This window comes from Variovorax sp. 10N432, assembly GCF_056394465.1.
In genome coordinates this window covers 1-57,362 of sequence record NZ_JBFTHX010000035.1, presented here as the reverse complement: position 1 = coordinate 57,362, position 57,362 = coordinate 1, and the positions used below count along the sequence as shown (strand labels likewise).

The 57,362-nt window shown below is 67.5% G+C and carries 49 protein-coding genes and 1 pseudogene (1 of these 50 running past the window's edge); 15 read left to right on the top strand and 35 right to left on the bottom strand.

From position 1 onward, the window contains the following. A protein-coding gene (locus AC1DF3_RS28890) for a Bug family tripartite tricarboxylate transporter substrate binding protein (protein WP_478141653.1) crosses the window boundary here: on the bottom strand, window positions 1-730 show its 5' portion. The gene continues 269 nt to the left of window position 1, outside the view; only the first 730 of its 999 coding nucleotides appear in the window; its start codon is at window positions 728-730; its stop codon lies off the left edge, out of view. A gap of 306 nt (window positions 731-1,036) precedes the next feature. Between AC1DF3_RS28890 and AC1DF3_RS28885 the strand changes: the two genes are divergently transcribed. Further along, window positions 1,037-1,993, top strand: coding sequence for an IS110 family RNA-guided transposase (locus AC1DF3_RS28885; protein WP_478141652.1), 957 nt, complete (start codon window positions 1,037-1,039; stop codon window positions 1,991-1,993). Window positions 1,994-2,075: 82 nt separating this feature from the next. On the opposite strand, the gene AC1DF3_RS28880 is transcribed toward AC1DF3_RS28885, so the two are convergent. The 10 genes from AC1DF3_RS28880 to AC1DF3_RS28835 form a co-directional block, all read right to left on the bottom strand. Next, the gene (locus AC1DF3_RS28880; RefSeq protein ID WP_478141651.1) at window positions 2,076-3,083 is read right to left on the bottom strand and encodes a YeiH family protein; all 1,008 of its coding nucleotides are present in this window, start codon (window positions 3,081-3,083) and stop codon (window positions 2,076-2,078) included. Next, the gene (locus AC1DF3_RS28875) at window positions 3,080-4,723 is read right to left on the bottom strand and encodes a 3-(methylthio)propionyl-CoA ligase (RefSeq protein ID WP_478141650.1); all 1,644 of its coding nucleotides are present in this window, start codon (window positions 4,721-4,723) and stop codon (window positions 3,080-3,082) included. Before AC1DF3_RS28875 ends, AC1DF3_RS28880 begins: the two co-directional genes overlap by 4 nt. A 50-nt stretch (window positions 4,724-4,773) precedes the next feature. After that, a complete protein-coding gene (locus tag AC1DF3_RS28870) occupies window positions 4,774-6,135 on the bottom strand; it encodes an MFS transporter (protein WP_478141649.1) in 1,362 nt (453 codons plus the stop codon). Between the two features lie 10 nt (window positions 6,136-6,145). Beyond that, window positions 6,146-7,117, bottom strand: a complete 972-nt coding sequence (locus tag AC1DF3_RS28865) for a quinone oxidoreductase family protein (protein ID WP_286530853.1) — start codon at window positions 7,115-7,117, stop codon at window positions 6,146-6,148. A gap of 24 nt (window positions 7,118-7,141) precedes the next feature. After that, the gene (locus AC1DF3_RS28860; protein WP_478141648.1) at window positions 7,142-7,705 is read right to left on the bottom strand and encodes an RBBP9/YdeN family alpha/beta hydrolase; all 564 of its coding nucleotides are present in this window, start codon (window positions 7,703-7,705) and stop codon (window positions 7,142-7,144) included. A gap of 20 nt (window positions 7,706-7,725) precedes the next feature. Then, on the bottom strand, window positions 7,726-8,784 hold the full coding sequence (locus AC1DF3_RS28855) for a beta-keto acid cleavage family enzyme (RefSeq protein WP_478141647.1): 1,059 nt from the start codon (window positions 8,782-8,784) through the stop codon (window positions 7,726-7,728). Window positions 8,785-8,818: 34 nt separating this feature from the next. Continuing rightward, on the bottom strand, window positions 8,819-9,667 hold the full coding sequence (locus AC1DF3_RS28850; protein WP_286531319.1) for a TauD/TfdA dioxygenase family protein: 849 nt from the start codon (window positions 9,665-9,667) through the stop codon (window positions 8,819-8,821). Window positions 9,668-9,854: 187 nt separating this feature from the next. Continuing rightward, entirely contained in the window at window positions 9,855-12,635 is a 2,781-nt protein-coding gene (locus tag AC1DF3_RS28845; protein WP_478141646.1) for a winged helix-turn-helix domain-containing protein, read from the bottom strand. Continuing rightward, entirely contained in the window at window positions 12,604-13,455 is an 852-nt protein-coding gene (locus AC1DF3_RS28840) for a DUF2950 domain-containing protein (RefSeq protein WP_478141645.1), read from the bottom strand. The genes AC1DF3_RS28845 and AC1DF3_RS28840 overlap by 32 nt, the downstream gene beginning before the upstream one ends. 95 nt (window positions 13,456-13,550) lie before the next feature. After that, on the bottom strand, window positions 13,551-15,011 hold the full coding sequence (locus tag AC1DF3_RS28835; protein ID WP_478141644.1) for a DUF3300 domain-containing protein: 1,461 nt from the start codon (window positions 15,009-15,011) through the stop codon (window positions 13,551-13,553). A 121-nt stretch (window positions 15,012-15,132) separates the two neighbouring features. On the opposite strand from AC1DF3_RS28835, the gene AC1DF3_RS28830 reads away from it, so the two are divergent. Further along, window positions 15,133-15,483 carry a hypothetical protein gene (locus AC1DF3_RS28830; protein ID WP_286520631.1) on the top strand — a complete coding sequence of 117 codons (351 nt, stop codon included), beginning with the start codon at window positions 15,133-15,135 and terminating at the stop codon, window positions 15,481-15,483. A 34-nt stretch (window positions 15,484-15,517) separates the two neighbouring features. Here AC1DF3_RS28830 and AC1DF3_RS28825 read toward each other — a convergent pair whose 3' ends face one another. From AC1DF3_RS28825 to AC1DF3_RS28775, 11 genes are all read right to left on the bottom strand, one after another. Further along, complete coding sequence (locus tag AC1DF3_RS28825; protein ID WP_478141643.1) at window positions 15,518-16,891, bottom strand: TolC family protein; 1,374 nt, start codon at window positions 16,889-16,891, stop codon at window positions 15,518-15,520. 5 nt (window positions 16,892-16,896) lie between these two features. Then, window positions 16,897-18,117, bottom strand: a complete 1,221-nt coding sequence (locus tag AC1DF3_RS28820) for an HlyD family secretion protein (RefSeq protein WP_478141642.1) — start codon at window positions 18,115-18,117, stop codon at window positions 16,897-16,899. Then, a complete protein-coding gene (locus AC1DF3_RS28815) occupies window positions 18,117-18,689 on the bottom strand; it encodes a DUF3302 domain-containing protein (RefSeq protein ID WP_478141641.1) in 573 nt (190 codons plus the stop codon). The genes AC1DF3_RS28820 and AC1DF3_RS28815 overlap by 1 nt, the downstream gene beginning before the upstream one ends. Window positions 18,690-18,810: 121 nt before the next feature. Beyond that, the gene (ppk2, locus tag AC1DF3_RS28810) at window positions 18,811-19,677 is read right to left on the bottom strand and encodes a polyphosphate kinase 2 (RefSeq protein ID WP_478141640.1); all 867 of its coding nucleotides are present in this window, start codon (window positions 19,675-19,677) and stop codon (window positions 18,811-18,813) included. Window positions 19,678-19,792: 115 nt separating this feature from the next. Next, complete coding sequence (locus AC1DF3_RS28805) at window positions 19,793-21,385, bottom strand: aspartate:alanine exchanger family transporter (protein WP_478141639.1); 1,593 nt, start codon at window positions 21,383-21,385, stop codon at window positions 19,793-19,795. 42 nt (window positions 21,386-21,427) lie between these two features. Further along, entirely contained in the window at window positions 21,428-22,285 is an 858-nt protein-coding gene (pflA, locus tag AC1DF3_RS28800; RefSeq protein WP_478141638.1) for a pyruvate formate-lyase-activating protein, read from the bottom strand. An 18-nt stretch (window positions 22,286-22,303) separates the two neighbouring features. Continuing rightward, a complete protein-coding gene (gene pflB / locus AC1DF3_RS28795) occupies window positions 22,304-24,565 on the bottom strand; it encodes a formate C-acetyltransferase (RefSeq protein ID WP_478141637.1) in 2,262 nt (753 codons plus the stop codon). Between the two features lie 19 nt (window positions 24,566-24,584). Next, window positions 24,585-26,621, bottom strand: coding sequence for an ATP-binding protein (locus AC1DF3_RS28790; RefSeq protein WP_478141636.1), 2,037 nt, complete (start codon window positions 26,619-26,621; stop codon window positions 24,585-24,587). Window positions 26,622-26,775: 154 nt separating this feature from the next. Next, entirely contained in the window at window positions 26,776-27,174 is a 399-nt protein-coding gene (locus tag AC1DF3_RS28785) for a response regulator (RefSeq protein ID WP_478141635.1), read from the bottom strand. A 24-nt stretch (window positions 27,175-27,198) separates the two neighbouring features. Beyond that, complete coding sequence (locus AC1DF3_RS28780; RefSeq protein WP_478141634.1) at window positions 27,199-28,245, bottom strand: hypothetical protein; 1,047 nt, start codon at window positions 28,243-28,245, stop codon at window positions 27,199-27,201. Window positions 28,246-28,254: 9 nt separating this feature from the next. Next, a complete protein-coding gene (locus tag AC1DF3_RS28775) occupies window positions 28,255-28,503 on the bottom strand; it encodes an RNA recognition motif domain-containing protein (RefSeq protein WP_286520646.1) in 249 nt (82 codons plus the stop codon). A gap of 200 nt (window positions 28,504-28,703) precedes the next feature. On the opposite strand from AC1DF3_RS28775, the gene AC1DF3_RS28770 reads away from it, so the two are divergent. From AC1DF3_RS28770 to fabI, 5 genes are all read left to right on the top strand, one after another. Then, window positions 28,704-29,276, top strand: a complete 573-nt coding sequence (locus AC1DF3_RS28770) for a GNAT family N-acetyltransferase (RefSeq protein WP_286530836.1) — start codon at window positions 28,704-28,706, stop codon at window positions 29,274-29,276. After that, entirely contained in the window at window positions 29,276-31,492 is a 2,217-nt protein-coding gene (locus AC1DF3_RS28765; protein WP_478141633.1) for a DUF3141 domain-containing protein, read from the top strand. Before AC1DF3_RS28770 ends, AC1DF3_RS28765 begins: the two co-directional genes overlap by 1 nt. Window positions 31,493-31,553: 61 nt before the next feature. Continuing rightward, a complete protein-coding gene (locus AC1DF3_RS28760) occupies window positions 31,554-32,489 on the top strand; it encodes a phosphate acetyltransferase (RefSeq protein WP_478141632.1) in 936 nt (311 codons plus the stop codon). A gap of 61 nt (window positions 32,490-32,550) precedes the next feature. Then, window positions 32,551-33,732, top strand: a complete 1,182-nt coding sequence (locus AC1DF3_RS28755) for an acetate/propionate family kinase (RefSeq protein WP_478141631.1) — start codon at window positions 32,551-32,553, stop codon at window positions 33,730-33,732. An 11-nt stretch (window positions 33,733-33,743) separates the two neighbouring features. After that, complete coding sequence (fabI, locus tag AC1DF3_RS28750) at window positions 33,744-34,523, top strand: enoyl-ACP reductase FabI (protein WP_478141630.1); 780 nt, start codon at window positions 33,744-33,746, stop codon at window positions 34,521-34,523. A gap of 15 nt (window positions 34,524-34,538) precedes the next feature. On the opposite strand, the gene AC1DF3_RS28745 is transcribed toward fabI, so the two are convergent. The 6 genes from AC1DF3_RS28745 to AC1DF3_RS28720 form a co-directional block, all read right to left on the bottom strand. After that, the gene (locus tag AC1DF3_RS28745; protein WP_478141629.1) at window positions 34,539-36,173 is read right to left on the bottom strand and encodes a mechanosensitive ion channel family protein; all 1,635 of its coding nucleotides are present in this window, start codon (window positions 36,171-36,173) and stop codon (window positions 34,539-34,541) included. 58 nt (window positions 36,174-36,231) lie between these two features. Beyond that, complete coding sequence (locus AC1DF3_RS28740) at window positions 36,232-37,104, bottom strand: carbonic anhydrase (RefSeq protein WP_478141628.1); 873 nt, start codon at window positions 37,102-37,104, stop codon at window positions 36,232-36,234. 834 nt (window positions 37,105-37,938) lie between these two features. Then, a complete protein-coding gene (locus tag AC1DF3_RS28735) occupies window positions 37,939-39,579 on the bottom strand; it encodes an AMP-binding protein (protein WP_478141659.1) in 1,641 nt (546 codons plus the stop codon). 372 nt (window positions 39,580-39,951) lie between these two features. Beyond that, a complete protein-coding gene (locus AC1DF3_RS28730) occupies window positions 39,952-40,752 on the bottom strand; it encodes a Bug family tripartite tricarboxylate transporter substrate binding protein (protein WP_478141627.1) in 801 nt (266 codons plus the stop codon). Further along, window positions 40,712-41,101: a hypothetical protein gene (locus AC1DF3_RS28725; protein ID WP_478141626.1), complete on the bottom strand. Its 390-nt coding sequence runs from the start codon at window positions 41,099-41,101 to the stop codon at window positions 40,712-40,714. The genes AC1DF3_RS28730 and AC1DF3_RS28725 overlap by 41 nt, the downstream gene beginning before the upstream one ends. A 384-nt stretch (window positions 41,102-41,485) precedes the next feature. Further along, window positions 41,486-41,668 (bottom strand): hypothetical protein, encoded by a 183-nt coding sequence (locus tag AC1DF3_RS28720; RefSeq protein ID WP_478141625.1) that lies wholly within the window; start codon window positions 41,666-41,668, stop codon window positions 41,486-41,488. Between AC1DF3_RS28720 and AC1DF3_RS28715 the strand changes: the two genes are divergently transcribed. From AC1DF3_RS28715 to AC1DF3_RS28705, 3 genes are all read left to right on the top strand, one after another. After that, window positions 41,667-41,918: a hypothetical protein gene (locus AC1DF3_RS28715; RefSeq protein ID WP_478141624.1), complete on the top strand. Its 252-nt coding sequence runs from the start codon at window positions 41,667-41,669 to the stop codon at window positions 41,916-41,918. The genes AC1DF3_RS28720 and AC1DF3_RS28715 overlap by 2 nt on opposite strands. A gap of 606 nt (window positions 41,919-42,524) precedes the next feature. Next, entirely contained in the window at window positions 42,525-42,896 is a 372-nt protein-coding gene (locus tag AC1DF3_RS28710) for a DUF2493 domain-containing protein (RefSeq protein WP_478141623.1), read from the top strand. Between the two features lie 694 nt (window positions 42,897-43,590). Further along, a complete protein-coding gene (locus tag AC1DF3_RS28705) occupies window positions 43,591-43,839 on the top strand; it encodes a hypothetical protein (RefSeq protein WP_478141622.1) in 249 nt (82 codons plus the stop codon). A gap of 244 nt (window positions 43,840-44,083) precedes the next feature. Here AC1DF3_RS28705 and AC1DF3_RS28700 read toward each other — a convergent pair whose 3' ends face one another. After that, on the bottom strand, window positions 44,084-44,365 hold the full coding sequence (locus AC1DF3_RS28700) for a hypothetical protein (RefSeq protein ID WP_478141621.1): 282 nt from the start codon (window positions 44,363-44,365) through the stop codon (window positions 44,084-44,086). Window positions 44,366-44,730: 365 nt separating this feature from the next. Beyond that, a complete protein-coding gene (locus tag AC1DF3_RS28695; RefSeq protein WP_478141620.1) occupies window positions 44,731-44,931 on the bottom strand; it encodes a hypothetical protein in 201 nt (66 codons plus the stop codon). 831 nt (window positions 44,932-45,762) lie between these two features. Here AC1DF3_RS28695 and AC1DF3_RS28690 point away from each other — a divergent pair. Then, window positions 45,763-46,278 (top strand): hemerythrin domain-containing protein, encoded by a 516-nt coding sequence (locus tag AC1DF3_RS28690; protein WP_478141619.1) that lies wholly within the window; start codon window positions 45,763-45,765, stop codon window positions 46,276-46,278. 406 nt (window positions 46,279-46,684) lie between these two features. Here AC1DF3_RS28690 and AC1DF3_RS28685 read toward each other — a convergent pair whose 3' ends face one another. From AC1DF3_RS28685 to AC1DF3_RS28670, 4 genes are read right to left on the bottom strand one after another with little or no spacing between them, the layout of a single operon-like run. Beyond that, window positions 46,685-48,712: an aconitase family protein gene (locus AC1DF3_RS28685; protein WP_478141618.1), complete on the bottom strand. Its 2,028-nt coding sequence runs from the start codon at window positions 48,710-48,712 to the stop codon at window positions 46,685-46,687. Window positions 48,713-48,741: 29 nt separating this feature from the next. Next, on the bottom strand, window positions 48,742-49,725 hold the full coding sequence (locus AC1DF3_RS28680) for a Bug family tripartite tricarboxylate transporter substrate binding protein (RefSeq protein ID WP_478141617.1): 984 nt from the start codon (window positions 49,723-49,725) through the stop codon (window positions 48,742-48,744). A 38-nt stretch (window positions 49,726-49,763) separates the two neighbouring features. Continuing rightward, window positions 49,764-50,966: a CaiB/BaiF CoA transferase family protein gene (locus AC1DF3_RS28675; protein ID WP_478141616.1), complete on the bottom strand. Its 1,203-nt coding sequence runs from the start codon at window positions 50,964-50,966 to the stop codon at window positions 49,764-49,766. After that, complete coding sequence (locus tag AC1DF3_RS28670) at window positions 50,963-51,907, bottom strand: hydroxymethylglutaryl-CoA lyase (RefSeq protein WP_478141615.1); 945 nt, start codon at window positions 51,905-51,907, stop codon at window positions 50,963-50,965. The genes AC1DF3_RS28675 and AC1DF3_RS28670 overlap by 4 nt, the downstream gene beginning before the upstream one ends. Window positions 51,908-52,022: 115 nt before the next feature. On the opposite strand from AC1DF3_RS28670, the gene AC1DF3_RS28665 reads away from it, so the two are divergent. From AC1DF3_RS28665 to AC1DF3_RS28650, 4 genes and pseudogenes are all read left to right on the top strand, one after another. Further along, the gene (locus tag AC1DF3_RS28665; RefSeq protein ID WP_478141614.1) at window positions 52,023-52,922 is read left to right on the top strand and encodes a LysR family transcriptional regulator; all 900 of its coding nucleotides are present in this window, start codon (window positions 52,023-52,025) and stop codon (window positions 52,920-52,922) included. A 552-nt stretch (window positions 52,923-53,474) separates the two neighbouring features. After that, the gene (locus AC1DF3_RS28660; protein WP_478141613.1) at window positions 53,475-54,251 is read left to right on the top strand and encodes an enoyl-CoA hydratase/isomerase family protein; all 777 of its coding nucleotides are present in this window, start codon (window positions 53,475-53,477) and stop codon (window positions 54,249-54,251) included. Between the two features lie 3 nt (window positions 54,252-54,254). Further along, window positions 54,255-55,274: a Bug family tripartite tricarboxylate transporter substrate binding protein gene (locus AC1DF3_RS28655; RefSeq protein WP_478141612.1), complete on the top strand. Its 1,020-nt coding sequence runs from the start codon at window positions 54,255-54,257 to the stop codon at window positions 55,272-55,274. Between the two features lie 123 nt (window positions 55,275-55,397). Next, window positions 55,398-56,510: pseudogene (locus AC1DF3_RS28650) on the top strand (acyl-CoA dehydrogenase family protein). Between the two features lie 54 nt (window positions 56,511-56,564). On the opposite strand, the gene AC1DF3_RS28645 reads toward AC1DF3_RS28650, so the two are convergent. Continuing rightward, window positions 56,565-57,362, bottom strand: a 798-nt coding sequence (locus AC1DF3_RS28645; RefSeq protein WP_478141611.1) for an acetyl-CoA C-acyltransferase, incomplete at its 5' end; no start/stop codon positions are given.

Below are 57,362 nucleotides of genomic sequence, written 5' to 3'. Positions count from 1 at the left end.
GCACCTCGGGCAGCAGGGGCGAGCGCTTGGGCGTGCTCACTGCAAAGGCCTTGATCTTGCCGGCCTTGATCAACGGCAGCGAAGTCGCGATGCCGTCGAACATCAGCGGCACGTGGCCGCCCATCACGTCGGCGAGCGCCGGCGTGGAGCCCTTGTAGCCGACGTGCGTCATGTCGATGCCGGCCGCCTTGTTGAGCTGCAGCCCCGCCACGTGCGACACCGTGCCAGGGCTGTACGAGGCATAGCTCACCTTGCCGGGGTTGGCCTTGACCCAGGTCAGCAGCTCGCGGAAGTTCTTCGCCGGCACCGTGGGTGCGCCGACCATCACCAGGCCGCCGTGGCCGAGTTCCGCCACCGGCTTGATCTCCTTGGCCATGTCCACCCGCAGCTTGACGATGTGCGGGATCTCGCTCACCAGCGAGTTGACGCCCACCAGCAGGGTGTGGCCGTCGTGCGGTGCGTTCGAGAGCTCGTTGACCGCGAGCACGCCGCCCGCGCCGGGCTTGGGGTCGACCACGAAGGGCTGGCCGGTGTCCTTCGACAACTGGTCTGCCACCAGGCGCGCGATGATGTCGGCGGTGCCGCCGGCCGGACCGGCGACGATCACGCGCACCATCTTCTCGGGCCATTTCGCTGTCGGCTGGGCCTGCGACATCGCGAGACCCGAGACGCCGAGGCAGGACAGGCACGCGGCCTGGATCATCCGCCGCCGCCATTGATTCGGATTCATGTTCGGTTTCCTTCTATCTGTTGTTCATTCAGTGCTCCACGGCACCAGGTGTGACCGCGACCCATGAAACCGGCGCAGCCAAAAAGCCAGAGATACCGCGGAACCGGCTTGTATGGTGAGGGTGTTGGGGTGTAGGGCCTGATTACCGGCTATCGGGTTTGACCGACTGGCAAAGATTGCCCCCACCCCGCCTTTGAGCGTCGATAAGGAACTGAGCAGCATCTCAGCGCCGATCTCTGAGCAAGCTAACGCCGCGGGCGGGATTTCACCCCAACGATCGTCATTGTTCATTGGAGGAATCCGACTATGCAAGTTCCCCTGAATAGTTTCATTGGTGTGGACGTCTCCAAGGCCGAACTGGTGATCGCCACCTACGGCCAGGACGACTGCCTGAGCGTGCCCAACGAATGCACTGCCATCCTGCAATGGCTGCGCACCTTGGCTGCCGGCTCGCTCTTGGCCATGGAGTCCACCGGCCGATACCACCAACTCCTGGCCAATCTGGCTGCGGGCGCGGGCCGGCCCGTCTTCGTGCTCAATGCCCGCGACGTGTACTTCTACGCCAAGGGTCTGGGCGCACGCGGCAAGACCGACCGGGTCGATGCCCGGGTCATTGCGCGCTACCTGGCCGAGCACCATGACCGGCTGCACCCCTACCACGCCCCCAGCGCCTCCCAGGCCGAACTGGAGCAGTTGCTGGGCCAGCGTTGGACGATCGTGACCAAGCGCATCGCCTTGCGCGAGTCGCTGCAGGCCTGCGGCGCGAGCATCGCGCAGGCCGCCTCGCAGCTCGATGCCGCCTTTGCCGCCTTGCTGCGCACCATCGATGGGCGCATCACCGAGCTGATCAAGGCCGATCCCCAGTTGCACCGCGCACGCACCTTGTTGCAAAGCATCGTCGGCGTGGGGCCCCAATCCAGCGCCTTGCTCGCCAGCTTGCTCGCCCGAGTGCCATTCGCCAGCTCTGATGCCTTGGTGGCCTACAGCGGACTGGATCCACGAGCCAATGACTCCGGGCGCTGCAGGGGGCGCCGCCGTCTGTCCAAGCGCGGCGATCCGGCCCTGCGCCATCAGATGTTCATGGCAGCCATGTCGGCCTGCCACACCAGCACCTTCGCGGCCACCTACCAGGCGCTGCGTGCCCGTGGCCTCAAGACCACCGAGGCTCTCGTGATCCTGGCGCGCAAGCTCATGCGAATCGCCTTCGCCGTTTGGCGCTCCGGCCAACCCTTCCAGGCTCATCGCGTCACACACAACGCTTGACGAAACCATAGAACCTTTGCCGGGCCGCTGGTATCGCCCCCTTGAGGGGGAGGCGCCGCAGGCGCTTCGGGGGTGTTTCAATCTAGATCCAGCGAATCAGCGCGATCGCCAGTATGGCGAGAAACACCGTTTCGCCCAACATCAGGACGACGGGCTTCAGGCCCACCGTGGCGAGGTCGCGCAATTGCGTCTTCATGCCGATTCCGGCGATGGCGGCCACCAGGAACCAGCGCGAGCAGTCGCTGCCGGCGTCGGTCAGCACCTTCGGAATCCAGCCAGTGCTGTTGACGGCCACCAGCAGCGCGAACGCGACGGCGAACCACGGCAGCAGCGGCGGGCGCGGGCCGCCCTCGCCCTTGCCGGCGGCGCGTGTGCACATCACGGCGAACACGATCACCGGCAGCAGCATCGCCACGCGCATGAGCTTGACCAAGGTGGCGATGTCGCCGGTTTCCTTCGACATGCTGTAGCCGGCGCCAACCACCTGCGCCACGTCGTGGATCGTCGCGCCGAGAAAGATCCCGGCCGCGCGCTCGTCGAGCCCGAGGGCGTGCGCGATCATGGGATAGGCGATCATGGCGAAGGTCGACAACGCCGAGACGCCGACCACCGTGAACAGCGTCGCGCGCTCCTTCTGCGGATGCGACGGCAGCGCCGCCGCCAACGCCAGCGCGGCCGATGCCCCGCAGATCGCCGTGGCGCCGCCGCTGAGCAGGCCGAACAGCGACTGGAAGCCCATCAGCTTGGCGACCACCATCGACACCCCGATGGTCAGCACCACCGACAGCACCACCAGCAGCACCGGGTGCCAGCCCAGCGCCACCACCTGCGCGGCCGTGATGCGCAGGCCCAGCAGCGCCACGCCCCAGCGCAGCACCTGGCGCGCCGTGAACTCGATGCCGGGTTTGCAGGCACCCTCGACCGACAGGAAGTTCATCGCCATCCCGAGGATCAGCGCGAACAGCATCACCGGCGCGCCGTAGTGCTGCGACAGGAAAGTGGAGGCGGCCGCGACCACCGCGCAGGCCAGCACCCCCGGGAACAGCGTGCGGCTGCGCGCCGGCCAGGCGGCGATCGACAGGGCGGTCATGCGAACCTCATTCCGCCGTCGGCCATGAGGTGGTTGCCGTAGGCGTCGCGCAGCAGGTTCTTCTGCACCTTGCCGGTCGCGCCGAGCGGGATGCGATCGACGAAGACCACGTCGTCGGGCGTCCACCACTTGGCGATCCGGCCGTCGTAGAAGCGGATGAGTTCCTCGCGCGTCAATTCCTGGCCGGGCTTCTTCACCACGATCAGCAGCGGGCGCTCGTCCCACTTGGCGTGGCGCGCCGCGATGCAGGCCGCCATCTCCACGGCGGGGTGCGCCATGGCGATGTTCTCTAGGTCGATGGAGCCGATCCATTCGCCGCCGGACTTGATCACGTCCTTGCTGCGGTCGGTGATCTGCATGAAGCCGTCCGCGTCGATGGTCGAGACGTCGCCGGTGGGGAACCAGCCATTGACCAGCGGGCCCGCGCCCTCGCCCTTGTAGTAGCCGGAGATCACCCAGGCGCCGCGCACCATCAGCTCGCCCGAGGCCTTGCCGTCCTGCGGCAGCTCGGCGCCGTCGGCCCCGACGATCTTCATGTCGATGCCGAACACCGAGCGGCCCTGCTTCGATTGCAACGCCAGGCGCTGCTCGCCGTCGAGCGACCGGTGGCAGGGCTTGAGCGTGCACACCGCGCCCACCGGGCTCAGCTCGGTCATGCCCCAGGCGTGCAGCACCTGCACGTCGTAGCGCTCCTGGAAGGCGCGCATCATCGCCGGCGGGCAGGCCGAGCCGCCGATGATCGTGCGGCGCATGGTGCTGAAGCGGAGGTCGTTGCTCTCCACATGGGCGAGCAGGCCCTGCCACACGGTGGGCACGCCGGCCGAGACCGTCACGCCCTCGGCCTCGAAGAGGTCGTGCAGCGACTTGCCGTCGAGCCACGGACCCGGGAACACCAGCTTGGCGCCGACCATGCACGCGATATAGGGCAGGCCCCAGGCGTTGACGTGGAACATCGGCACCACCGGCAGGATGACGTCGTTGGCCGAGCAGTTCAGCGCATCGGGCAGCGCCGCCGCATAGGTGTGCAGCATGGTCGAGCGGTGGCTGTAGAGCGCGCCCTTCGGGTTGCCGGTGGTGCCGGAGGTGTAGCACAGCGAAGAAGCCGCCTTCTCGTCGAACACCGGCCACGTGAAGTCGGGCGAATGGTCGTCGATCAGTTCCTCGTAGCACAGCAGGTTGGGCACCTTCGACTCGGCGGGCATGTGGGCGCGGTCAGTCATGGCGACGAAGGCCTTGATGGTCGACACGCGCGAGGCGATGGCCTCGATCAGCGGCAGGAAGCTCAGGTCGAAGAAGAGGATCTCGTCTTCGGCGTGGTCGGCGATCCACACCACCTGGTCGGGGTGCAGGCGCGGGTTGAGCGTGTGCAGCACCGCGCCCGAGCCGGAGGCCGCGTAGTACAGCTCCATGTGGCGATAGCCGTTCCAGGCCAGCGTGGCGACGCGTTCGCCCTTCTCGATGCCGCGCGCGGCGAGCGCGTTGGCCAGCCGGCGCGCGCGCTGGCCGAGGTCGCGGTAGGTGTAGCGGTGCAGGTCGCCTTCGACCCGGCGCGAGACGATCTGCTGGTCGCCGTGGTGGCGCTCGGCGTGGGTGAGGAGGCTGGAGATCAGCAGCGGCTGATCCATCATCAATCCGTTCATGTCGGTTTCCGTTCGTTCGTTCAAATGGACAGTGGTGGCGCGGCGGCGGCTCAGGCCGGCACGCTGCGGGGGGCGCCGGCCGGCGCGGCATGGATGTCTTCGTCGGCGCTGTCGCCGGCGCTTTGCAGGTCGGCCCCGTAGCTGCGCGAGGCAACGATGAAGGCCCAGGCGGCGAGAAGTCCGAACACAGGCATCACCATCAGGGCGTTCTGGAGCGTCCACAGGTCCGACAGCGCGCCGGCGATGAGCGGGCCCACGGCCAGTCCCAGCAGGTTCTGGAACAGCGACAGCACCGAGGCGCCGGTGGCGCGGATGCCGGGGTGGATCACGTCGATCACCACGGCGGCGACCACGCCGACGGTGCAGGTCATCAGGAAGCCGCCCAGCGCGAACAGTGCGAACTGCGCCTGCTTGCCGAGGTCCAGCCCGAGGTGGCCGGCGCCGAAGGCGAACGCCAGCACCGCCGCCGAGGCCACGCACACCGCGGCCGTCACGTGCAGCTTGGCGGCCGGATTCTTGCGGCCGGCGCGGTCGGCGACCGCGCCCCAGACCACGCTGCCCAGCGCGCCGCACAGCACCACCAGCGCGGCCTTCACGCCCGCCTGCTCCGGCGCCATGCCATGCATGCGGTTGAGGTAGCTCGGCATCCAGGCCCAGATGGCCGAGACCAGGATCAGCTGCGCCGGCGCGCCGATGCAGACCCACAACAAGGTGCGCGAACGCGCCAGCCGCTTCACGATGGCGCGTGCCGTGCCCTGGGTCGAACGGGTGGCCTGTTCGATGCTCGGCGTGAGCGCCACCGTGCGGTAGTCACGGACCCGGGTGTAGAGCAGCGCCAGGATCAGGCCCGGCACGCCGACGACGCCGAAGGCCGCCTGCCAGCCCCATTTGGCGGCGATGAGGCCGCCGAGCATCACGCCCAGCACCGAGCCGACCGACGCCGAGGCGAAGAAGGCCGCCATCAGCGCGCCGCGCATGCGGGCCGGGAAATGGCTGGCGATGAGGGCCGCACCGACCGAGCCGTAGCCCGCCTCGCCCAGTCCCACCGCGGCACGCGCGGCGAGCAGCTGGCCATAGTTGCGAGTGAACATGCAGCTGATCGAGGCCAGGCTCCAGATCGTGGCCATCGCGACGATGCTCTTCACCCGGCTGAAGCGGTCGGCGAACAGCGCGATCGGGATCGCGCCCAGTGCCACCGTCACCGAGACGGCCGACACCAGCGCGCCGAGCTGCTTGTCCGACAGGCCCCAGGCCTCCTTCAGGTGCGGGAACAGCGACACGATCACCTGGCGATCGATGTAGTCGACCATCATCAGCCCGATGGTCATGGCAAAGGCGAACCAGGCCTGGCGCGGACCGATCAGGTAGCCGTCGGCCGCGCCCGGCTTCGCGTCGTGGGAATGCAGATCCATGGTCTTCCCCTCAGGGCACCAGCACGGTCGCGCCGGTGGTTGCGCGCGATTCGAGCGCGCGGTGCGCGTCGGCGGCATCGGCCAGTGCGAAGCTCTGCTTGGGTTCGCTGACGATGCGGCCCGCCAGCACATGGCCGAACAGCTCCTCGGCCATCGCCAGCATGTGGGTGCGCGGCGTGATGTAGTGCATCATCGCCGGGCGCGTGACCCAGATCGAGCCCTTCACCGCCAGCGTCTGCGAGTCGATCACCACCGGCCCCGAGGTGGTGCCGTTGCTGATCAGCGAACCGCGCGGCTGCAGGCTGTCGAGCGAGGCTTCCAGCGTGTCCTTGCCCACCGAGTCGTACACCACCGGCACGCCCTTGCCGTCGGTGATCTCGCGCACCCGCTTCGCGATGTTCTCGCGCGAGGTCACGATGGTGTGGGCGCAGCCGTTGGCCTTCGCGATGGCGGCCTTCTCGTCGGTGCTGACGGTGCCGATCATCGTCACGCCCATCGCGCGCGCCCACTGGCAGGCGATCAGGCCGACGCCGCCGGCGGCCGCGTGATAGAGGATTGTTTCGCCGCCCTTCAGCGGGAAGACCTGGCGGAACAGATACTGCGCCGTCATGCCCTTCATCATCAAGGTCGAGGCCGTGCGGTCGGACACGCCTTCAGGCAGCGGGATCAGCAGCTCGGCCGGCATCACGCGCGCTTCCGAGTACGCGCCCTGGGGGCCGATCAGGTAGCCCACGCGGTCGCCCACGCGGATGTCGGTCACGCCGGGGCCCACGGCCTCGACCACGCCCACGGCGTCGGAGCCGAGCCCGTTGGGCAGCGGCAGTGGATAGCGGCCGGTGCGGAAGTAGATGTCGATGAAGTTGACTGCGATGTAGGTGTGGCGCACGCGCGCCTGGCCCGGGCCGGGTTCGCCGACATCGACGTTCTCCAGCCTGAGGACTTCCGGTCCGCCGGTTTCATGAAAGCGAATGGCCTTGGCCATGATGTGTCTCCTTGGTATCTGATTTCAGCGGTGCGAAAGCTCGGCGATGAACAGCTCGGCGCGGGGCCAGTCGCCGAAGCCCGAGGCGGGGTTCAGGTGGCCGACCTCGCCGAGGTCGACCAGGCGGCTGCCCCAGTCGCGGGCCAGTTCCGCCACCCGGCCGTAGTCGGCCAGCGGATCGTTGCGGCTCGCCGCCACGATGCTCGGGAAGGGCAGCGTCCGGCGCGGCACCGGCAGCCAGCCGCTGGCGCGCAATTCATCGACCGTGGGGTAGCCCTCGGGCATCGGCCGATCGAAGTCCGGCGGCGCGGCGAGCAGCGCGCCATGGACGGCCCGCTTGGTCTGGCGCGCCCAGTGCGCGACCATCACGCAGCCGCCGCTGTGCGCCACCAGGATCAAGGGGCCCTCGACGGCCTGCGCCTCGCGCTCGATCGCGGCCACGCGCGTCGCGCAGTCGAGGTCGGCCCGGCCCATCGGCGGCACGCAGCGCACCGGGCCGCCCCGCGCCGCCAGGCGCGCGCCCAGCAGCGTCTGCCAGTGGGCGTCGACGTGGTCGCGCAGGCCGGGGACGATGAGCACGGTGGTCATGGGGGATGCTCCGCTCACCTTCAGGCCACGCGGCGCAGGTAGCCCTGCTGGCGCCCCTTCGGGTTGGGCGCGAAGCCGTTGGCGGCCAGCGTCTCCTCGACGGTGTCGTAGAACACGCCGATCTTCAGGATCTCGCGAGCTTCCTTGCCGTTGGCGACTTCGCGGCCGAACTCGCGCGCCATGCGCACCAGCTGCTCGATCTGCTGCACCGAGGTCATCTTCTCGGTGCGCGACTGGTTCCAGAGGTTGTCCTCGATGCCGCAGCGCACATGCAGGCCCAGCGCCATGCCGATCATGTTGATCGGCAGCACGTTGCGCATGCTGCTTTCCACGGTCAGCATCGAGCCGTCCGGAATCGCACGCAGGAAGTTCGTCAGGTTGTAGGGGTTGGGCGCATCCATGCCGCCGCTGATCGCCACCCAGTTCATCACCAGCGGGCCCTTGTAGACGCCGCGGCGGATCAGCCGCTCCACCGTTTCGTAGCTGTTGATGTTGTAGAACTGGAAGGCGCTTTGGATGCCGGCGGCGCTCAGGCGGCGCACATGCTCCTCGATGAAGCCGGGGCCCGAGGGCACGATCATCTCGCGGTAGGCCGCGTTGGTCTGGGCCTCGGCCAGCGAGGTGCCGGCGATGTCCTCGGCCTCCATGTGCTCCAGCACGTTCATCTGCGTCGTGTTGACGGTGACCGTGACCTGGTCCGGCTTCGGGTCGAGCTCGGCCAGCATGTGGCGCGTGTCGTCGTGCAGCCACTTGGCGTTGGCGCCGTCGCTCTCGGGAGCGAAGGAGATCGAGCCGCCGACCTGGATCACCATGTCGGGCACTGCCTTGCGCACGCCGGCAATCAGCTCGTTGAACATCGACAGGCGCTTGGAGCCCTTGCCGTCCAGCTCGCGCACATGCAGGTGCAGCACGCTGGCGCCGGCGTTGTAGCAGTCGACCGCCTTCTGGATCTGCTGTTCCATGGTCACAGGGATGTCCTGCGGGAAGTCGGAGGGGATCCACTCGGGACCGTAGGGCGCCACGGTGATCACCAGCTTGTCCTGGTTCTCCGGGAAGAGGGAGCCGTCGAGGAAGTTCATGGTTGGTCTTTCAGTTGCGTGTTGGATGAGGGGTTCAGTAGGTGGCTGTGCCGATGATTCCGGCGCGTTCCATCTTTCGGTGGCAGGGCGGGTAGTCCATGACCGCGTAGTGCTGGGTGCTGCGGTTGTCCCAGAAGGCGACGCTGTTCTTCTTCCAGCGCCAGCGCACCTGGAACTCGGGGATCGCGGCCTGGCTGACCAGGTAGTTCAGCAGCTGGCCGGCGGCCGGCGCGTAGTCCTGGCCGAAGCGCACGTTCGCCGGCGTGTGGAAGTTGGTGAAGTGCGTGGTGAAGGCGTTGACGAAGAGGATCTTCTCGCCCGTTTCCGGATGGGTGCGCACCACCGGGTGCTCCGCATCGGGGAACTGCGCGTGCAGCGCGAGGCGCTTCTCGATCGGCATCGCCGCGCCGAAGCTGGCCTCGATGCTGTGGCGGGCGCGCAGGCCCTCGATCTTGCGCTGAATGTCTTCCGGCAGACGGGCGTAGGCCTCGACCATGTTCACCCAGATGGTGTCGCCGCCGACTTCCGGCGTTTCGACGCAGCGCAGCACGCAGCCGAAGGGCGGCTTCTCGCGCCAGGTGGCGTCGGTGTGGAAGGCGTTCTCGTAGCGGTCGTTGGGCGTGTCGGGCGACTTGTAGATCCGGACCAGGCCGGGGTGCTCGGGGTCGCTGCCGGCCACGGGATGGTCTTCGAGTTCGCCGAAGTGGCGGGCGAAGGCCACGTGCTCGGCGCGCGAGAAGTCCTGGTCGCGCAGGAACAGCACCTTGTGCTTGAGCAGCAGCGCGCGGATCTCGGCCACCGTGTCGGCGTCGCGCGAGGCGGCGCCGAGGTCCACGTTGCGCAGCTCGGCGCCGATGGTGCAGGTCAGCGGTTCGACCTGGATGGATGTCTTCAGTGCCGCGCTGGACACTACGGCGGGTGCGCCTTTCAGGGGCGCGGCTTCGGTTGTTGAGGGCATGTCTTGTCTCCGTCTGGTGGGAGGCCGCTTGAGCGCGAATTCCCAAGCCCGAAGAATAGGATTCGGCGCCCTTTCCGAGCCCCTCCTTGCAGGAGGGGGGAGGCCCCTTCCGCTAGGGCGCCGGCTGGAGCAGCCCGAGGATGCGGGCGCGGACGACGACTTCCTTGCGCGTGCCGGCGTCCAGCTTGGCCAGCAGGTTCTTGACGTGCCACTTGACCGTGGTTTCGCCCACCTGCATGGCGCGCCCGATCTCCTTGTTGGACAGGCTGCGCGCCAGCAGCTCCATCACCTCGCGCTCCTTGGGCGTCAGCACCATGCCGCGCACCGCCGGAGGCCGGGGCGTTTCGGCGGCCGGCACCGGACGCGTCGGCGCGGCCACGGCCGGCGCCACCGGCGCATGCTCGTCGCCTTCGCCGGCGACCTGCCTGGCCCATGCGCCCAGGTCCGGATGGGCGTCCTCGAAAATGCGCACGAGGCCGTAACTTTGAGCCAGGTCGATCGCCTCGCGCAGCATCGGGGCGGCGCGTTTCTCGCCGCAACGGTCGAGTGCGAAGGCGCGCAGGCCGAGGATCTCGATCTCCAGCCGGCCTTGCCGCACCACCTGCACGATTTCGCTGGCCTGGGTCAGCGGCGCCAGGGCGCCGCGCCAGTCCTGGGCCGCGATCGCCGCGTAGCCGTGGGCCAGATCGCGCATCGCGTCCACGCTGCGCCGCCAGAGCCGCCCCTGCGGCAGGGCCGGGTCCGCCAGCAGGGCGTCGATGCGCTGGCACAGTTCCCGGCAGCGCTGCGCCCGAAAGCGTCGGGCATGCAGGCGCACCAGCTCCACCAGGCTGGCGATGCGAAGCCGCGGCAGCGCGCGTGCCGAGCCCGCCGCGTCGAGCGCGCCGAGCAGTTCCACCGCCCGGTGCTCGGCGCCCTCGGCCACCGCCATGCGGGCCATCGTCCGGTAGGCCAGCAACAGCGCTTCAGGCAGCCCGCTGCGCTCCAGCACGTCGAGCCGGTCGGCCAGCAGCGCGGCGGCATCGACGGGGCGGCCGCGCTCCCACAGCGCGGCCGCAAGCAGGGCGGCGAGCATGCACACGAAGCTGTTGCGCCGCCCCAGGTCGGCCTCGGCGCTGGCCACGGCCGGATGCAGCAGGCTCTCGACCAGCCGGACCTGGCCTTCCCAGACATAGGAGAGGGCGATGATGAGCTCGCCCCAGCGCCCGATGAAGCCCTGCCCGCGGCCGAAATCCCCGCGCGGCGACTGCTGCTGGCGCAGCCGCGCCAGCGCCGGGTCGCCCTCGAGCAGCGTCCGGTAGGCGGTGCGGTTGGCGTGCACCTGCAGCAGCAGCGGATCGCGCAGAGGCGGCGCCTCGGCCCAGGGGTCGTGCAGCGCCGCGAAGCGGTCCGGGTCGTCCGCGAACACCGCCCCGCCGCTCAGGATCAACGCGCATTCGCAGCGCAGGGGGGCATCGGGCGCGTGCTGCGGCTGCGCCAGGATCCGGTCGACCAGCCGGCCGGCGTCTTCATGGCGTTCGCTGGTGGCGAGCGTCCAGGCGGCGGCCAGCAGCAGCCGCGGCCGGCGGTCCAGTTCGTCGGGCGGCAGTTGCGCCAGCCATTCGAGCACCACGCCCTGCCGGCCGTGGGTCATGATCGATTCGTAGAGGCTGCGCTCGGCCAGCTCGTAGGCCCGCTCACGCTGGCCGGCGATCAGCGCGTGGCGGGCCGCGTCCTCGAGCATGCCGCGCTCGGCCAGCCACCCGGACGCCCGGGCATGGGCTCCGGCCTGCACCTCCGGGGGGAGCGCGCCGAAGCCCTCGCGCAGCACATCGCGCGCCAGCGCGTGCATGCGCAGCCAGTCGCCCTGCTCCGCCGCCACGAACACCGGCGTGTCGCGGCTCAGTCGCGCCAGCCGCTCCGTCGCATCGTCCATGCCGGCGACCTGCCGGCACAGCTCCGGGTGCAGATGGTCGAGGATCGCGATGCGGGTGAGGAACTCGCGGTCGCGCGCATCGAGATTGGCCAGCAGCATCGCCAGGAACTGCTCGCGCAGCTGCCCGCCAAGGGCGCTCATCCCCGCCACGTCGGCCCGCGCGTCGGTGCCGCGCGCCAGCACGGTGAGCGAGAGCTGCAGTCCCAGCGGCCAGCCCTCCGTGAGGGCGTGCAGCCGGGCGGCGGTGTCGTTGTCGACGCTGGCACCGAAGCGGCCGTGGATCAGTTCCAGCGTCTCTTCGAGCCTGAAGCGCAGCATCGCCGGCCCGACCACCACGCACTGCCCATAGGCGATCAGGTCGTCGATGTCCAGGTTGCAGTCGGGCCGGCTGGCGATCACGGTGCGCAGGTTGGGTGGCGCATTGCGCAGCAGGTAGGCCAGCGCCTCGCGCGACGCCGCCGGCAGGCGCTCCGCCTCGTCCACCACCAGCACCACGTCGAGCGCCGTCTGCGCCAGTTCCGCCAGCCAGATGGTGATGCCCTCGAGGCCGCTCGGCGCTGCCGCGTCGAGCAGCACGTGGCCGAAAGTGGAGCGCCCCGCCGCCCGCCGCACCGCCAGCGCCAGCGCCTGCGCCAGGCGCTGCGGCGTGTCGCGCGCCTGCGCCGAGACCCAGGCCACCACCAGGCCGTGCGCGAGATGCTCGAGCCGCCATTGGGCCAGCAGCGAGGTCTTGCCGAAGCCCGCCGGCGCCTGCAGCAGGATGGCCGGGACATCGCGGAACGCCGGGTCGGCCGCCAGCAGCCGCGGCCGCGCCACCAGATGGCGCGGCACTCTCGGCGGCGAGACCCGCAGCAGCAGGTCGTCGCTGCCGCCGTCGGGACGGGTGGTGTCGGGAATCAATTGGGCCCTCGCTGCGTGGAGGGCGCCGGCGGAACCGCGCCCGCGCCTACTGTACGTCGACCTTTCTCCAGCCCGCATCGGGGTCGAACCGGGTCATCGCCCGTGCGGCGGCGTCGGTGCCGGCGCCCAGGTTCTTCTCGTAGAGCACCCCGTCGTGGTTGACCATGAAGCTCATCACGCCGGTCTCGCCGTACTTGACAGGCCAGGCGACCAGCGCGAAGCCGCCGCGCATGCGATTGCCGATGACGTAGTCGTAGGCGCCGCCGGGTGCGTTCGGACCCTGCGCCTTGAGGATCTTGAAGTGGTAGCCGTGGTAGCCCTCGCCGGCCCGGGCCGGGGCGTAGAGCGGGCCCAGCGGACTCTCCGCCTCGCCGGGGCCGGTGTGCCAGTACAGGCCGTCGTGCTTGCCCGGCGTGCTGGCGAACTTCTGGGCGAATTCGAGCACGCCGTTGCCGTCGCGGTCGACCTGCGCGTACTCCCGCTGGGCATCGAAGTAGGCGAGCGCGGCCCGCATGGCGGCCAGCTCGTTGCGACCGATGCGGCGCGTCTGCATCTGGTCGGCGCCGGCGCGCGGGTCGAAGTGCCAGCCGCCCGCGCCCTTGACGATCGGGATCGGCAAGGTCCAGCCACTGTCGCCCGCCCCCAGCAACGCCCGGTCGGGCCCGTCGGGCACCACCTTGTGCTGCTTGGCGTAGGCGCCCAGGAAATCGTAGATGTCCTCGCGATCGACCTCGCCCGCCGGCACGAAGCGTCGCCAGTCGTTGCCGAGCACCGTCTGCAGCGCCTTCTGGTCGTTGTCCGCCAGCGCCCGGAAGAATGCCTCCGAGGCCGCCTCGGGACTGGGGTACGCGCGCTGCGCGAAAGCGGGGGCGGAAAGCGCCAGCATGAGTGTGGCCATCGCAGCAGCCGCTGCTGCCCTGGTGCGCATCGGATTCAGCATGTTCGAGCCTCGCATGAAGTGGAGTGGGTTCATCGCCGTCATCGCTCGCGCGCCTAGCGCCGGCCTCCGCCGCCGCCGCGTCCGCCGCCACCACCGCCCCTCATGCCGCCGCCGCCACCGCCGCCGGCGCGCGCGCCACCGCCCGCATGGCCACCGCCGTAGGAACCGCCGCTCGGCCGTGCACCGCCGCCGGCATGCGCACCGCCACCCCCGTACCCACCGCCGCCCGCACGCGCCCCGCCGCCACCGGCCCCGCCCATCGACTGGCGGCTCGCGTTGCCGCGATCGGCCTGTTGCCGCGCCTGGGCGCCGCCATCGCCCGCGCCGCGCAGGGCATTGTCGGAGCCGCCCCGATGCTGGACCTGCTCGCGGCCGCCGGCGCCGCCCCGATCGAAGCCGCCGCCCTGTCCGCCCTGCCCGCCGCGGTCGAAGCCGCCGCCGGCCCCGCCCTGGCCGCCCCGCTGGCCGCCGCGGTCGACGGCCTGCTGCGCCCGTTCACGCGTGCCCGGATCGTTGCGCAGGTTCTCGCGACCCTGCCCCGGGTCCATGCCCCGCTGCTGCAGCGAGGACTGCGCCTGCTGCCGCTGCGCATCGCGGCCCGCGTTGTCGCGGCCGCGGTAGTCCTGGCGCTGGCCCGGATCGCCGGCGTTGCGGCCGTACTGCTGCTGGCTGCGCGAATCGCGGTAAGGCACGCCCTTGCGATTGGCGGCGTTGTGCTGGAAGTTGGTCTGGTTGGCCGCGATCTGGCGGTTGGTGTTGATGCTGTTGTAGCGGTTGACGTTGACGTTCACGTTGCCGCCGCCCCAGTTCGCATTGCCCCAGAGCGCACCCACGGCGGCCACGCCGACGCCGAAGGCGATGCCGGTGGCGAGCGCGGCGCCCGGGTAGTAGGCCGGGTAGGGCGGGTAGTAGTACGGCGGATAGGCCGGATAGGGCCAGGCGCCATAGACCACGGTCGGGTTGTAGGCCGGCACGTAGACCACTTCCGGGTTCGTGGGCTCGATCTTGATCACGGTCTGCTGCGTCTGCGGTTCCTGCTCGACGATCACCTTCTGTTGCTCGGTCGTCTTGAGGCTGCCCTGCTGCTGGGCCTTGGTCCGCAGCCGCTGGGCCGAGTCGAGCACGTCCTTGGACGAGGCCAGGAAGGCGTCGCCGAGGTTCTGCGTCCAGTCGGGCTGGTCGCCCATCATCTGGATCACCTGCGGGAAGGCGACCAGCGACTGCACGCTCGGGTCCCAGGGCTTGTCCTGCACCGCCTTCACGGCGGCATCACCCTGCTGCTTGGAATTCGCCTTCGACCATTTCGCGGCGTCGACCACGTCCGCTGGGTAGGTGGAGGCCATCAGCACCTGCGACAGCAGCGAATCCGGATAGAGCGCGATGGGCGCCATCATCTGGTCGAGCTGTTCCCGGCTGAAGGTGGGCGCCTGCTGCGCCGTCACCAGGGACGCCGACACCAGCAGCGAGATCGTCACTGCCAGCATGCGCGTGAAGCGGGTCGCAACAGAGAACATGGGCACTCCCTTTCAGGTTGGCAGCCAGCATACGGGGGTATGCCGGAGGCCGCAATTGGCTGACGGTAGGCAGTCGATGGGCAACTCACTACGATCGCGGGACGATCGATCGGAGACACGAATGAAGTTCATCATCACCTTCCTGCGGGTCGCGGCGTTGGGCGCCGCCCTGGTTGCCAGTGGCTGCTACTACCCGCCGCCCGCGTACCCCGTGACCGTGGGGGCCCCGGCCAGCTTCGACCGATCGTTCGCGGCCGCGGCCGGCGCGATGCGCGACCAGGGGCTGGCCATCGGCACCGAAGACCGCAGCGCCGGCATGATCATCGGAACGGCGGGCAGCGCCACGGTGTCGGCCAGCGTGCGCCAGCAGGCGGACGGCAGTGTCCGCGTCCAGTTCGACGCCACCGGCGCGCGCGATCCCGCGCTCATCGATCGGGTCTCGCGCAGCTACGACGCCCGCATGGGTCGCTGACCTCGCGCCGCTTGGGTGTGCGTTCGCCATCGCGCTAGACCCCGCCACCCAGGGCCAGGTACAGATTGGCCCGCTGGGCCAGCTGCTCGCTCTGCACCCGCAGCCTCGACGTCCGCGCCGCATAGAGCGCCAGCTGGCTCTGCTCGACCGTGCGCAGGTCCGCCGTGCCCACCTGGTATTGAATCCGCGCCAGCCGCAGCGCCTCCTCGTTGTCGCGGATCGCGGCCGTCAGGACGGCCTCGCGTTCGCGCAGGATCGATTCCGTGCCCAGCGCGGTCTCGACCTCGCTGAACGCCTTCTGACCCGCGCGCGCGTATTCGGCCACTGCCTGCTTCTGCTCGGCCGACCGGATCTCGACCTGGGCCCGCAGCGCGCCGCCCTGGTAGATCGGTGCAATCAGGTTCGCGCCCAGGCTCCACACCGGGCTGCTGACGTCCTTCAGGACGATCAGTTCGCTCGACACGTTGCTGCCGCCTGCAGTGAGCCTTATCTTCGGCAGCTGCGCGGCCTTGGCTTCGCCCACCCGATTGAAGGCGGCCGCCACGCGACGCTCGGCCGCGACCATGTCCGGCCGGCGCTCCAGCACTTCCGAGGGAACCCCGACAGGCAGCGGCGGCGGCATGCGCGACAGCTGGTCCGCGACCGCGATCTCCGCGCCCGGGTAGCGGCCGACCAGCAGCTCCAGCGCGCGCAAGGCCTGTTCGCGCGACAGCTCGACCTGCTTCAGCGTGTCGCGATAGCCGTTGACGCTCGCCCGCGCCTGCGCCGATGAAAGTGCCGTCCCGTTGCCGATCCGCAACCGGTCGTCGGCCAGGCGCATCAAGCCCTCGGAAGAGCTGAGCGAATCCTTCGCGATCGCCCGCTGCATGCCGGCCTCGACCGCCAGGAACCAGCTCTTCGCGACCATCGCGGCCAGCGACTGGCGCGCGTAGGCGTAGTCGGCCTCGGCCGCGGCGAGCTGCTCGCGCGAGGCCGCGCTTTCATAGCGCAGCCGGCCCCAGACATCGAGTTCGAGCGAGGCGTTCAGGAAGACGCCGTTCAGCCCGCCCCCGCCGCCCGACTTGTCGCCGCCCAGGGCGGCCACGCCGACCGACGGCAGCAGGCCGCCGGACGCCACCTTGACGTAGCCCGCCGCCTGCTCGACCCGGGCCGCGGCGACCCGCAGGTCGGCGTTGTAGGCCAGTGCTTCGTTCACGAGCGTGGTCAGCGCCGGCTCCTCGAAGGACGCGAGCCAACCGTCGGCCACCGGTGTCGAGACGCCGCCGCCGGCCCTGAATGCCTCGGGAATCGGCCCCTGCTGCAGCACCTCCTTGCGCAGGTCGTCGGTGGTCGGCGGCGGCTTGAGCGCGCAGCCCGCCAGCGCCGCCGCGAGCGGCGCCGCCAGGACCCAGGGACGAAGCGAGGGCATGGACATCAGTGCAGTTTCAGCACGAGGTAGTTGGTGATCGAGCCGACGCGCAGGATCACCATGCGCAGGATATGGATGGCCGCGACGTGTGCGGTGTAGATCGCGCCCTGCCCATCCGCGCCGGCGGCGAGGAAGAGCCCGGCGTCGGGCTCGTCGACGATCAGCTTGACCGGAAAGCGGCCCGGCACCTGCGGGAACGCGCCGGTCTGCGGCAGCGTGCCCGACTGCTGCACCTGCCCCTGGCCCTGCGCCCACACGATGGAGTCGACCGTCGCGCTGATGATGCGGCCTGGATAGGTCTTGAGCGTGAACTCCGCCTTGTCGCCCGGCTCGACCAGCCGCAGCTCGTTCTGGTCGAAGAGCGCGATCACCTGGTAGGTTTCCTCGACGAAACTCATCGCGGGCGCGAGCGGGACCGAGACCACGAAGGAGCCCGGCCGCAACTGCACATTGATCGCATAGCCATTGGAGGGCGCGTAGACGGCCGTCTGGTCGAGGTTCCATTGGGCATTGCCCAGCTCGGCCCGGCTGAGGTCGACTTGCGCCTTGGCGGTCGCGAGCTGCGCCCGCGATGTGGCGACCGACGCCTGCTCACCGTTGACCTGCGCCGCCAGCCGCTGGGAGACCTGCGTCTCGTTGGCGGCGGCGGTCGCGATCTGGCCCTGCAACTCGGCCAGCGTGGATTCGGCCTGCTCGAGGGCGAAGCGCTCGCCCGCGCCAGTGGCGACCAGTTCGCGGTTCTGGCGCACCCGCAGGCGGGCCAGTTCGAGCTTGGGCTGCAGCGCCTTGACCTGGCCGGTGGCGGCCTTCAGCTGCTCCTGCAGCTGGCGAGCGCCGGCCGAGGCATCGACCAGCGAGGCGCCGGCCGCTGCGAACTTCGCCTCGTCGGACGCCAGCTTGGCCTTGGCCGCGTTGAGTTCGTTCTCGTACTGGGTCGGGTCGATGCGAAACAGCAGCTCGCCCTTCTTCACCAGCCGGTTGGGCTCGACCGGCACCTCGAGCACACGGCCACGCACCTGCGGCACCACCTGCACCACGTACTTGAGCACGCGCACGTCGGCGGTCGACGGCGCGACGACGTTGAGCGTGAGGATCAGGATCGACAGCGCGACGATCGGGATGATCACCACCGTGACCTGCCACGCGGTGTTCCATGGCAGCCACTTCAGCTTGATGAAGATCAGCCAGACGAAGAAGGCATAGATGCCGAGGAGAAGGATGTCCATCAGGTGCTCGCGTCTCGGGTGGCGTCCGCCTCGGCGCGCCGCGCCTGCAGCGCCGCGGCCAGGTTCCGGCGCACCTGCTTGAGCTCGGCGGACAGCGCGCCCTTGGCCTCCATCGCATCGAGTTCCTCGCGCAGGTGCGCGATCTCGTGCTCCAGCAGCTCGCCCGCGTGCGCCTTCTCGCTCTGCTCGTGGAAGTAGTCGTCGTGCTTCTCGGTGCCGTAGGCGGCCTGGTAGCCCACCGGCTTGACGAAGGCCCACAGCCAGGCCAGCGGCCACAGCATGCCGCCGAACACCAGCGACAGCAGGCACAGCGTCTTGATGGCATCGCGCTGCGGGTGATGCCGCTTGTGCGCGATCTTCTCGGGCAGCACGTGCACCATCCAGAACAGCACGATCACGGCGATGGGCACGACGAAGACGACGAACCAGGCGATGCCGGTGGCGGCGGAGGCCAGCATGTCGGGCGGCAGGAAGGACGCATGCGCCGCCGGCGCCGCAATGAGTGCGCCGATGCCAAGCAGGCGCGGCGGATGGAGGCGCTTCGCCGCATGTTCCCTGAGTGCGAGAGTCATTTTTTTCCAATCAGGACCGGTTGCGAGCCATCGCCCGAAGCGTCACACGACCGGCCAGCGGCTAGGCGATTGAAGAGGGGCATCCGTTCGTTCCCGGTGGGGCGGCGTGGTCGGCTGCTCTTCAGTAACGCTCTTCGATGAAGCGCATCGGATGGTTGGACTCGCGGTAGCCGTCCGCCTTCTGCCGCTTGGGCAGCTTGATCTTCTCGCGATGCACCTCCCGGTATGGCACCTGACTCAGCAGGTGCGAAATGATGTTGAGGCGGGCCCGGCGCTTGTCGTCGGACCGCGCGACGTTCCACGGCGCGAACTCGGTGTCGGACGCCGCGAACATGTCGTCACGCGCGCGGGAGTAGTCGTACCAGCGGCTGTAGGACTTGAGGTCCATCGGCGTCAGCTTCCAGATCTTGCGCCCGTCGTCGATGCGCTCCTCGAGCCGCCGGGTCTGCTCCTCGGGACTCACCTCGAGCCAGTACTTGACGAGGATGATGCCGGAGTCGACCATCACCCGCTCGACCTTCGGGATCGCCTCGAGGAAGCCCTTGACGGCCTCGTCGCTGCAGAAACCCATGACCCGCTCGACACCCGCGCGGTTGTACCAGCTGCGGTCGAAGATGACCACCTCGCCGGCCGCCGGCAGGTGCGGCAGATAGCGCTGCACGTACATCTGGCTCTTCTCGCGCTCGGTGGGCGCGGACAGCGCGACCACCCGGAACACGCGCGGGCTCACGCGCTCGGTGATCGCCTTGATGGTGCCGCCCTTGCCCGCGCCGTCGCGCCCCTCGAACACGATGCACACCCTCAGGCCCTTGTGGACCACCCACTGCTGCAGCTTGACGAGTTCGACGTGCAGGCGTTCGAGCTCCTTGTCGTACTGCCGGCGGCCGAGCTTGCCCTTGGTCGTCTCGGCATCCTTGGGTTTGGCCTCGTCGTGCGCGGCAACGGCTTCGTGCTCCGGCTTGTCCGACGGTCGGTGTTTCTGGTCCATGGCAACCTCGCTCGTCATTGTTGTGCGTCGAACGTAGCGCAGCCGACCGGGGGCGCAAATCCTACTTTGGTCGGATTTCCCCGGCGGCGCTGCGCAGGCTCAGCCGGGGGCCGCCTCACCCGCCCAGCAGCGCCGGCACGATGTCGACGAACAGGATCTTGATGATCGTCATGCCCGGAAAGATCATCGCGTAGCCGATGTCCGGCTTGTCGGTGGGCGCCAGCTTGTTGGCATAGGCGAGGATGGCCGGATTGCCGCAAGCCCCGGCCACGATGCCGGCGACCTCGTCGTAGGGCATCTTGAAGACGCCCAGGCCCAGCAGCAGGATCGGCAGCACCAGCGCCACCACCACGATCGCGCCGAGGCCGAGCATCAGGAAGCCCGTCTGCGACACCGTGGCGGCGAACTTGGGCCCCGAGGCCATGCCCACCTGGGCCAGGAACAGCGTCAGGCCGAGGTTGCGCAGCACCAGATTGGCCGACAGCGGGATGGTCCAGTTCAGTCCGCCGGTGCGGCGCATCTTGCCGAGCACCAGCGCCACGATCAGCACGCCCGAAAGCCCCAGCGCTAGCTTGCCGACACCCGGCAGCGGGAAGTTGATCGCCCCGAGCAGAAAACCCAGCGCCATCCCGAAGCCGATCGAGATGTAGCTGAATTCGGCCGTGCCCTTGATCGAATCGCCGAAGAACTTGCGCAGCGCGGCGAAGTCGTCGCGGTGCGCCAGCATGCCGATGCGGTCGCCGAACTCCAGCACCAGGTCGGGCCTCGGCATGATGTCGGCGTCGCCGCGCCGGACCTGGACCAGCGCGCGGGGACGGCCCTCCGGCAATTTCAGGTCGCCGAGGCTGCGGCCGACCACAGCCGCACGCGAAGCGAAGATGCGCACGTAGTCGAGGTCGCGGCGGTCGCCGGTCACGCGGCCGTGATGGACCTCGCCGAGCTGCTTGGCGGCCTGCTCCAGCGCTTCGCGGCTCGGCCCCGTGACCAGCAGCACGTCGTTGGCCGCCAGCGCCATCGAGCGCGAGGCCGGCAGGTTGTGGTGCGCCCGCCGCAGCGCCGCGATGTCGATGCCCGCGGGCAGTCCGGCGAGCAGGTCGCCGATCGTCTTGCCCTTCAGCGCCGAGTCCTCGGGCGCGATCTCGAGCATCTCGATGCCGCCGCCCGTGGGCGCCTGGATCTTCGGCTTGAGGACCATGAAGCAGATGTACAAGAACAGGATCGGCCCCGCCACACCCAGCGGATAGGCCACCGAATAGCCCACCGCCGGATCGTCGTTGCCCAGCTGCACGATGGCGGCCTGCAAGGTCGGCGTGCTGGTGCCGGCACCCGCGAACAGTCCCAGCGCGTGCCCGAGCGGCAGGCTCGACAGCTTCATGAACAGCACGCTCACGATGCCGGACAGCAGCACGCCGGTGAGCGCGATCAGGTTGGCCCGGCGGCCGTTGGCGCTGGTCAACCCGACGAAGAACTGCTTGCCGTACTGCACGCCGACGGCATACAGGAACAGCGCCAGCCCCAGGGTTCCGACCATCGGCGCGGGCGCCGACTTCGGCGCCAGCCAGCCCATGAACAAGGCCACGAACAGCACCGCGCCGACGCCGAGCGAGAAGCCCTTGATGTTGACCTCGCCCAGCAGGTAGCCGAGCGCGATGGTGAGGAACAGCGCCATCATCGGCTGCTGCACGAGTATGTTGCTCAATGTCTCCAAGGTCTTCTCCTCGTTGTTCTTGGTTCTGGTCCGGGATTCGTTTCAGTAGACCGTGAGACCGCGGCTGCGGAACTGGCCGCGCACCCTTTCGGCGAGTTCCGGCGACGGCGGCTCGACGTCCTTCAGCGGGTAGTCGAGTCCGAGCCGCTGCCATTTGTCGCGCCCCATCTGGTGGAAGCGCAGGATCTCGACCCGCTCCAGCGACTTCAGCCCGGCGCACACCTCGGCCACCTTCTCGACGTTGTCGAATCCGTCGGTGAGGCCCGGCACCAGCACGTAGCGCACCCACATCGGCCGGCCCAGGTCGGAGAGCCGGCGCGCGTAGTCGAGTGTCGGCTGCAGCGGCTGCCCCGTGACCTGCTGGTAGATCGCCGGGTCGCCCGACTTGATGTCGAGCAGGTGCAGGTCGATCTGGCTCAGCTCCTCGTCCGTCATGCGCTCGCCCAGGCGGCCGGAGGTGTCGATGCAGGTGTGCAGCCCGAGCTGCTTGCTGCGCCTGAAGATCTGCATCGCGAACGCCTTCTGCACCATCGGCTCGCCGCCCGACAGCGTGATGCCGCCGCGGCTGATCTTCAGCACCTGCGCGTACTTCGCGATCTGCTGCATCGCCCGCGCCACCGTCACCGGCTTGCCGTTCTGGCGGTGCCAGGTGTCGGGGTTGTGGCAGTACTGGCAGCGCAGGAAGCAGCCCGTGAGAAAGGCGACGAAGCGGATGCCCGGCCCGTCGACGGTGCTGCCCACCTCCCAGGAGTGGACGTAGCCGACGATGTCCTCGCCGGTGTCCGGCGCCTGCTCGAGATCCGCCGCGTGGATCGTGTAGTAGTCCTGCGACTTGGTTTCCGCCGCCCACTTCCGCGCGACGTGCAGCTCGTAGCGGCTGCCGCTCAGTGACTGGCCCATGGGGTGCTCCGGGCCGGCCTACATCGCGCCGTGGAAGGTGCGGTTGATCACGTCGAGCTGCTGTTCCTTCGTGAGCTTGATGAAGTTCACCGCGTAGCCGGAGACGCGGATCGTGAGCTGCGGATAGTTCTCCGGATGGGCCATCGCGTCCTGCAAGGTCTCGCGGTTGAGCACGTTGATGTTGACGTGGAAGCCGCCGCTCGCGAAGTAGGCGTCGAGGGCGCCGGTGCCGCGCGTGAGGCGCTCCTCCTCGCTGCCGAGCGCCGAGGGCACCACCGAAAGCGTCAGCGAGATGCCGTCCTCCGCGTCGTCGTAGGGGATCTTGGCGACCGACATCAGCGCCGCCAGCGCACCGTGCGTGTCGCGCCCGTTGGACGGGTTCGCGCCCGGCGCGAACGGCTCGCCCTTCTTGCGGCCGTCCGGCGTGTTGCCCGTGCCCTTGCCGTAGACCACGTTCGAGGTGATCGTGAGCACCGACTGCGTGTGCACCGCATTGCGGTAGCTCGGGTACATGCGGATCTTGTTCATCATCATCGACACCAGCTCGGTCGCGATGCCGTCGGCCCGGTCGTCGTTGTTGCCGAAGCACGGGAAATCACCGGTCGTCTGGTAGTCGACGATGAGCCCGCGCTCGTCGCGCACCGGCCGCACCTGCGCGTAGCGGATCGCCGACAGGCTGTCGGCCGCGTGCGACAGGCCCGCGATGCCGCAGGCCAGCGTGCGCAGCACGTCGCGATCGTGCAGCGCCATCTCGATCGCCTCGTAGCAGTACTTGTCGTGCATGTAGTGGATGACGTTGAGCGCGTTGACGTAGGTCTTGGCGAGCCAGTCCAGCATCGGGTCCAGCCGCTTCATCACCTCGTCGTAGTCGAGCAGGTCGCCGGTGATGGGCGCGAGCATCGGCCCGACCTGCTCGCCGGTCAGCTCGTCGCGCCCGCCGTTGAGCGCGTAGAGCAGCGTTTTCGGCAGGTTGACCCGGGCGCCGAAGAACTGCATCTGCTTGCCCAGCCGCATCGCCGAGACGCAGCAGGCGATGGCGCAGTCGTCGCCCCACTTGGGGCGCATCAGGTCGTCGGATTCGTACTGGATCGAGCTGGTGTCGATCGAGATCTTGACCGCGAAGCGCTTGAAGCCCTCGGGCAGGCGCGGCGACCAGAACACCGTGAGGTTCGGCTCCGGCGCCGGCCCGAGGTTGTTGAGCGTGTGCAGCATGCGGAAGGCCGACTTGGTGACCAGCGTGCGGCCGTCCTCGCCCATGCCGCCTTCCACCTCCGTGACCCACACCGGGTCGCCGGAGAACAGCTGGTTGTATTCCGGGGCGCGCAGGAAGCGCACCAGCCGCCACTTGATGACCAGGTCGTCGATGATCTCCTGGGCCTGGGTTTCGGTCAGCGTGCCTTCGCGCAGGTCGCGCTCGAAGTAGATGTCCCAGAAGGTGGAGAGCCGGCCGGCGGACATCGCGGCGCCGTTCTGCTGCTTGATCGCGGCGAGGTAGGCGAAGTACGTCCACTGCACGGCCTCGCGCGCATTGTTGGCCGGCACGGAGATGTCGAAGCCGTAGCGCGACCCCATCTCCTTCAGCTCCTCGAGCGAGCGGATCTGCTCGGACAGTTCCTCGCGCAGGCGGATGGTCTCCTCGGTCGAATGGCGCTCGTCGAGTTCGTGCTTCTCGCGCGCCTTGTCGGCCAGCAGGAAGTCGACGCCGTAGAGCGCCACCCGGCGGTAGTCGCCGACGATGCGCCCGCGTCCGTAGGCGTCCGGCAGGCCGGTGATGACGTGCGACGAACGCGCCTTGCGGATCTCCGGCGTGTAGGCATCGAAGACGCCGGCGTTGTGGGTCTTGCGGTACTTGGTGAAGACGTCGACCAGCGCCGGGTCGGGCTCGTAGCCGTAGGCGCGCAAGCTGTCTTCGACCACGCGCCAGCCGCCGAAGGGCATGATCGCGCGCACCAGCGGCGCGTCGGTCTGCAGGCCGACGATGATCTCGTTGTCGCGGTCGATGTAGCCGGCCGCGTGCGCGAGGATGCCCGACGGCACCTGCGAGACGCCGAGGATGCCCTTCTCGCGCTCCTTCGCGAGCAGCGGCGCCAGGGTCTGCCACATGGTCTTGGTGCGCGCGGTCGGGCCTTGCAAGAAGGCGTGGTCGCCCTCGTAGGGCGTGTAGTTGCGCTGGATGAACTCGCGCACGTTGACGCGGTCCTGCCACATGCCGGGCGTGAAGCCGCGCCATGGGCCCGCGGCCTTGCGGGTCGACAGGTCGAATGCAAACTGGGTTTCCATTTTTGTCTCCTTTCAGGCTTCAGGCGCCGGTCGCGTCGTCGCGTTGTTGTTCAAGGGGGCCCTGCGATGGCTCCGCGGCCAGGTCGGCGGCCTCGCAGATCCGCACGAGTTCGGCGACCGAATGCACGCCCACCTTTTCCATGACGCGCCCACGGTGCTGCTTGACGGTCTGCTCCGCGATCAGCAGGTCGGCCGCGATCTGCTTGTTCAGGCGCCCCCTGACCACATGGCGCATGATTTCGCGCTCGCGCGGCGACAGGCGGGCGATCCTCTCCTTGGCCGCGTCCTGCGCCAGCGCCTGCCGGCGCTCGCCGGCGTGGCGCTCGACCGCGCGGCGCAGCGCCGCGAGCAGGACCTCGCCGTCCACCGGCTTCTCGAGGAAGTCCGCCGCGCCGCGCTTCATCGCGTCGACGCCGGCCGCGACATCGCTGCGCCCGGTGATGAAGATGACCGGCGGCGCGCAGCCGCCTTCGAGCAGGCGCCGATGCAGTTGCGGCCCGAAGAGGCCCGGCATCTGCACGTCGAGCAGGATGCAGGCCGGCTCGCCCGCCGGAGGGTTGCCGAGGAACTCCTCGGCCGAGGCATAGCCGACGCCGCGCCAGCCGGCCCCGTCGAGCAGGCGCAGCAGGCTGCCGCGCACCTCGGGGTCGTCGTCGATGACGCACACCACCGCCTCCCCGCCGGCCTGGCTCGCGGGGACGGCGGCGGCGGCCATGGGCTCGTCGCGCGCCGGCTGCGACGCATCGCGATCGAGCGCGGCCGCCGGCAGTTCGACGCTGAATGTGGCGCCGCCTTCCGGGTTCGACTCGGCCCAGATGCGGCCGCCGTGCGCCTCGACGATGGAGCGGCAGATGGCGAGCCCGAGGCCCAGTCCGTCCTGCCCGGTGGTCCAGAAGGGCTCGAAGATCGAACCCAGGTCCTGCGGTGCGATGCCCTTGCCGGCGTCGCGCACCGACATCCGTACCTTGCCTTCTTCGCCCCGCGACACCTGAAGCCGGACCCGGCGCGACGCCGGCGGTGCGTCCCGCACCGCCGCGGCCGCATTGAGCAGCAGGTTGAGGCCCACCTGTTCCATCTGCACCTTGTCCGCCAGCACCCAGCAGGCGGGGTCGAAGGCGGTCTCGAGGCGCACGCCGTGGCCCGCGAACTCGCTGTCCAGCAGGCGCTCGGCCTCGCCCAGTGCGGCCGCGAGGTCGATGCGCTCGCGCCGGGTCTCGTCGCGGCGGATCAGGGCCCGCATGGTGCGGATGGTCTCGGCCGCGCGCTTGCCTTCGCGCACCACCGATCCGAGGATGTCCCGGATCGCCTCGGGCGCCGCATCCCCGCGCGCGAGGTACTGGAGCCCGGCCTGGGCGTTGCTGAGGATGGCCGCGAGCGGCTGGTTGACCTCGTGGGCGATCGCCGCGGTGAGCGCGCCCACGCGCTGCACGCGGTCGGCATGCCAGATGCGATGGCGCAGCTGCCGCACTTCCTCCTCCGCGCGCGCGAGGGCGACCGAACTGCCGAGCAGGTCGCCGACGATGCGCAGCCTGTCGACCATCTCGGGAGGCCAGCTGCGCTCCCTGCGGACGGCGGCGAACGACAGCACGCTGGTCACCCGCCCGCCGATGCGCACCGGGATCGAGATGTGCGAGCGCAGGCCGGTGCGCCGGCAGTGCTCGGCCTCCTCGATCGCCTCGGGCGGCAGTTCGTCCGGCAGGTTCGACAGCGCCACGATGCGGCCGCTTCGCAGCGCGTCGATGAACCAGCGGAACGGTTGCTGGAACCGGCCGCGGGGCAAGGCACCGAAATCGGCCGAGCCCACGGAGCACAGCACGTTCAGGTAGTCGCCGGCGACGAACTCGGAGAAGGTGCAGCGGTCACAGTCGAGGAACGCGAGCAGCCGGCTCAGCGCCCATTCGGTGCGGGCCAGGACATCGGGCTCCGCGATGTCGCCCAGGCGCTCGGACAGCTGGGCCAGCAGGCGCTCGAAGGCGTGCCGCTCCAGCAGAACGGCTTCCGCCCGCCCTTGGGCAGCGTGGACGCCCGTAGCCGAACTGGCCTGTGCCTGGCGCATCGATTCCTCCTCGCGTGGATCGCGGGTTGTCGTACATGGCAGCCTGTCGCAGCGCCACCCGCAACGCGCCAGGCGTGCCGAGGGCCGGAATTCCGCACGATGATGATTCCCGACCTCGATCCCTGTCAAGCGAAGAGCAGGGCCCGTGCCGCACTCAGTTCGGCGCACTTCGGCCATCGCCCTGCATCACCCATTCGATCGAATCGAGCAGGGCCGCCGCATCGACCGGCTTGCGGAAGAAAGACTGGGCCCCCAACTCCCGCGCCAGCTGCCGCGCCGTCGGATCGTCGCTCGATGACAGGGCGATGACAGGCAGCACCCTGGCGACCGCCAGCAGCGCATTGCGCACCGCCAGCTCGCACTGCCGCGCCCCCCAGACGTCGAGCAGCACGCAGGCGACACGCATCCCGCGCGCCTGGTCCAGGAATTCCGGCACCGAGGCGCAGGGCCGCGCCTCCAGGCCCGCGGAGTCCATCAGGCGCGACATGCCTTCGCGCACGGAAGCGTCGCCATCCACGACATAGACGATCCGGACGCTGGCTGACTTCGACATGGGCCGTCGCCTCCCTGGTCGGCACTAGAGGAAACGCTCGGCGTTGGCGAGCGGGTCCGCCTCGGCGGGCAGCTCGGCCAGCGGGCAGCGTACGATGGCGATCACCGCGACCACGCCCTCGCCGATGGCGAGTTCGGACAGCGTGAATGCGTTGACCGGCCCCGAGTGGGCGTCGTCCACGCGCACCCCCATCCGGCTCAGCCGCATCGGCGTGCGCTGCAGGCTCACATGCTGCTCGGGGTGGTCCAGGATGGCCTTGATGTGGCCGGTGTAGCTGGCCATCGTGGCGACGCTGGCCTTGGTCTCGATGTAGTCGTGCACCGTCTCGTTGAGCTCGCGCTCCAGCGCGGCCATCTTCGAGCGCGTGTCCACCGTGTCTTCCAGCAGGCCGGCCGCGCCATCCACCGCCAGCTTCACCAGCCGCAGCCGGGCGGCGAGCCAGGCCTTGCGCTCGCCGAGATCGGCCGCCTTCATGTCGAGGTCCACGATGCGCTTGAGCGCCTGCTGGGACAGGCGGCGGATGATGCGGCGCCCGACCTCCAGCCGCGTCGCTTCGAGCGTGGYCGAGGGCGCGAACAGCCGGTGGCCCGAGAAGCTGACCGTGACCTGCGGCACCTCGTGCTGCACCCGGTCGCCGTCCTGCTTGGGCGCCAGCACGGTGCGCTCCTCCTTCTTCATCGCCAGCAGCGCATAGGCCTCCCCGAGCTCGCGCTGCGAAGGCACGCCGAAGAAGGCGCGCAGCTCCTTGCTGCGGCCCAGGAATGCCGGCACGTCGTCGGCCGAGGCAAAGAACGCGTTCAGCCGCGGATCGTCGTTCCAGCTCGAGCGGGAGAGCAGCAGCGGCTCCAGGGGCTGGCGGCCGATCTCGCGCAGGTGGGCGATGGTCTTGCGCACGCAGCCCTCGAGCTTCTCGGCGTAGCGCGACTGCAGGCGAATGCGCGCATCCACCGTCTCGACCACCAGCTCGGTCATGTCGGCGACGAGCTGCTTCTCGGCCGCGTCGTCTGGCGGCGCGCCATCGCGCCCGAACAGGGCCGAGGCCACGCGATCGAACAACGCGCTCAGGTCCATGGCGGCGCGCTACCAGTCCATCTTGGGCACCCAGGCGCGCAGCACGCGGCCCTGGTAGGAGCGCCCGTTGATGCGCTGCGCCAGGGCCTCGACCTGCGCGCGCGGCATGTCGACGTCGATCAGCGCGCTCGGCGTGCCGGTCTCGTTGACCAGCCGGATCTTGTCGGCCTGCGCGAAGGCGCTGAGCGCCTCGCGAATGCCTTCCTCGGTGACGTCGTCGGGCAGGTTTCCGATGACGATGTGCACTTGTTGTTGCATGTGTCGTCCTTCGATGCAAGCGGCAGCGGGTCGACCGGGAGGTGGCCGCACGAATGGAGGCCCTACGCTAGTCCCTGCCCGACGGGCCGAAAATCCTACTTTGGTTGGATTCACATGCCGCGCGGCGCAGGCGCAAGCTCAAGCTACCCGAATCCGCCCGGCGACAGCCCGCCGCGGCCCGAATCCCAGCCGACCGACTCATGAATGCAGCCGAGTACCTTGCGTTAGAAACCCTGCGCGATGGCCGACCCGTTCGCATCCGCGCGCTGAAGCCGGCGGACCGCGAGTCGATGCTCGCGGCGGTGGATCGCATCGGCGACGCCTCGCTCTACCGCCGCTTCTTCTCGCCCAAGCACCACTTCACCGACACCGAGATCGACTACTACATCAACGTGGATTTCGTCAGCCACGTTGCACTCGTCGCCGAACTGGAGGAGAACGGCGAACCGGTGATCGCCGGCGGCGGCCGCTACATCGTCTCGGCGCCGGGCTGCGCGGAGATGGCTTTCGCGGTCGACGACCCGCACCACGGACTCGGCATCGGCACGCTGCTGATGCGCCACCTGGCGCTGATCGCCAAGGCGGCGCGGCTGCACACGCTGAAGGCCGAAGTGCTGGCGGACAACGCGCCGATGCTGGCCGTGTTCAGGCGCAGCGGGCTGCCGATCACCCTGGCGCGCGACGGTGGCGTGACGCTGGTGCACATGGATTGCCGCCACGAATCTGAAACACAGGGCGAGGACGATCGGCCTTCGCCTCCAGGAGTGCATTGATGGCCAACAAAGCCCCTCCCCCTTCCGCCTCTTTCCCTTCTTCCCCACTGTGGGCGATGCAGGCCGCGCAGGCCGCCGCCGAATACGGCATCGATGCCTGGCAGCGCAGCATCCTCACCATGGACGTGCTGCGCGAGCGCGGCAACCAATACCTCGAGCACACCAAGTCCGGCAAGCCGCCGGTGCTGGTGTTCGACTACGACACGGTGCTCGACGCGCGCGATTTCCCGAAGCCCGCGAACTACGCGCTGGTGCGCATCAAGCCCGATGCCAGCCATGCGAAGACCGACGCGAAGAAGCGGCCCTTCGTGGTGATCGACCCGCGCGCCGGCCACGGCCCGGGCATCGGCGGCTTCAAGATGGACAGCGAAATCGGCATCGCGCTCCAGCACGGCCATCCCTGCTATTTCGTGATGTTCTTTCCGTACCCGATGCCGGGCCAGACCATCGAGTCGGTCTGCGCCGCCGAGATCGCCTTCATGAAGAAGGTCAACGAGCTGCATCCGGACGCCGACGGCAAGCCCTTCGTCATCGGCAACTGCCAGGGCGGCTGGGCGCTCATCATGCTCGCCGCGCTGGCGCCGCAGCATGTGGGCCCGCTGCTGCTGGCCGGGTCGCCGGTCTCCTACTGGGCCGGCGTCGAGGGCAAGAACCCGATGCGCTATTCGGGCGGCCTGCTCGGCGGCACCTGGCTGGCCTCGCTGGCCGGCGACCTCGGGCACGGCAAGTTCGACGGCGCCTACCTGGTCAACAACTTCGAGGGCCTCAATCCCGCCAACACCTACTGGAGCAAGCTCTACAACCTCTACGCGCAGGTGGACACCGAGCGCGAGCGCTTCCTCGAGTTCGAGAAGTGGTGGGGCGGCCTCTTCCTCATGAACAAGGAAGAGATGGAGTGGATCACGAAGAACCTCTTCGTCGGCAACAAGCTCTCGGCCGGGGAGGTCGAATCCTTCGACGGCAAGCACCGCGTGGACATCCGCAACATCCGCACGCCGATCGTCGTGTTCGCCTCCTGGGGCGACAACATCACGCCGCCGCAGCAGGCGCTGAACTGGATCCCGGACGCCTATGCGAGCGTGGACGAGATCCGGCTCAACGAGCAGACCATCGTCTACTGCCTGCACGAGAAGATCGGCCACCTCGGCATCTTCGTCTCGGCCGGCGTGGCGAAGCGCGAAACCTCGGAACTGGCGAGCGCGCTCGACCTCATCGAGACCCTGCCGCCCGGCCTCTACGAGGCCGTGATCCAGGACACCCAGCCCGACATGCCCGGCCTGGCCTACCTGGAAGGGCGCTACCTGATCCAGTTCGTGCCGCGCACCATCGAGGACATCCTGGCCTTCGACGACGGCCGCGAGGACGAGAAAGCCTTCGAGGTGGTCGACCGCGTGGCGCAGATCAACCAGGGGCTCTACGACACCTTCGCCTCGCCGCTGGTCAAGGCCATGAGCAGCGAGACGAGTGCCGAGCTGTCGCGGGCCACCAATCCGTCGCGGATGGAGCGCTGGGGCTTCTCCAACCTCAACCCGTGGATGTTCTGGGTCCAGGCGATGGCCGAGAACGTGCGCGCGAATCGACGCGCGGCCGCGCCCGACAACCCCTTCACCAAGGCCGAGCGCGAGGTGTCCGGCCGCATCGAGCAATCGCTCGACCGCGTGCGCGATGCCAAGGATGCGATGTCGGAGCGCATGTTCAAGGCCATCTACGAGGCGCCCTGGCTCGCCGCGGCCGTCGGCCTGGGCGCCGACGCGCTGGGCCGGCGCGGGCCGCCCTCGGCCACCTGGGAGCAGGACGAGCTGAAACGCCTCAAGCGGCAGGAGATCGAATCGCAGTTCGAATCCGGCTCGGTGCTCGATGCATGGGCACGGATGTTGCTCTACGTGCGGCGCGAGGAAAACGTGGTCGACGAACGTCCCTACAACCTGATGCGCCGCATGATCGACGAGATGGATCCCGAGCACCGGCCCGCGCTGGCCGCCGTCAAGGCGGCGATCAAGCGGCAGGCCTTCGTCCTCGCGCTCGACGAGGAACGCGCCATCGCCGCGCTGCCGGCGCTGGTGCCCGAGATGCACCTTCGCCGCAAGGGCGTCGAGGCTGCGCGCAAGGTGGCGGGCGCGCGCGGCAAGCTGTCGGCGCACCAGGAGGAGCGCTTCCGGCGGCTGGCGAGCGTCTTGTCCCTGGATGCGCCGGTGCGCCCGAGGAGAGCGGCATGAGCCCCCGCCCGGCCGTTCCGAAGGGGGCTCGCACCGCAGTGCGAAGCACGGAGGTTACCGAATGAGCCACGAGAAGTACGACCGCCTGATCGAGGTCGCGAAGGCCCTCGACACCATCCCCACCGCCGTGGCGCATCCTTGCGACGCCAGTTCGCTGTCCGCCGCCCTGGATGCGGCGCGGCTGGGCCTGATCCGGCCGATCCTGGTCGGCCCCCGCGCCAAGATCGAGGCGGCGGCCAAGGAATGCGGCCAGGACCTGGGCGGCTTCGAGATCGTCGATGCGCCGCACAGCCACGCCGCCGCCGCCAAGGCGGTCGAACTGGTGCAGTGCGGCCAGGCCGAGGCGCTGATGAAAGGCAGCCTGCATACCGACGAACTGATGGCCGCCGTGGTGCGCAAGGACACCGGCCTGCGCACCGCGCGCCGCATCAGCCATTGCTTCGTGATGGACGTGCCCGGCCATGACGACGCACTGATCATCTCCGATGCGGCCGTCAACATCGCGCCCTCGCTGGAGGAGAAGGTCGACATCGTGCAGAACGCGATCGACCTGGCGCACGCGCTGCGCCAGGACGAGGTGCGGGTCGCGATCCTGTCGGCGATGGAGACGGTCAATCCGAAGGTGCCGTCGACCGTCGAGGCCGCGGCGCTGTGCAAGATGGCCGACCGGGGCCAGATCACCGGCGGCATCCTCGACGGACCGCTGGCGCTCGACAACGCCATCGACATGGCAGCCGCGGGCATCAAGAAGATCGTCTCGCCGGTGGCCGGCCGCGCCAACGTGCTGATCGTGCCCAACCTCGAAGCCGGCAACATGCTCGCCAAGAGCCTCAGCTTCCTGGCGCAGGCCGATTCCGCCGGCATCGTGCTGGGGGCGAAGGTGCCGATCATTCTCACCAGCCGGGCCGACTCTGTGACCGCGCGGCTGGCCTCCTGCGCGGTCGCCGTGATGGTCGCCCACGCCCGGCGCGAGAGCGCGGCGAAGGCCATCCAATGAGCCCCCGCCCGGCCGCTCCGAAGGGGGCTCGCACCGCAGTGCGCAGCACGGAGGTTGCCTCATGACCGACGCGATCGTCGTCCTCAATGCCGGCTCGTCGAGCCTGAAGTTCTCGGTGTTCGCGGGCGCGGACGACCTGCCGTTCGTGGTCGGCGGCCAGGTCTCGGGCCTCTACACCGCGGCGCCGCGTTTCGTGGCGAAAGACACCGGCGGCAACGCGATCGCCGAGAAGCGCTGGGACGCCGAGGCCCGGCTCGACCACCACGGCGCGATCGGGCACATCGTCGAATGGCTGCGCGCCACCTACGGCCACGAACACCACCTGAGTGCGGTCGGCCACCGCGTCGTGCACGGCGGCATGGACTTCGCCGCGCCGGTACGGGTCGACGGCGACATCGTGACCCGGCTCGAAAAGCTGATCCCGCTCGCGCCGCTGCACCAGCCCCACAACCTGGCGCCGATCCGGGCGCTGCTGCAGCAGGCGCCCGGCCTGCCGCAGGTGGCCTGCTTCGACACTGCCATGCACCGCTCCAACCCGGCGCTGGCCCAGATGTTCGCGCTGCCGAAGGCGCTTTCCGATGCCGGCGTGCGGCGCTACGGCTTCCACGGCCTTTCCTACGAATACATCGCCTCGGTGCTGCCGCGCTTCGACGAACGCGCCGCGCGCGGCAAGACCGTGGTGCTGCACCTCGGCAACGGCGCCAGCATGTGCGCCCTCGACGCCGGCCGCAGCGTCGCCAGCACCATGGGCTTCACCGCCGTCGACGGGCTGCCGATGGGCACGCGCTGCGGCGCGCTCGACCCCGGCGTGATCCTCTACCTGATGGACGAGCACGGCATGGACACCCGCGCCGTCGAGAAGCTGATCTACAGCCAGTCCGGCCTGCTCGGCGTCTCGGGCGTGTCGAGCGACATGCGCGAACTGCTGGCGTCCGACCAGCCGCAGGCCCGGGTGGCGGTCGACCTGTTCGTCTATCGCATCGGCCGCGAACTCGGCTCGCTGGCCGCGGCCCTCGGCGGGCTCGACGCCATCGTCTTCACCGCCGGCATCGGCGAGCGCGCCAGCGCCGTGCGCGAGCGCATCTGCGCCCAGGCCGCCTGGCTCGGCATCGCGCTCGATCCCGAGGCGAATGCCCGCGGCGGCCCCCGCATCAGCACGCCGGACAGCCGCACCGCCGCCTGGGTGATCCCGACCAACGAAGAACTGATGATCGCCCGCCACACGCGCGATCTTCTCGCCTGAGGACCGACGCCATGCCGCCACCGCACAACCCCGTCCTCGCCGGCATGAAGGCGCTGGTGGTGGGGGTCGCCAACGAGTACTCCATCGCCTACGGCTGCGCCAATGCCTTTCGCAGCCTCGGCGCCGAACTGGCGATCACCTACCTGAACGAGAAGGCGCGGCCGCACGTCGAGCCCCTCGCCAAGGCGCTCGACGCGCCCATCTTCATGCCGCTCGACGTCGAGCAGCCGGGGCAGCTCGAGGCCGTGTTCGACGCCATCGCGAAGCAGTGGGGCCGGCTCGACATCCTGGTGCACTCGATCGCCTTCGCGCCCAAGGCCGACCTCCAGGGGGGCCTGCTCGACTGCTCGGCCGAGGGCTTCCAGCGCGCGATGGATGTCTCCTGCCACTCCCTCGTTCGCATGGCGCGGCTGGCGACGCCGCTGATGACCGAGGGCGGCACCATGATCGCCATGAGCTACCTCGGCGCGCAGAAGGTGGTGCCCAACTACAACGTGATGGGACCGGTGAAGGCCGCGCTGGAGGCCGTGTGCCGCTACCTGGCGTACGAGCTAGGCCCCAAGGGCATCCGTGTGCACCCGGTGTCGCCGGGCCCGCTCAAGACGCGCGCGGCCTCGGGCCTGAAGGATTTCGATCTGCTGCTGAACGAGGCCGCTAGCCGGGCGCCGGTGGGCGAACTGGTCGACATCGACGACGTGGGCTTCGCCTGCGCCTACCTGGCGACGCCGTACGCGCGCAGGCTGACGGGACAGACGCTGTTCGTGGACGGCGGCGTGAACATCATGGGCTGAGGCCGCGCGCCGCGCTCAGGGCTGGCGCGCAGGCGCCGCATACCACTGGTCCTTGTCGACCACGACGGCCCGGTCCGGCTGGCCGAGGAAATGCGGAGACATGATCTGCACGCCGTAGGCATTGAACTCGTCCTGGATGCTCGCATGCAGGACCGACAGGATCGGAACGCGCTCCAGCGGATTGTCGATGCTGACGAACAGCTCGTACTCGACATAGAAGTCCGACAGCGCGCGCTGGTAGACGTAGGGCACGGGCGTGGCGCGCACGCCGGCGGTCTTCTTCGCGGCGCCAAGCAGGAGTTCGTGGACCTGGCGCCAGGGCGCGTCGTAGCCGATCGTGATCCGGGTGGTGAGCAAGGTGCCCTGGCTGCCTGCGAGCTTCGAAAAGTTGTGGATCGGATTCGAGATCAGCACCGAATTCGGAATCGTGATCTCCTCGTTGCGCACGTTGACGATCTTGGTCGCCAGGGAGGCCACCTCGGTCACCACGCCCTGCACGCCGTTGACGTCGACGAAGTCGCCCTTGTGCAGCGAGCGCGAATAGACGACGACCAGCCCGCTCATGGCCTGGGTGACGAGCCCTGACGAGCCGAGCGTGACCATCAGGCCGAACAGCACGGAAAGTCCCTTGAACACGTCGCTGCTCGAGCCCGGGAGAAAGGGATAGGCGATGGCGACACCCAGCGCCCAGGTCAGCAGGGTGAAGATCCGGCGGGTGGCGGGCACGGTCTCCGCGTGGACCATCGGCAGGCGCAGCCGGCCCTTCTGCAGCGCATCGAAGAAGTAGCCGAGCACGTCGACCGCGGCGCGCGTCAGCATCAGCACGATGAAGACGGTGACCAGGCCGGGCAGGCTGTCCAGCGAGCCCTCGGCCAGCCATTCGACCTTGCCCAGGAGCCAGTTGCCCAGGCTCTTGGCGATCGGCTCGGTGGCGACGAAGCTGTCGAGCACGAAGTACACGTAGAAGTAGCCGATGGCGAGCAGGACGACCCACTGCACGATCTGCAGAATCCCGACGGCGAGCCGGGCCAGGAACTCGCGCCAGTCGACGTAGGGAAAGCGTCCGGCCAGCACGTCGCGCTTTTTTTCCATCCATTCGACCGCCTTGGCGCTGACCCGATAGACGATCCAGATCAGGGCGCCGAGCACCAGGGTGGCCACCAGCGTGCTCAGCAGCCCTTGCAGCAGCAGCGGCTTGCTGCGCGCCTGGCGCCAGGCGGTGCGGACCTCCTCCAGCCGCGCCCGCGTCTGCAGCACCAGCGCGTCGAAGCCCTGCTTGGTTTCGATGTCGGCGTCGCCTTCGAGCACCGAGAAGAGTGGCAGGTCGCCGAGCAGGAACTGCACGCCGTTCACCCCGCCGAGGTTGAACTGGATCTGGTTCAGCGGCAGGTCCACCGCCTCGTCCGGCAGCGTCCCGATCCGCTCGCGGGCGCGCTGCACGCGCGCCTGCGGGGTCAAGCCGGCCAGGCGCGCGCGCATCGTCAGCACCTCGCGATTCAGGATGCGCAGGGTGGCGGGCTCGTCGACCTGATCGGCCACGACCGCGCCGGAGGTCGGCGGGTGGGTCGTGGCTGCCGTGTCCGCTGCCGCGCCGGCAGCGCCCAGCGCGAACAAAGTGCCCAGCAGCATGATCGCCAACGTCCGGTTCATGCGTCCCATGGTGTTTCCTCTCGCACGCGAAGGCGCCCGGCCGGGCAGGCCTGCCGCCTCAAGTCGGACCCTGCTCGAGAAGCTTCGTGAATCGATCCGATCGAACCACCGCGTCGGCCAGGGCGGCAAAGTCTGCCAGATCCGCGGGGCAGCGGGCGAGGCCGGCGCATTCGGCGCTGCCGCCGCGCGGGGCCCAGATCTGCCGGGTCGACAGGAGGTAGACGCCGTAGGTCGCCTGCAGGTCGCCCTGCCCGACGCCGCCGAGTTCCTTCTGGACCGTGTAGGCGGTCAGCGCGGCGTTCAGCACGACCGAGGCCTCGATGAGCGCATCGCGGTAGCCCGGACAGCGGGTGACCTCCGGTCCGAGGATCGCCTGGACCCGGGTCGCCGACGCGTGGACGACGATCAGCAGGCGATCGAGGATCGCGCGCAGGGAATGGTCCGGGGCCAGCGAGATGTAGGTCGCCGGCTGGAGGAAGGCGTCGACGGCCGCCGACACGGCGCCGCAGCCGCTGTGGCCCAGGACCACGACGAGCTTGAGGCTGTCCCCCAGGTTGTCGGCGGCGTATCGCAGGCTGCCCAGCACTTCGCCGCCCAGACCGTTGCCCGCGACCCGGACGACGAAAAGATCGTTCGGCCCTTCGTTGAAGATCAGTTCGATCGGCACGCGGGCGTCGGAGCAGCCGAGCACCGCCGCGTAAGGGCGCTGCTTGGGCGGCCCATGGTCGCCGGGCAGGATGCCGAGGTCGCGCGAATCGACAGCGATGACCCGTCGCGCCATGCCGCTTCCCGACACCAGGCTGTCGAACAGCGTCGCGAAGGCCCGGTTGCCCTCGTCGAGGCGCCGGCATGCCTCGTCTGCATCCGATGGCCGCGGCCGCGAGACCGTGCTGTCGGCGTCGTACCGGTAGGTGATCTCGACTTGCCTCATCGGGTCTCCCTTGGCGAACGAACATGGCGGCCGGGCGGGCTTCGATTCTAGGCGGGGGGACTGGCCCGTGCACGCCGCGCCGGCCGGTCGTACCATTCTCTTTCGCATCCCCAGGAGGCCGCCGCCTTTAGATGACTAAGGTTGTGGAAATTTTCGACTAAGGCCGTGCGAGTCATGGGTTTTTGGCGAACTTTGACATCATGAATGTTGCTCGGGAGCCAAAGACACCTCCTCGGGCCGGCGTTGCGCCAGCACTTGCAGCTGCGGTTCGTCGCCTGACCGATCCGGCCCGCGCCCGGCGCGCCCGAATGCCGCGCGCTCAACCTACCTTGTCGTCCCCGCGCGAGGCGCAGCACGCCGCAGAGTCACAACTGCTTCGCCACCGTCACCGGAGGGTGGGAAGTCCCTTCGTATTCGCGGTAGGCGCCTCGCGCACCCCCTGTACACAAGCGGTACGCGCTGGGTGGCTTGCCGGGCTTCTTCCTGTCCGTGCGGGTGCTCTCGCGTCTGTTACGACGCCGCTTCGCAGAAAAACTGCAGCGCCGACACGTCGGAGGTCACATGCGCTTCTTCGGCGAGCAGGCCCCCTCGATGCGCAGGCGTCAAGGCGCACACCAGCGTCGAGTGCCGAATGCCTTAGAGTCAGGAAAGGCTGGCCGGCCCAGCATGCCTGCATCTGGTAGCGGCAGCCCCTCGTGCCGCCTGCGCGAAGGCGTCGATGCGGCCCTGGTCCGCGATCACCGAGTTCGAACTGGCGAGCTCTTGCCCATCCAATCGACAAGAAACGGCCACCCATGGGTGTTCTTGCTCATTGCTTTGTCTGCGGCGGTTGCTTCATGCCACGTCGCGCAGTTCGCGGCGCAAGATCTTGCCGACCGTGGACTTGGGCAAGGCCTCGACGAAACGCACGATCCTGGGCACCTTGTAGGCGGTGAGCTGATCGCGGCAATGGGCGATCAGCTCGCTCTCGCCGAGTGCGACGTTCGCCGCTCTGACCACGAACAGCTTGACCGCCTCGCCCGTCTTCTCGTCCGGCACGCCCACGCATGCGCATTCGGCGACACCGGCGCAACTCGTGGCCACGGCTTCGATCTCGTTGGGGTAGACGTTGAACCCGGAGACGATGACCATGTCCTTCTTCCGGTCGACAATCTTCAGGAACCCTTGCGCGTCGAAGATGCCGATGTCGCCGGTGCGGAAGTAGCCGTCGGCGGTGAATGCGGCCGCGTTGGCCTCGGGCTGCTGCCAGTAACCGCTCATCACCTGCGGGCCTCTGGCGCAGATCTCGCCGGCCTCGCCGATGCCGACTTCGCACCCGTTGTCATCCAGCAGCTTGATGTCGGTCGAGGGCATCGGCAACCCGGTGGTGCCGGTGAATTCGTTCACTGCGGCCGGGTTGAAGGTCAGGATCGGAGAGGTTTCCGACAGGCCATAGCCTTCGCGGATGAAGGTTCCGGTGAGCGCTCTCCACTTGTCGGACACCGCACCGATCACGGCCGCGCCGCCGCCGGCGGCCAGGCGCAGGTTGGACCAGTCGACCTCCTTGCCTCGGGGGTGGGCGACAAGCCCGGCGTAGAGCGTGTTGACGCCGATGAAGATGCTCGGACGCGCTTTCTTGAGCGTGTCGAGCAAGCTGTTGAAGTCGCGGGGATTGGGCACCAGCCAGTTGTCGGCGCCGACGGAGAAGTAGCTGATGAAGTTCACCATCAGCGCGAAAATGTGATACAGGGGAATCGCCGTGACGACGACCTCCTCTCCCGGGCGCAGGACGGAGGGCATGAAGGCCTTGAACTGCTCGGTGTTGGCCACCAGGTTGCGGTGCGACAGCGCCGCCCCCTTGGACAGGCCGGTCGTTCCGCCGGTGTACTGCAGGAACAGAAGGTCGTCGCCATCGACATCGACCGATGTGAAGGGCAGTCCGGCGCCTTCGGCCAGCGCATCGGTGAAGGCGACGGCGCCCATCAGGCGCCCGTCCACCGGCGGGCTCGGCAAGGCTACGCCGCTGCCGTCGCCCAGGCCGACGGTGACGATGGTCTTGAGCCGGGTCCTGGCCACGACCTCGGCCACGGTAGCGGTGACGCCGCTGAAGACCACAAGGGTCTCGACACCGGCATCGTTGAGTTGGTGCTCGAGTTCGCGCGGCGTGTACAAGGGATTGACGTTGGCCTGCGCGGCACCGGCGCGGATGATGCCGAGGAAAGCGATCGGAAAGGCCAGCAGGTTGGGGGTCATTACGGCGACGCGGTCGCCCTTCTTCACACCGAGCTTGCTCTGCAGGTAGGCTGCGAAGTCGCGCGAGAGCCGATCGAGGTCGGCGTAGCTCAGCGTCTGGCCCGCGCAGCGCATCGCCGGTCGGTCGGCGAAGCGCTTCATGGCCTGGTCCATCATGTCCACCACCGAGCGATAGGCGTCGGGATTAATTTCATTCGGCGTGCTGCCGTAGCTGGCCTGCCAATGCCTTTGGGTCGTCGTCATGCCCTGATTCCAGGGCGGGACCGAGGATGCGGCGGCCCGCACGATGTTCTGGATGGAGTTCACCAGGTTGTCTCCTTGGCTGCAATTTCGCGGGCCGGGTCCTGTGTGTGAACGCCGGGACTCTGTGAGGTGCGATTGTTCCGGCGGGGACCGATTGAGTCCAATGCATAGTTGACCCAGAATCAATGCACTGGATGCAATTGAAAGAGAGGCTGCATGGACCTCAAGCGCGGGACCCCATCGCCGCGGTCGCAGACTGGCGAAGCTTGATACGTTCAGCAGGCCCACGTCGCCGGACGATATGTCCAGGTCATACGGAGCCTCGTCAGCAAGCGTTGATGGGCGATCAAAACGCGCAAGGCCGACCCGTCTCTATTCGGCCTGAAAGCCGGACAATTTGATGATTGGCGCCCAGCGGGCCACGTCTGCCTCGACGATGGCCGCGAACTCGTCGGGCGACGTCCCGGTCGGCTCGACCCCCAGGTTGATCAGCCTCTGCCGTGTCGCCGCCGACCGCACCGTCGTGACGAGCGCCGCCGACCATTCATCGATGATCGCCCGCGGTGTGCCGGCTGGCGCGAAGATGCCAACCCAGCCGCTGGCCACGATGTGCGGATAACCTTGCTCGGCAAACGTCGCCACTTCAGGAAGTTGGGAAAGCCGCTTCTCGCCGGATGTTGCAAGGATACGGATGCGCCCGGCGCGGTGCAGATCGATGAGATCGGAAACCACTGAGATACCGCAAGGGATGGTGCCCTCGACGAGATCCACCTTCAGGGCCGCGGGGCCTTTGTATGGCACATGCGTCATGTCGATCTCGATCCCCTTGGCGACCATCACGCCGAGAAAATGGGGCAACGTTCCCGCACCCGGAATTCCGTAGAATCGTTGGGACGGATTCTTCTTCAACCAGTCGACGAGTTCTGCGACGGTCCTCGCGGGGTGTGCGTTCGGTACAGCGAGGGCCAGATCGTAGGTCGCGATCTGCGAAATGGGTGCGAAATCACGCGATGTGTAGCGGACTTCCTTGAAGGATAGCGGCGCCATGACCGGCACCACGATCGGGAATTGCGCGATCGTCGTGCATGCGCCTGGTGCGCGCGGCCTAGTCTGGCCTCGCAACTCCCGGACCTTAGCCGGGAAACATTTCGGCGATTGCCCGTGAAAGAGCATCGAGGGACGTGGCGGCGATTTGCTTCGCCGAGGCGTCCCACCCGCTCTGAATGCCGATAGCTGTGTAGTCGAAGCTATCGTTAGCCTCGTCCATCCAGAGGCCGAAGACGGGGCCACCGCTCATGCCCGAGATGCTCTGCAGCCCCGCGGATGTCCATCCCAATTCTGAAAGGGTGCCATAGTGACGCTTGAGCGGATGGCGGAGCGCGGGTGAGACGCTCGCCTCTGCGATGCCAAAGGCAGGAATCACATAGAGGTTCTGCTTGAGACTATGGTCAAAAACTCTCGTGGTTTCCTCAGGAATTCCGGTCAGGTAGAGGCACGTACACGGCGTCTGCGACAACCTCAAGAAGTCGGCGCCTAGGTCGAGTGGAACGATGCCATTCGCAGACAGTGCTCGGCGATGGAATGGGGCCAGCCGTGTCGCTGCCAAGTCGAGGCCGCTCGGATCCTGGGGGATCGAAGAGCATCAGCCAATCATCGGCCCGAAGGTCAATTGGAACGGTACGAAGGTGAGGCCCACCGGCGAAGGCATCATTCAGGTCGCACCCTTGGACGTCCAGTCCGTTCTCAATTGCCTCGCGCCAGTTTGCAATGTTGTGGCCAGCGGTCGAAAGGTGCCACTGGTCATCGGCCGCGAAAAGGAAAGCCGAGTAGCTCGCCTTCATCCGCGTCTTGTTTGGCCACTCGCCGTAGAGCACCAGGCTCACGAAGTGGCGACCGAACAGGCGGGTCAGACCAAGATCGGTGTCAGAACGGAGCATTCGCGAATCGTGCATTGCGCGCTGAATGATAGCCGCGCTGTCAGTTGCCTCTGGGGTGAATTGAGGGCCATCTGACTGGATGCGCTGGCCAGGCTGAAACCGGCGGCGGCTGAACGGTCGCTGAACGCCGCCAGCGATACGATCGTGGCCATGAACCACCTGCGGCACATCTCGGTCTTCGTAGACGAGCCGGTGCCCGGCCACTTTCATTGGGTCCTGCACGAAGGCTCCCCTTCCTCGGTCTGGATCGACATCGCTGACAGCGAGCAGTCCTACACCTCGTGGACCGAGGCCTTCGAAGCGGGCACCGTAGCCCTCTACCGCATGGTGCCGGACGAGCGCGGCGGGCCGCGCGCCCCTGGCGAGGATGAGGACGCCGATCCGACCGCCTATCGAATCTAAAGGCGAAGCGACGGAGCACCTAAGCCGGACGATCGGTGACTTAAGTCCGCGAGCGCGGGATTGACCGTGTCGCCAGGTGTTCGCAAAAGCGGCAGGGCCACGCAACAATGCAAACGATGGACCCGACAGCCCTTTCCGACGACGAACTTTTCCGACACTGCCAAGAGCTTCGGGTGCAAGCGACGCGAGGTGATCAGAACGCTATGCATGAAGCCCGTATCTTGGAAGCGGAAGCCAGACGGCGATTTCACGCCGCCACCACCATTGCCGCACCGCTGGCGGCACTGCCTATAGGCCGGCGACCATGGTGGCGGTTTTGGTAACTGGTGCGATCGACCTTGAGCCGCCCACACTTGCCCACGACCAGCGCATCTATAACCTCCGGTCAACGGGCGAATGAATCACGCGATTCCTCCAAGGATTCATAGATCGCGGCCATCGAGGCTATCATCGCGAAAGCGTCATTCGATCACCCAACCCCGCTTCGGCGGGGTTTGCTTTTTGGCGATTCCACTACTAAGCAGAAAGCATGCAGAGACCACCGCAACGCCATGGACGCGAACGCCCATGCGCCGACTTGGGCGTTCTTCGTGCTGAACTGACAACATGAGAGTACTAGTCTGCGGCGGACGCGACGACGACGATTCGGCGTTCATCGTGAACGTCCTCGACCGCGTTCATGCCCGCCAACCCGTCACGCTCCTGATCGAAGGCGGTGCGACGGAAGTAGACAATCTCGCACGCCGATGGGCCATCGCACGAGGTATCGAGGTTGCCACGTACCGCGCAAACAGGGATCGCTATCAGCACCGCGCTGTGCCCATCAGAAACGCTCAGATGCTGCGCGAGGGTCGCCCGGAGCTCGTGCTCGCGTTCAAGGGTGGTCGCGGGACTGCGCACATGGTCACGATTGCTACGGCAGCGCTCGTGCCGGTGTTGAAGACCTGGCGGCTCGCGAATCAGGCAGGGCCCAATTGAACAACACTCCCTCACCGCGCACCAACAACTCGACTGCACGGGATTCTCTGACCTTCCCCGAACTCCGCATCACAGGGCCCGGGTCTGCTCCGTACAAACTCGGGGAGCCCATGCATCTCTATGATGGTGAGACACATGTCGGCACCATCGGGGCAGTGACCGTATCACCCGGTGGGCGCGAGGTCCACCTGGACCGCTTCGTGCCTTCAGCCATCGCAATGCGGCATGGATGGGCGTCGAGGAAGATTGTGCTCGTTGAGGTAGTCGCATTCTTGGCTGAGCATTTCGCGACAGTACCAACGATCAGGGTCTCGTTGAATTCGCCCATAGAAAGTCACGACGACTTTCTTAAGGTCGCGAGGGATCGTGCCCGGCACCTACATCAGATCGGTGCCCAACAGATCGACATCGTCCCCAGCCTCGCGCCGTCAAATCGGGGCAATTTCACGGTTGCCGGGGTCTGGAGGCGCAACCCGCAAAGCCTCAAGACCCTCCATGCTGCTCTGCGACACGAACGCGAAGCACACCGGTCTCGGAGGGCGGCTGCGGGCACGTTCAGAGGCGGCCTAGCCATACTCAGCGCCCGGATCAGACGCCTACTTTCCGGATAGAAAAACTATCGGCGGGGCCCGCGGTCGATTCAATGGTCGAAGGCTGAACGGCCGCTGAACAGCCGCAGGGCTACGATGCGACCATGACCCACCTGCGGCACATCACCGTTTTCGTCAACGAGCCGGATCCGGGTCACTTCCACTGGGTCCTCCACGAGAGCCGAGAAGATGCATCGGTCTGGGTCGATGTCGATTCGAGCGTTCTGTCATTCCCCACATGGATAGAGGCTTTCGAAGCTGGCTGCGTCGAGCTCTTCAAGCTGGTGCCAGATGAGCGCTCCGGGCCGAGGGCGACCGGCGAGGACGAAGACGCCGACCCGGTCGGCTCTTGAATCTCAGGGAATAGTGACGGGCTCACTGGAGCCGCGTCATCGGAAAGGGCTGTCGGCTGCGATTTCACTTCCGAGCGATTGAGCGCCGCGCTCGACCCTCCAAAAGTGAAAAAGTCACCGTTGGCTAGGTCTTCTCATAGTCTGCTTCCCCCCAGCATGGTCTGGTGACTTCATGGTGTGTTTTCTCAAGAGGGAGCCGCCACGGGTCGAAGTCTCAAGTTGAGGCGCGCTGCTCGTCAGCGCTTCAGCGCTTCGCCGCTACGGCTTGCCAGAGCGGTTCGAGCTGCGTGCGCTCCTTGGCGAATCGCAGGGCCAAGCGGTGTCTCTCCTCTTCCATGGATTGGATGAATTTGCTCTGCGCCCGGACACCGGCTTCGTTCTCCTCGAGCTTCTCGCGCAAGGCCGCCGGTGCCATAGCGCGGTCTCCACGATAGAACTCGAGTTCCTCGTCGAGCCTTTGCCGGTCGATCTTCAACGCTGCGAGGTACTGCCTGGCGACTTGGGCGGTCTGGTCGATGTTCGCCAAGGCATCGTCGCGCTCCCTGTCGTGGACGCGAGAGTCCGGATAGCGTACCAAGAGGGCTCGCTCTCTCCGGCGTTCGCCCGCGCGGTCGAGGGCAGCCCGTTCGGCCCGGAGATCTTGATTCTGGCGAGCGGCAAGTTCCAAGTCCGAATAGGTTGGACCGACTGTGCGCAAGACGCCACCGGATTTGCGTAACTCCTGCTGGTTCCTGTCCGCGCAATCTGCAATCGGTCGGTCTGAAGTCAACGCGCGACCGTGAGCGTCTTTGCAGGCATAGACCCGAGGGGGTGACTGGGCATCTGCATTGGAGCTGAGCGAGACCAGAACACAACAGGCCAATGCTGCGACTCTTGCTCCCATCAGCTTCATCAAAGCCCCACCACAACCTTGAGGGACCAAACGAAGGCCGTCACCAAGGCAATGATCAACGCACACGCGAGCCACACACCAAAGCCTTCGACCGGCCGCTTGGGCCGAAGGGTGGCGCGCCGCTGTGAGGACGGGCGACTTTCCCGCTCAGGCTTGTCGGTCCACCAACCCAGGTTCGTGTCGTACTGTGTCTCGTCCATGTAACCGATTGTAGTTACATGTAGTACTTTGGTTTATGTATTTTTTCACGAAATGCGAGTTGGACGGGAACCGTTAAAGCTACTGGGGTTACCCGATCTCTCAGATCATGACCGGATCTACTTCATCAAGAAACTGAGTCCTGTCGTCTGTCGTACGGCGGCTTCCTTTGGACCGGCGGGACGTAGCGATGCAAGCGCACTTTGCCGTTGTCCTTCCGCCGGCTACGGGCTCACTGCCAGGGCGCGCTGTCCTCCAAGCAGGGCCTGTGCGCGCCTGCACGACCGTGCCGTCGCCTTTGCGCACCATCGAGGAAGCCCCCAAGAGGCCAGAATCATGCCAACAGACCCCAGCACTCCGGTTTCCGATAGTCACGCGCTCGCATATTGCGGGTTCCGCTTTGAGCTACGAGCCGAACCCCCGCGCGGCGGCTATCAACCGATCGTCGTTCTTGTTCAAACTCCTGCGGATGAGGAAGCGACGCAGCTGCCCAACTACACCGCAGAGCAACAGGCGATGCGCTGGGTTCATGACCAACCCGGCGATGGGCAGGCCCGAACTTTGAGTAGCGCTCGCCGAGCGGCGCGGCGGGAGAGTTGTGCGAGGCACGCTTAATCGGCGGACCCTGGCTCGGCCGCGTCGCCTACCGAAGAGGCGGCGCTGGTGGGTGTCAGCCTTGAAACTCGTGAAATCGGCAACGCAGGCTCAGCAGGAAATCTACCATTTGCCACTCGACCGAGGGCGGCGATCGGCGACACCCATCCACTGAAATCATATTGCGGTCCCCGGCTGGACGCAGTAGAAGTGTCTCATCGCTCTAAGGGGAGAAAGACATGCTGGCAGCTGAGTGTGCATGGGCTGTACTGCGCGCCGAGCACGCGCGTATACGTGAGCTGCTCAACCTCGTCAACGACGCACTGAACGACGGAGGTTGGGTCTGCAGCGGCCCCCAAGCGAAGGCGCTTTTCGCGCTTATCGAGCGCCTGCAGGTGTTCGATCACGCCACGCACCGGCCCAAAGGCGTGGTTCTGGTGCAAACGCTGCGCGGCAGATCGGTGGAGGCCGACGACCTGCTGATCCGCCTCGAATCCACACGCGATCGCTGCGATGACCTGCTCCTGCAGGCCACGGCCAAATTGAAGGCCGCGGCCTCGGGCGCGGCCTCGGGCGCGGCCAGCGTAGCTGACGGCGTAGGAGCGCTGCTGCACGAGCACCGCAAATTGATGCTCGTCCATCTAGACGAAGAAGACTCCCTGCTGCATTCGCAGACAGCCGCGCACCTGACGCGAGCAGAATGGGCAGCGGTAGCATCCTCGATCTCGGTGGCCATGGGCGGAGCCAAGGCTTGATCCCGGATGCGTGCCGGTCGTCCGCGTGTTTCGGCACCACCCGCTTGGCCATGGCCTAGCCCAAGGAACGCGTTGCTCAACCTCTGCATCTACACGCGCAGCGGCGCGCAGTGCCGTTGGTTTGTGATCCTGAAAGCTGGCGGATGACCGGCGGCGCCCTTTTTCTGCTGGCTGCGTTCTCCTTCAAAGGCGCATGTGCGGGAGGGGGCCCCCGTCCGCACGCAAAGGGCAATGACTCAGTTCAAGGCATTGCAGTCATAGCCCCCCGCTCGCCCTCTAGCCAACTTGCATTCGAAGAGTTGAGCGTCTGCTCTCTCCGCCATCGAAATGGGAGCTCGGGCCCTGAAAAGACTTTCGAAATTGAGGACCGAGAGTCCGAAGTGCGCCGAGAAGCGGACTTCGACAGCTACGATCTAAGGCTGCCAGTTGGGCCGGCTGAGGCCGGCCAGGCGTGGCGCTCCTTAAGGTTTTCAAAGGAAACGAGTTCGCCGGCGATCGCGCTCGCGGCCACGGTCGGCGGACTCGCGAGCCAGACCTGGCCGGGGCCGCCGCGGCCAGGGAAGTTGCGGTTGATCGCGCTCACCGTGACTTGGTCGATGCGGGTCGACCCCCCCGGGCCACAGTTTCCGCAAGCTCCGCACGAAGGCTGGAGCATGCGCGCGCCAACTTTCTCGAACGCGTCCATGTAGCCCTGGGCGACACAGTGGTCGCGCACGGCCGTTGTGCCGAACTGCAGGAACAGCTGCACGTGCGACGCAACCCTCAATCTACGGTCGGCAGCCCAGCGCAAGACTGCGTGGTAGCGGTCGAAATCCTCGCGTTTGCCGGCGGTGCACGAGCCGCCATAGGCGATGTCGATGCGTACTGGCGGCACGTCGGCCAGCGGAAGTCCGTTGCCGGGGTCCCCGGGGCGGGCGACCATCGGCGGCACGACAGCGCAGTCGACGTGAAGGGTCTCGGTGTAGGTGGCGCCCTTGTCGCTGTGCATCCAAGGTTCGAGCGTGATCTTGACGCCGCGGCGCTCACGCAGGAAGCGCAGGGTTTCGGCGTCAGGCGCGACGATGCCGGTGAAGCCGCCGAGTTCGGCCGTCATGTTGGTGAGCGTGGCGCGCTCGTCGGTGGATAGGCCGGCGATCGCATCGCCGCAGAACTCGAACACCTTGCCGACGCCGCCTCCGCGGCGGATGAACGGCAGCGCCAGCAAGTGCAGCGCGATGTCCTTGGCCGTCACGCCCGCCGGCACGCGGCCGTCGAGCACGATGCGCAACGATTGCGGCACCGTCAGTCGCACCGCTCCGGTCACGAATGCGTTCGCCATGTCGGTCGTGCCGACACCGAAGGCGACGCAACCCAGCGCACCGCTGTGCGGCGTGTGCGAATCGGTGCCGACAACCAGTTGGCCCGGCAGCGCGTAATGCTCAGCCACCATCGCATGCGAGATGCCCGCCACATTGCTGCCGTTGTCGGAGGCCGCCTCGTCCTCGTTCAGCGTGCGATGCGTACGCAGCGCGTAGTCGGCCGCGAACGCGCGCTGCGCCTCGACCATGCGCTGCACGTTGGGCACGAGGCCGCCACTCACATGCGCAGGGCTTTCCTTCACGTAGGAGGTGTGGTCTTCGAACACGATGATCGAAGCCGGGTCGCGCAGCGCGAGGGGTCGGCCGAAGCTCGCGTGCAGCATGTGCGCGGCCATGCCGGTGTAGTACTCATGGATGAATCGCCAGTCGGCCCGCACGAAGGCGCCGTCGCCCGGCGCAGGATGCGCCTCAGTCAGTTCGGTGGCCAGCGCGTGGCGCGCCACGATCTTCTCGAACAGCGTGCGCGGACGCCCGCCCGCCGCGCCGGCCACGGTCGTGATCGCCCGCATGTGCTGCTGGCCAAAGCGCAGCAATCCGCCGCTGCGAAGGATTGCCGCCGCCAGCGCATCGCGGCCGGCCACGAGTTCGTCGAGCGGAATCGCCTCGCCCGACTGGATGCGCGCGACCAGTCCGAAGTCGGTCGAAGTGAACAGGCCGATGTTGTCGGCGTTCTGGCGGTAGATGCGCTCGAAGCTTTCGGCGATCACGAGTCGCACGCCGGCGAGCTTCTCTGCGGCCGGACTGTGCTCGCGCGAGGAGCCCTTGCCGTAGCGCTTGCCGGCGACCACCACCTCGATGCGATGTCTGCGGATGGCGTCGGTGCCGATCGGCGCGGCGTCACCTGCCCGAAAGCCGGTATAGGGATAGCGGCCGAGCTTGTCGTCGTAGTGCGTGAGGATCGGCAGCGGCGTGATTTCATCAGTCGATACGTCGTCCCGCAGCGGGAGCGCCGCATCGAGCGGGATCGCTTCGCCCCGGAGGCCGCGGCGCACCACCTCAGGCGATTGGCTCAGGAAGAGCACGACCGGCGCGAGCTTAAGTGACCCCCTGCTGGCTGGTGAGGAACTGGCTGGCATGTCCGGATTCTCCCGTGGCGGGCGCGAGCCTACTGGGGCTCGATCCCTGCCTTCTTTACCAAGCTCGCATACTTTGCCAGCTCGCTCTTGAATTCAGACTGGGCCTGGGCGGAGGTGCCGATACGGATGGTATTTCCCTGCTTGGCCATCGCGTCCATGACAGCCGGATCCGAGAACGCTGCCGCCACGGCGTCGTGCGCCTTCTTGACGCTGTCCGCCGACATGCCCTTGGGTCCGATCACGGCGAACCAGGCGTCCACCACGAGATTGGGCAACCCCTGCTCAACGAAAGTCGGTATCTCCGGCGCGGCAGGAGTGCGCTGGGCCCCAAGTGTGCCGATGGCGCGCAGCGCGCCGCTCTTGATGTGCGACTGGACACTCGGCAATGCAGCGGTGCCGAATTCGACCTGCCCGCCGATCAAGTCCGTGACCATCGGGCCGACGCCCTTGTAGGGAATGTGCTTGGCCGTGACGCCGGCCTGCTCGAGGAAGAGTTCGGTCGCCAAATGCAGGATGGTGCCGTTGCCGCCGGACGCGAAGTTCAGGGCACCCGGCTTGCTCTTGAGCAGCGCGATGAACTCCTTGCTGTTCGTCGCCGACACCTTGCCCGGATTGACCACCAACACCATCGGCGTTGCGCCGATCACTGCGATGGGTGTGAAATCGCCGGGCATGTCGAAGGGCACCGACTTCAGCACACTCGGAAGGATGACCACGTTGTTGGACACGATCGACAGCGTGTTGCCGTCGGGGGCCGATCGCGCCAGTGTCTGCAGTCCAACCACCCCGCCTGCTCCGGGCTGGTTCTCGACCACCACGGCCGCGTTGAGCGCCTTCGACAATGCCGGCTGGGCAGCGCGCGTGATGGCGTCGACGCCCGAACCGGTTGCGTTCGGAAGAATGAAGCGGACCGTGCCGGACTGTGCGCTCGCGGTAACGTGCCATGCGCCGGCAGCGATCGCGGCCAATGCGGCCAGTATCGAGCGGCGCGAGAAGCTTTGCGTTGAGATCATTGGTTGTCTCCATGAATCTTGGGAATGACGTTGTGGCTCTATGCGACCACGTTTCTAGACCGCATGCCCTCCATTTCGTCCGGGCCGAAGCCCAGTTGTCCGAGCAGTTCTGTAGTGTGCTCCCCCAGCCTCGGCGGACTCAAGCGTATGCCGAGCCGTTGACCTTCCAGCGTGATCGGGAACAGCGCGGTCTTGACCGTCTCACCGGCTCGCGGGCCGTCGGACAGGCGCATGTCCGCGAGCCCGCCGGTGGCGAGCAGGTGCTCATCGTCGTACAGGTCTTCGGGCTTGCGAATTGGGGCGAAGGGCAAACCGGCCTTTTCCATCACCTGCGCAAGCTCACCGGCGCTTCGATGCGCAATGCGATCGCCGATCGCCTTCAACAAGCGCGGCCGGTGCGCGACCCTCTCGTTGTTAGTCGCCAGTGCTGGCTCGGCCTTGAGATCCTGGAAGCCCAAGGCTTCGCAGAACGTCGACCATTGCGCATCGCTCACCGCGGCCAGGAAGATCTGTTCGCCGTCCTTGACCGTGAAGACGTCATAGACCGACCAGGGGTTGTCTCGCGCAGGCATTGGTGCCGGATGCTTGCCAGTCACGGCGAACTGCAGCATGTGCTGCCCCATCAGGAACACGTTGTTCTCGTACAGGGCGGATTGCACCTCCATGCCCCGGCCCGTGATGCCGCGCTGGATCAATGCGCCGAGGACGGCGATGGCGCCGAATAACCCTCCCATGATGTCGTTCACGCTGGTGCCCGCGCGTAGCGGATCGCCGGGCCGACCGGTCATGTAGGCCAGGCCGCCCATCATCTGCACCACTTCGTCCAGCGCCGTTCGATGATCGTAGGGGCCCGGCAGGAAGCCCTTGTGGCTTGCATAGATGATGCGTGGATTGACTTTGGAAAGCGATGCGTAGTCCAGCCCGTACTTCGCCATAGTGCCTGGCTTGAAGTTCTCCGCCACCACGTCGGCGGTCGCGGCAAGGCGCCGCGCGGTCTCCGCGCCTTCCTCGGTATGCAAGTCGATGCCGATGCTTTTCTTGTTCCGGTTGAACATCGGGAAGAAGCCGGCGCCGGCGCCCAGGAGGCGACGGCTGTGGTCCCCGGCGACTGGCTCGATCTTGATCACTTCCGCGCCGAGGTCGGCCAGCACCATGCCGCATGTAGGCCCCATCACCATGTGGGTGAACTCAATGACTCGGAGGCCCCTCAATGGCTGCGCGACTTGCGTTGCTTCGCTCATGCGTTCTGCTCCTGTTTCATTGTCTTCGGAAGCCCGGCGCGCCAGAGCGTGCCGTGAAAGGTTTCGCCCTCCAGCCAGTGTTCGATCTTGCGGCGAAGGGCCAGCAGGGCGTCGAAGTCCTGGCCGGTCTCGATGCCCATGCTGGCTAGCATGTAGGCGACATCTTCGGTCGCCACGTTGCCGCTGGCGCCCGGCGCGTGCGGGCAGCCGCCGATACCCGCGATGCAGGCATCGAAACGCGTGATGCCCAACTCCAGCGCCGCATAGACATTGGCCAAGCCAAGGCCACGCGTGTCATGGAAGTGACCACAGTTGAGCTTGTCGCCAGCGACCGGTAGCACGGCCTCGAACAACGAACGCACCATGCCGGGATCGGCATAACCCACCGTGTCGGCTAGGCCCACGGCATCAGCGCCAACATCGATGGCCGCCTTGACCAGTCGCACCACCTCTTCAGGCTCCACCCGTCCCTGAATCGTGCAGCCGAAGGCCGTGCTGATGCCCACCTCGATCTGCGTACGGGATCCTTTGGCGTCCCGCGCATCCACGATGCGCGCGATGTCTTCGACAACTTCGTCGGGTGTCTTGCGCAGATTGGCGAGGCTGTGCGCGTGGCTGGCCGACAGAGGCAACAGCATGAACTCCGCCTCGCATTCCATCGCCCGCTCGGCCCCTTTGAGGTTGGGCACCAGCACCGACGCCCTGAGGCCGGGCAAGGTCCTGGCAAAGGCGAGCACCTCGGCCGTGTCGGCCAGTTGCGGCAACAGTCGCGGCGGCACGAAGGAGCCAACCTCGATCTCGCGCTGGCCCGCCGCGTAGGCGTCGCGGATCCATTCGAGCTTGGCTGCTGTCGGGACCACGCGGGCGATGCTTTGCAGGCCGTCGCGCAGGCCGACCTCGCGAATCACGGCGTGCCGTGGCAGTTCGGTGGAGGGAATCATTGCTGTCTCCTTGTTCGCCAGGCACGGCTTGCACCTGACCCTTGCACAAGTCTAGAATTTCCCGATCGATAAATCTTCGACATTTCGGAACTCTGCAGTTCCAAACTGGAATACCTTGCGAGACCTCGACCTCACCACGCTGCGCCTGTTCGTCGCAGTCTGCGAAACGGGCAACATGGCCCGCGCCGGCGAACGGGCCCACATCGTCGGTTCCGCCATCAGCAAACGATTGGCGCAGCTGGAAGACCAAGTGGGCACGCCGCTTTTGCTGCGCAAGCGCCATGGCGTGGTCCCTACGCCAGCCGGCAACACTGTGCTAGAGCACGCCCGCGGCATGCTTGACGGCGCGGCACGCATTGCGCGCGATATGGAAAGCTATGTGGCCGGAACACGCGGCAAAGTCCGCGTCCTGGCGAGCGTATCGGCCATGACGGAGTCGCTGGCCGAAGATGTCGCGGCGTTTCTCCACATGCCGGCGCATCGGACGACGCAAGTCGATCTGGAGGAAAGGATCAGCCCGGAGATCGTACGCGGAGTGCGCGAAGGATTGGCGTCGCTGGGCGTGTGCTGGGATGCTGTCGACCTCGGCACGCTGCAGTCCCGCCCCTATCGCAGCGACCATCTCTGTGTCGTCGTACCGCAAGACCACGTGCTCGGGCAACGCAAGCGGCTGCGATTCGAGGACACGCTTGCCTTCGAGCAGGTCGGCTTGCCGGTCACCAGCGCCGTCCAACAGTCGCTTCAACGCGCTGCCGCGGAACTCGGTCACACGTTGGTAAACCGCATCGTCGTCAGCAATTTCGAAGCCGCTCTGCGCGTCGTGTCGGCGGGCCTCGCCATCAGCCTTGTGCCCAGAGAGGTCGTCGGACGGAAAGACGCGGCTCACGCGGTGCGCATCATTCCGCTAGCGGAGTCATGGGCCGAGCGCCGATTCGTCGTTTGCTTTCGCAATGCCTCCGAGCTCTCGCCCTCTGCGCAGTTGCTGGTTGAGCACCTGGTTGCCCGAGCCAGCTGATTGGGCGCACCCACGGCGCGGGGCTCGCAGGCCGCGATGAGCCTGCAGGAGGCCGTGCTCCTGTCGAAGAACGAGGCGGATTGCCTCGCTCCTCAACATAGACAGGGGCGCAACGTTTGACATCCACCGCAGCCTCAACGGCGGGCTACCGCGCGAGCGGTTTCGTCCCCTGGCCGGGACTGCCTGCTCGCCAAGCTCGCCTATAGCGGTCGTTGGCCAACCGCGCGATCACGCCGAAGGTCAGGTGTCAGGCACGGCCGCGAATTGGTGCTCGCGGCCATCAGCAGTCGGTCGCTCCGTCACCAAGCTATGTCAGCTTCAGGTGAAACCGGTAGCCGCCCGGCGCGACGGCTGCGCTGCATACGTGGCAGTACCAGCTTTGGACAGTCAGGTTTTGCCGCCGGACAGCACGCTCCCGCCATTGCTGTCGACAGGTGACTTGCCGAAAATTGCATACCAGCTCTGTGGGAGTGATGGCTTCGTCGAGGTAGTCCCGTCACTAGACTGGCAACACCGAACAAGACGAGCGCGCTTTGCGCCGGAATGGAGACCATGAACGACCTGACCCAACTCAACTACGAGCTGAACAACTTCGTAGCCACTCTCACGCTCAACAGCCCGCCGGTGAACGCGCTCACGCGCACGCTCAACGACGAACTCACGCTGGCGCTCGATCGCATCTCCGAGATGGACGATGTGCGCGTCGTCGTGCTGACCGGCGCGGGCAAGGTGTTCTGCGCCGGCGCCGACCTCAAGGGTCGCGCTTCGGTCATCAAGGGCCCAGGCGACCTGCCCGCACACTCGAGGCGGACGCGCGAATGCTTCCATGCGATCCGCGAATGCGCCAAGCCGGTGATCTGTGCGATCAACGGCGCCGCGCTGGGCTCGGGTGTCGCGATGGCCGCCTCCAGCGACATCCTGATCGCTTCGGACAAGGCTTCGCTTGGCCTGCCCGAAGTCGATGTCGGACTGCTCGGCGGCTGCCGCCACGCGATGCGCCTTTTCAGCCACTCCCGGCTGCGTCGGATGATGTTGACCGGCATGCGCGTGCCAGGGGCTGAGCTCTATCGCCTCGGCATCGTCGAAGAGTGCACGACGCCTGAGGACTTAATGCCCAAGGCGCTGGAGATCGCGGCCACCATCGCGTCCAAGAGCCCGGTGTCGACACGCATGGGCAAGCACACGCTGAACGTGATCGAGGACATGAGCCTGCGCGATGGCTATCGCTACGAACAGGACATGACGGCGCTGATCGGCAAGACCGCTGACGCCAAGGAAGCGCAGCGGGCGTTTGCGGAAAAGCGCGCGCCGGTGTTCACGGGACGCTGAGCCATGGCGTTCGTTGACTCACGCCTGCGTCCGGGCAACCCGCACCCGACTCGCCGCGGAATGCTGCTGGCCTGCGGGTCGGTCGGGCTTTCGGCGCTGGGTTTGCCTACCCATGCGGCCGGGTATCCGGACAAACCGATCCGCCTCGTCGTGCCATTCCCCCCAGGTGGCGCGACCGATCTGATGGCACGTACCATGGGCCAGAAGTTGGCAGAACGACTCGGCCAGGCCGTGATCATCGACAACCGCGCCGGTGCTGGCGGCGGCATCGGCGCCGAAGCGGTAGCGACTGCGGCACCAGATGGCTACACGCTTCTGTTCGCCACCATGGGTTCGCTCACCATCAACCCGAGCCTGTACAAGAACCTGCGCTATGACCCGGCCAAGAGCTTCGAGCCCATCACGCTGACGCACAACACGTCGAACCTGCTCGTAGTCAATCCGGACGTGCCCGCCAAGTCGGTGGCTGAACTCATCGAACTTGCGCGCAAGAGGCCCGGCGAGTTGACCTTTGCATCGGCGGGCAATGGCACGACCAGCCACCTGTCCGGCGAACTCTTCAAGAGCCTGGCCAAGGTCGACCTGACGCACGTCCCCTACAAGGGGAGCGCGCCTGCGATGACCGACTTTCTCGGCGGCCGCACGTCAATGATGTTCGACACCGCGTCGAACTTCGTCGAATACGTCAAGACCGGGAAGGTGCGCCCGCTGGGGCTCACCGGCCGCAAACGCCTGCCGACCCTGCCGAACGTACCAACCATCTCCGAGACACCCGGCATGGGCAGCTACGAGATGTCGCTCTGGCTCGGCGTGCTCGCGCCCGCCGGCACGCCCGCCAACATCGTCGCGAAGCTGCACGACGAGATCGGCGCAGTCATGTCTTCCCCTGACATCGTCCGGCAGATGGCCGACGCCGGCATCGAAGTCCGTCTCAGCTCGTCGAAGGAATTCGCGGAACTGATTCGCGCGGACACAGCGAAATGGTCAGAGATGGTAAAGCGCTCCGGCGTGCGCCTCGACTGATTTCCGATCGCCAGCCGCCTCGTCATATGCGAGACGGCTCCTTTCCATCTGCAGCGTTCTAAATCTTGAACAGCAAGCGGTCAGGACCGGACGCGGCCCTCAAGACCGAAGGACACACCATGTTTGCCGAACCCTCCCCGGAGACTTAGGACCTGTGCTGCAGCGCATGCTCAGTTCTTCGACCAGCACATCTATCCCAACGAGGGGCGCTACTACGAGGAGATGGATGCCTTCCGACGGTCGGGTAATGCCTGGCAGGTGTCGCCGCTAGTCGAAGAGCTCCAGCCGCTCGCGCGCGCCGGCGGCCTCTGGAACATGTTCCTGCCGCACGAGTATCGCGGCGTGCCGGGCATCTCGAACCTCGACTACGCGCCGCTGTGCGAGGTCATGGGGCGTGTCTCGTGGTCGGGCGAGGTGTTCAACCGCTCGGCGCCCGACACCGGCAACATGGAAACCATCGAACGCTACGGCACCGAGGCGCAGAAGGACCAGTGGCTCGAGCCGCTGCTCGCCGGCGAGATCCGCTCGGGCTTCCTGATGACCGAGCCGGCCGKSGCCTCGTCGGACGCCACCAACATCCAGTGCACCATCACGCGCGAAGGCGACGAATACGTCATCAACGGCCGCAAGTGGTTCTCGTCCGGCGYGGGCAGYCCGCGCTGCAAGATCTTCATCGTGATGGGCAAGACCGACACCGAGGCGCCGCGCCATGCGCAGCAGTCGATGGTGCTGGTGCCGCGCGACACGCCCGGCGTCAGCGTGGAGATCGCCCAGGGCCGCCTGGGCCCGGGACGCATCCACCATTGCATGCGCTCGATCGGCGCCGCCGAGCGCGCGCTGGAACTGATGTGCGACCGGCTTCGTTCGCGCATCGCCTTCGGAAAGCCCTTGGCCGAGCAATCGGTCTGGCATGAGCGCATCGCCGAGTAGCGCTGCCTGATCGACCAGGCGCGATTGCTGACGCTGAATGCTGCGCACAAAGTGGACACGGTCGGCAACAAGGATGCGCGTGTGGAGATCGCCATGATCAAGGAGGTCGCGCCCAACACGTCGTGCAAGGTGGTCGACTGGGCGATCCAGGCGCATGGCGCGGCCGGCGTCAGCCAGGACTTCTGGCTGGCCGAGGCCTATGCGCATCAGCGCACTGTGCGCATCGTCGACGGCCCGGATGAAGTGCACCGCAATGCCATCGCCAAGTTGGAGTTGGTCAAACGTAGCGATCCGGCACGCGTTTGACTTCGAGAGCGGAAGTTTCACGGAGCCCTTGCGTCGGACTCCGTAGAACACCTATCAAACTCGTTCCAGGATGACCGCGATGCCCTGGCCGACGCCGATGCACATCGTGCACAGCGCATAGCGGCCGCCGCCCTTGTGCAACTGGTTGATCGCGGTGGTGGCCAAGCGCGTGCCGCTGGCGCCCAGCGGATGGCCCAGCGCGATCGCGCCGCCGTTGATGTTGACGCGCGCGTCGTCGTCCTTCAGGCCGAGCAGGCGCAGCACGGCCAGTCCCTGGGCGGCGAAGGCCTCGTTGAGCTCGATGACGTCGATCTGGTCGAGCTTCAGGCCGGTGAGCTGCAGCACTTTCTGCGTCGCCGGTGCCGGACCGATCCCCATGATGCGCGGCGCCACGCCGGCGGTCGCCATGCCGACCACGCGGGCGCGCGGCGTCAGGCCGTGCTTCGCGGCGCTGGCTTCATCCGCCAGCAGCAGCGCCACCGCGCCGTCGTTGACGCCGCTGGCATTGCCAGCGGTCACGCTGCCGTCGGGGCGCACCACGCCCTTGAGCTTGGCCAGCGCCTCGAGGCTGGTCTCGCGCGGATGCTCGTCCTTGTTGACGATGACCGGGTCGCCCTTCTTCTGCGCCACGCTGACCGGCACGATCTCGCTGTCGAAGAAGCCCGACTTCTGGGCCGCCACGGCGCGCTGCTGCGACGCCAGGGCCATGCGGTCTTGCGCCTCGCGCTCGATCTTGTAGTCGGTGGCGACGTTCTCGGCCGTCTCGGGCATCGAGTCGACGCCGTACTGCGCCTTCATGAGCTTGTTGACGAAGCGCCAGCCGATGGTGGTGTCGTAGACCGCGTTGTTGCG

Bases quoted from the DNA above. Each gene is read 5' to 3' on its own strand.
- AC1DF3_RS28885 (WP_478141652.1), top strand. From the start codon at position 1,037: ATGCAAGTTCCCCTGAATAGTTTCATTGGTGTGGACGTCTCCAAGGCC.
- AC1DF3_RS28880 (WP_478141651.1), bottom strand. From the start codon at position 3,083: ATGACCGCCCTGTCGATCGCCGCCTGGCCGGCGCGCAGCCGCACGCTG.
- AC1DF3_RS28875 (WP_478141650.1), bottom strand. From the start codon at position 4,723: ATGAACGGATTGATGATGGATCAGCCGCTGCTGATCTCCAGCCTCCTC.
- AC1DF3_RS28870 (WP_478141649.1), bottom strand. From the start codon at position 6,135: ATGGATCTGCATTCCCACGACGCGAAGCCGGGCGCGGCCGACGGCTAC.
- AC1DF3_RS28865 (WP_286530853.1), bottom strand. From the start codon at position 7,117: ATGGCCAAGGCCATTCGCTTTCATGAAACCGGCGGACCGGAAGTCCTC.
- AC1DF3_RS28860 (WP_478141648.1), bottom strand. From the start codon at position 7,705: ATGACCACCGTGCTCATCGTCCCCGGCCTGCGCGACCACGTCGACGCC.
- AC1DF3_RS28855 (WP_478141647.1), bottom strand. From the start codon at position 8,784: ATGAACTTCCTCGACGGCTCCCTCTTCCCGGAGAACCAGGACAAGCTG.
- AC1DF3_RS28845 (WP_478141646.1), bottom strand. From the start codon at position 12,635: ATGCGGGCTGGAGAAAGGTCGACGTACAGTAGGCGCGGGCGCGGTTCC.
- AC1DF3_RS28840 (WP_478141645.1), bottom strand. From the start codon at position 13,455: ATGGCCACACTCATGCTGGCGCTTTCCGCCCCCGCTTTCGCGCAGCGC.
- AC1DF3_RS28835 (WP_478141644.1), bottom strand. From the start codon at position 15,011: ATGTTCTCTGTTGCGACCCGCTTCACGCGCATGCTGGCAGTGACGATC.
- AC1DF3_RS28830 (WP_286520631.1), top strand. From the start codon at position 15,133: ATGAAGTTCATCATCACCTTCCTGCGGGTCGCGGCGTTGGGCGCCGCC.
- AC1DF3_RS28825 (WP_478141643.1), bottom strand. From the start codon at position 16,891: ATGCCCTCGCTTCGTCCCTGGGTCCTGGCGGCGCCGCTCGCGGCGGCG.
- AC1DF3_RS28820 (WP_478141642.1), bottom strand. From the start codon at position 18,117: ATGGACATCCTTCTCCTCGGCATCTATGCCTTCTTCGTCTGGCTGATC.
- AC1DF3_RS28815 (WP_478141641.1), bottom strand. From the start codon at position 18,689: ATGACTCTCGCACTCAGGGAACATGCGGCGAAGCGCCTCCATCCGCCG.
- ppk2 (WP_478141640.1), bottom strand. From the start codon at position 19,677: ATGGACCAGAAACACCGACCGTCGGACAAGCCGGAGCACGAAGCCGTT.
- pflA (WP_478141638.1), bottom strand. From the start codon at position 22,285: ATGGGCCAGTCACTGAGCGGCAGCCGCTACGAGCTGCACGTCGCGCGG.
- pflB (WP_478141637.1), bottom strand. From the start codon at position 24,565: ATGGAAACCCAGTTTGCATTCGACCTGTCGACCCGCAAGGCCGCGGGC.
- AC1DF3_RS28790 (WP_478141636.1), bottom strand. From the start codon at position 26,621: ATGCGCCAGGCACAGGCCAGTTCGGCTACGGGCGTCCACGCTGCCCAA.
- AC1DF3_RS28785 (WP_478141635.1), bottom strand. From the start codon at position 27,174: ATGTCGAAGTCAGCCAGCGTCCGGATCGTCTATGTCGTGGATGGCGAC.
- AC1DF3_RS28775 (WP_286520646.1), bottom strand. From the start codon at position 28,503: ATGCAACAACAAGTGCACATCGTCATCGGAAACCTGCCCGACGACGTC.
- AC1DF3_RS28770 (WP_286530836.1), top strand. From the start codon at position 28,704: ATGAATGCAGCCGAGTACCTTGCGTTAGAAACCCTGCGCGATGGCCGA.
- AC1DF3_RS28765 (WP_478141633.1), top strand. From the start codon at position 29,276: ATGGCCAACAAAGCCCCTCCCCCTTCCGCCTCTTTCCCTTCTTCCCCA.
- AC1DF3_RS28760 (WP_478141632.1), top strand. From the start codon at position 31,554: ATGAGCCACGAGAAGTACGACCGCCTGATCGAGGTCGCGAAGGCCCTC.
- AC1DF3_RS28755 (WP_478141631.1), top strand. From the start codon at position 32,551: ATGACCGACGCGATCGTCGTCCTCAATGCCGGCTCGTCGAGCCTGAAG.
- fabI (WP_478141630.1), top strand. From the start codon at position 33,744: ATGCCGCCACCGCACAACCCCGTCCTCGCCGGCATGAAGGCGCTGGTG.
- AC1DF3_RS28745 (WP_478141629.1), bottom strand. From the start codon at position 36,173: ATGAACCGGACGTTGGCGATCATGCTGCTGGGCACTTTGTTCGCGCTG.
- AC1DF3_RS28740 (WP_478141628.1), bottom strand. From the start codon at position 37,104: ATGAGGCAAGTCGAGATCACCTACCGGTACGACGCCGACAGCACGGTC.
- AC1DF3_RS28735 (WP_478141659.1), bottom strand. From the start codon at position 39,579: ATGACGACGACCCAAAGGCATTGGCAGGCCAGCTACGGCAGCACGCCG.
- AC1DF3_RS28730 (WP_478141627.1), bottom strand. From the start codon at position 40,752: ATGCTCTTTCACGGGCAATCGCCGAAATGTTTCCCGGCTAAGGTCCGG.
- AC1DF3_RS28715 (WP_478141624.1), top strand. From the start codon at position 41,667: ATGAACCACCTGCGGCACATCTCGGTCTTCGTAGACGAGCCGGTGCCC.
- AC1DF3_RS28720 (WP_478141625.1), bottom strand. From the start codon at position 41,668: ATGGCCACGATCGTATCGCTGGCGGCGTTCAGCGACCGTTCAGCCGCC.
- AC1DF3_RS28710 (WP_478141623.1), top strand. From the start codon at position 42,525: ATGAGAGTACTAGTCTGCGGCGGACGCGACGACGACGATTCGGCGTTC.
- AC1DF3_RS28705 (WP_478141622.1), top strand. From the start codon at position 43,591: ATGACCCACCTGCGGCACATCACCGTTTTCGTCAACGAGCCGGATCCG.
- AC1DF3_RS28695 (WP_478141620.1), bottom strand. From the start codon at position 44,931: ATGGACGAGACACAGTACGACACGAACCTGGGTTGGTGGACCGACAAG.
- AC1DF3_RS28690 (WP_478141619.1), top strand. From the start codon at position 45,763: ATGCTGGCAGCTGAGTGTGCATGGGCTGTACTGCGCGCCGAGCACGCG.
- AC1DF3_RS28685 (WP_478141618.1), bottom strand. From the start codon at position 48,712: ATGCCAGCCAGTTCCTCACCAGCCAGCAGGGGGTCACTTAAGCTCGCG.
- AC1DF3_RS28680 (WP_478141617.1), bottom strand. From the start codon at position 49,725: ATGATCTCAACGCAAAGCTTCTCGCGCCGCTCGATACTGGCCGCATTG.
- AC1DF3_RS28675 (WP_478141616.1), bottom strand. From the start codon at position 50,966: ATGAGCGAAGCAACGCAAGTCGCGCAGCCATTGAGGGGCCTCCGAGTC.
- AC1DF3_RS28670 (WP_478141615.1), bottom strand. From the start codon at position 51,907: ATGATTCCCTCCACCGAACTGCCACGGCACGCCGTGATTCGCGAGGTC.
- AC1DF3_RS28660 (WP_478141613.1), top strand. From the start codon at position 53,475: ATGAACGACCTGACCCAACTCAACTACGAGCTGAACAACTTCGTAGCC.
- AC1DF3_RS28655 (WP_478141612.1), top strand. From the start codon at position 54,255: ATGGCGTTCGTTGACTCACGCCTGCGTCCGGGCAACCCGCACCCGACT.